A 57,671-nucleotide genomic window follows, 5' to 3' on the forward strand; every position below is an offset into this window, starting at 1 on the left:
TCTGAGTCTGCTTCTGAAGACAGTTAGCTATCAGGCTATTAGATACAGACATCATCTGTGAAAGCTCAGTATAGGTAGTACTAAAGTGGCCCTTTCGATCTGCAAGATCGGCTAGGGCAACGAGAAGCAGCTTTTCTTCCGCAGTAACAGTTTTGTAGTTCCAGGCTAATTCTAGAAACCTTGAAGACATATGACACTCAGTAAGGGGTTAGCAATAGTAATATTATGGATGTGTGAAGGGTTTGAATCAATCTTGCTGTCCCGCAAGAAAGAAAAAGCCCAAGCAAATTGCCTGGGCTTTAAATTTAGTATCGAACTATGTCGAATTAGTTCATGCCGTATTTCTTTAGCTTCTTGCGAAGAGTACCGCGGTTGATACCCATCATGTTTGCTGCACGAGTCTGGTTGCCGCGAGTGTATTGCATGATTGTGTCTAGTAGAGGTTGTTCAACTTCAGCCAATACTAGTTCGTACAACTCGTTGACGTCCTGACCGTTTAACTGTGCAAGATAGTTCTTAAGAGAAGCTTTTACAGAGTCACGTAGTGGCTTCTGAGTGATTTGATCTTGTGAAGTTACAGTAGTTACTGTTAGTGGCTCTGAAGTCAGATTTTGTTCGAACATATTCGGTCTAGCTCTTCTATGTTTATGATACGGTTTTATCAAAATAACCTTCTAGCACATCTAGCTGCTCATTAGCGGCTTCGATGGCATTGAAGGTACGGCGAAACTCATTTGCCTGCTCATGCTCTTTTAGATACCACCCCACATGCTTTCTTGCGATGCGAGGGCCTAAATAGTCACCATAAAACTGGTGAAGCTCCTGAACGTGACCAAGCAAAATTGCTTTCACTTCCTCAATAGGAAGTTCAGGCATAGTTGTGCCGTTTTCCAAATAGTGTTGGATTTCCTGGAAAATCCAAGGACGTCCCTGGGCCGGGCGTCCAATCATCAAAGCGTCTGCACCAGTATAATCCAGTACATGTTTTGCTTTTTCCGGGCTGTCTATATCACCATTGGCAATGACAGGGATGGAAATCGCTTCCTTTACCGCTTTGATGCTGTCGTATTCTGCCTCTCCTTTGTACATACACGCTTTAGTCCGCCCGTGAAGAGCGAGAGCTTGTATGCCACAATCTTCGGCCATTTTAGCGATTTGGACACAGTTTTTATTGTCTGTATCCCAGCCAGTACGAGTTTTCAATGTCACAGGGACATCTACAGCAATTACTACCGCCGTCAAAATCTCTTTAATGATTTCCGGATATTGAAGTAGTGCCGAACCCGCTAGCTTTTTATTCACTTTTTTAGCAGGGCAACCCATGTTGATATCGATGATTTGAGCACCGTTTTCAACACTGTATTGAGCTGCATCTGCCATAAGCTGTGGATCTGCGCCCGCAATCTGTACAGAGCGAATGCCCGATTCGCCCTCATGTACCATGCGTTGTTGGGATTTTGATGTTTTCCACATGCGAGGGTTAGACGACATCATTTCACTGACAGCCATACCCGCACCGTATCGAAGACATAACTCTCGAAATGGTCTATCGGTGACACCAGCCATTGGAGCAACGATAAGGTTATTCTTAAGTTGATAGTTTCCGATTCTCAAAACGTCAATCACAGTTCTACAGCAGCAAGGGCGCGCATTTTACGCATTTTTTCGAGGCGTGAAAAGACTAATTTTTGAGCGTTTACAATTTAATTTCTTAAATTGCCTGTTTTTCAGGCAATTAAAAAATTTAAAAGTGTGAGCTATGCCTTTTTCTGGCCTGAGATGCGACACCATTCTTGCATCTCAACGATAGGTTCTACTGTTAGCTCATCACGGTAGTAGTTTGCAACATCTTCTGCCTGAGTATCTAACACGCCAGACATCGCCAGCAGACCATTTGGTTTGATTAAGCCTTTGATGACACCTGAAAGCTCCCTTAACGGCCCTGCCAGAATGTTAGCCACGACTACATCGGCTTCCAGGTTCTCAGGTTGATTCTGTGGAAGGTAAAGTTCTAGCTTATCAGCAACGCCATTTCTTTCAGCGTTCGCGGTAGAAGCAATAATCGCCTGAGGATCGATATCAACACCGATTACCTTAGCTGCGCCAAGTTTGATTGCTGCGATTGCAAGAATGCCAGAGCCACAACCGAAGTCGATAACAGTTTTGCCTTCAAGATCCAATCCTTCAAGCCACTCGAGGCAAAGTGAAGTGGTAGGGTGGGTACCTGTACCAAATGCCAGACCGGGATCGAGCATAACGTTTACAGCGTCAGGCTCAGGGATCTCACGCCAGCTTGGACATACCCATAGTCGCTCGCCAAACCTCATTGGGTGGAAGTTCTCCATCCACTCACGTTCCCAGTCTTTGTCTTCAAGCTGCTCTACTTTATGTGCAAAGCCCTCTTCTAGCATATTAGAGCCTTTGATTTGCTCCAGAACTTGCTCTGTATCGATTTCTGCGTCGTAAAGGGCAACGATATCCGTTTCACCCCAAAGACGCGTCTCGCCCGGAAGAGGTTCGAAAACAGGGGTATCTTTGGCATCAAGGAAAGTTACGGACAATGCGCCAGTCTGCTCCATCAGCATATCGCCAATCTGTTCTGCGTTCTGATCAGTAGCATTGAGTTTGATTTGAATCCAGGGCATGGGAATACTCGGTTAGATAAGTGGAATTTGCGTGAATTTTAGCAGAATTCGGGGCAATAAAAAGGGAAGCCGCAGCTTCCCTTCCTTTATGTATGCAATCAGCGATTACTGAAGGCCAAGTTTCTTCTCAAGATAGTGGATGTTAGCTCCACCGTGCTGGAAGTTCTCGTCGTTCATGATCTCTTGTTGCAGAGGTACGTTTGTCTTAATACCTTCAACGATCATTTCACCAAGTGCGTTCTTCATACGTGCAATAGCTACGTCGCGGTTCTCACCGAAAGTGATCAGTTTGCCGATCATTGAATCGTAGTGAGGTGGAACTGTGTAGCCAGTGTAGATGTGAGATTCCCAACGAACACCCATACCACCAGGAGCATGGAAACGTTCGATCTTACCCGGGCAAGGTAGGAATCGCTCTGGATCTTCTGCGTTGATACGACATTCAACAGCATGGCCGCGAATCTTGATATCGTCTTGAGTGAAAGAAAGCGGCTGACCAGCAGCAACACGAAGCTGCTCTTTAATTAGGTCTACGCCAGTTACCATTTCAGTAACAGGGTGCTCAACCTGAATACGAGTGTTCATCTCGATAAAGTAGAACTCACCGTTTTCATATAGGAACTCGAAAGTACCTGCGCCACGGTAGCCGATCTCGATACATGCACGAGTACAACGTTCACCGATGTACTTACGCATTTCAGCAGTGATACCCGGAGCTGGAGCTTCTTCAACAACCTTTTGGTGACGACGTTGCATTGAGCAATCACGCTCACCAAGGTGGATAGCGCCGCCTTGACCGTCAGCAATAACCTGAACTTCAACGTGACGGGGGTTTTCAAGGAACTTCTCCATGTAAACCATGTCATTGTTGAACGCAGCTTTTGCTTCTGCACGAGTCATTGCGATAGCTTCTACAAGATCAGCCTCGCTACGTACAACACGCATACCACGACCACCGCCGCCGCCAGAAGCTTTGATGATTACCGGGTAGCCAATACGCTTAGCGTGTGCTTTGTTTTTGCCTTCATCATCGTCCAGCGGGCCGTCAGAACCTGGTACACAAGGTACACCCGCTTTTTTCATTGCGGTGATAGCGGAAACTTTGTCACCCATCATGCGGATAGTTTCTGCTTTAGGGCCAACAAAGATAAAGCCGCTACGCTCTACCTGTTCAGCGAAGTCTGCATTTTCAGACAGGAAGCCATAACCTGGGTGGATTGCAATCGCACCAGTTACTTCTGCCGCAGAAATGATACGTGGAATATTAAGGTAGCTGTCGATACCACGAGCTGGACCAATACAGATAGCTTCGTCAGCCAGTAGTACGTGTTTCAGGTCGCGGTCTGCTGTTGAGTGAACAGCTACAGTTTTGATGCCCAGCTCTTTACATGCGCGAAGGATACGAAGTGCAATTTCACCTCGGTTCGCGATGACTAATTTATCTAACATAGTGTCGGCCTCAATTATTCGATAACAACTAGCGGCTGATCGAATTCAATTGGGTCACCGTCTTCAGCCAGAATTGCAACAACAGTACCAGACTTGTCTGCTTCGATCTGGTTCATCATCTTCATTGCTTCAACGATACATAGAGTGTCACCAGCGTTAACTTGCTGACCTACTTCTACAAACGCTTTTGCTTCTGGGCTTGGAGCACGGTAGAAAGTACCAACCATTGGAGAAAGAACTTTATGACCTGCTGGTTCTGCTGATGCCGCTGGAGCAGCCGGTGCCGCTTCAGCTGCTGCAGGAGCAGCTACCGGAGCTGGTGCCGCAACAGGCGCAGGCGCCGCTGCATATTGAACTGGTGCTGCTACTGGTGCAGTGCCAGAGCGGCTGATGCGTACGGACTCTTCACCTTCGGAAATTTCCAGTTCAGCAATGCCAGACTCTTCAACTAATTCAATAAGCTTTTTGATTTTACGGATATCCATTTTTCTTTCTCTTTTATTAAGACTTGCACTCTGAGACAGAGCGAAGTGATTAAAGTTCGTTAAGATTTAGAGCGCAGCTGTTTAATTGCTGCATTCAACGCAAATTCGTACCCTTGTGCGCCAAGGCCACATATAACGCCAACCGCTTTATCTGATAGATAAGAGTGGTGACGGAATGGCTCTCTGGCATGTACATTTGATAAATGTACTTCAATAAAAGGGATGTTAACGCCTAACAGCGCGTCTCTTAACGCGACACTGGTATGTGTAAATGCTGCCGGGTTAATAATGATGAAATCTACTTTTTCAAACGCGTCGTGTATGGTTTCTAGTAGCTCATACTCGCGGTTGGATTGCAGGTGGGTAAGTTCAACATCAGCCAGATTGGCTTGCTCTATAAGGTTCTCAACTATCTGATCCAAAGTTTGTGAGCCGTAGTGGCCGGGCTCGCGAACACCAAGTAGGTTAAGATTTGGACCGTTTAAGAGTAGAATGCGCGATTTTGCAGTCATCTTGGGGTCATCTTCCTTTAAATTGAATGTAAGTGAAATTACCGACCATTATTTGAACTTTTACTGCAAATTTCCAGTAAAAAAGTAGTCACCGATCATTTTAGACCAAGATTATAGTTAATTCACAGCAAATAGCAGCAATTTACTGGTCTAATCTCCATGTCTGATAGTGCTAAAGTGTAGAGCAGTTAACACTTTCAACGACAGAGCGCTGTTAATACTATGAAAATAAATTGATCAATTTGAGTCAAAATGGCTGGTTTGACTCAATAAAAAACCGCCGCTTTGATTAAGCGGCGGAAAGGAAGCGATGTGAATTTTCTGGGTTTGACCCGAAATGTCGAATTAAGACATTTCGGCTTTTTCTGCGATTAGCTTATCAACTACGCTTGGATCGGCCAGAGTAGATGTATCTCCAAGGTTACTGGTATCCCCAGTCGCGATCTTACGCAGAATTCGGCGCATAATCTTACCTGAACGAGTTTTCGGTAGAGAATCTGTCCAATGCAGTACATCTGGCGTGGCTATTGGGCCAATCTCTTTTCTTACCCAGTCTTTAACTTCTTTGTGAAGTTCGGCGCTTGGGTACTCTCCAGCGTTTAAAGTGATATAAGCGTAAATTGCCTGACCTTTAATGTCATGAGGCACACCTACAATCGCTGCCTCTGCAATCTTATCAAACGCTACCAGTGCAGACTCAATTTCAGCCGTCCCCATGCGGTGGCCTGATACGTTTAGTACGTCATCCACTCGGCCTGTAATCCAGTAGTAACCGTCTTCATCACGACGAGCACCATCGCCAGTAAAGTACATACCGCGGAATGTTGAGAAGTAAGTCTGCTCGAAACGTTCATGGTCACCATATACGGTACGCATTTGTCCTGGCCATGAGTCAAGGATAACAAGGTTACCTTCGGCCGCCTGATCTTCAATGATATTACCCATATTGTCGACTAGTGCAGGTTGAACGCCAAAGAATGGACGAGTCGCAGAACCTGGCTTCAATGTAGTCGCACCAGGAAGTGGTGTAATCAGGATGCCGCCGGTTTCTGTTTGCCACCATGTATCAACGATAGGAGACTTTTCATTACCGATGGTCTTGTAGTACCACTCCCACGCCTCTGGGTTAATTGGTTCACCTACCGAACCCATAATGCGCAAGCTGTCACGAGTTGTGCCTTCAACAGCTTCGTTACCTTTTGCCATCAGAGCACGAATTGCTGTTGGAGCCGTATAAAGGATATTAACCTGATGCTTGTCGACAACTTCACTCATACGAGCTGTAGTAGGGTAGTTAGGTACACCTTCGAATAGAATAGTTTTAGCGCCGTTGGAGAGCGGACCATAGATCAGATAAGTGTGTCCGGTAATCCAGCCAACGTCTGCGGTACACCAGAATGTCTCGCCAGGTTGATAGTCGAATACATACTTAAAGGTCATAGTGGCATAAACCAGATAACCACCAGTAGTGTGTAGTACACCTTTAGGCTTACCTGTTGAGCCTGAAGTATAAAGAATGAATAGCGGGTCTTCTGCTTTCATCTCTTCTGGTGGGCAATCATCAGATACATTTGCTGTTGCTTCGTGCCACCAGACATCGCGATGTTCGTGCCACGCAACATCTCCTCCGGTACGCTTAAGAACAAGTACCTTCTCAATGGTCTTAACTTCTGGGTTGGTAAGTGCCTCATCAACGTTCTTTTTCAGTGGAACAGCGCGACCACCGCGAACACCTTCATCAGCGGTGATTACGACTTTAGCATCAGAGTCGATGATACGGCCTGATAGCGCTTCAGGAGAGAAGCCACCAAATACAACCGTATGAACAGCACCAACGCGGGTACATGCAAGCATTGCAACAGCAGCTTCAGGTACCATTGGCATATAAAGACAGACTACATCGCCCTTGCGGACGCCATTCTCTTTTAGCGCATTAGAAAAACGACATACTTCTTTGTGCAGCTCATTGAAAGTTAGGGTCTTATCGTCATTCGGGTCATCGCCTTCCCAGATAATGGCAACATCGTCGCCTCGCTCAGCAAGGTGGCGGTCAATACAGTTTGCAGAGACGTTAAGCGTTCCATCTTCGAACCAACGGATATCTACGTGACCAGTATCGAAGGAGGTGCTTTTTACTTCAGTAAAGGGCTTTATCCAGTCAACAATCTTGCCGTGTTCACCCCAGAATCCCTGAGGATCACTGACTGACTGTTGGTACATAGTAAGGTATGTGTCGTTATCAATGTGAGTCTCTGCTTTTATATTTTCTTTGACCGGATACACGCTCATTGCTTCTCTCCTTGTGAATTCAGCAATTTTCCATTTGATGGGCTGACAGGAACAACTGATGTTGAGTTTGTAGGGTACAGTTGCCTCTGTTAATACAATGTTATAACTCTCGGTGAATACGGATCTTTTCTCAATTAGACTTTAGATTAATATTGTCGACAATCTGCCTTATGAGGCTGAAAATTATCGTAAATATGCAGAAGTAAGAGCGGGTAAGTCGCCATACCTAAGCCGAACATAGACTAAAGCTGCTGATATGGCATCCTGAAGGGCGTCGTGTTTGTTGTCTTGAGGCGGGAGATCAAGGTGCTTACAGATGGCGTCCAGGCTCAGGTCAAAATAGGCATTTGGTAGATGCTTTTCTAGCATTTCATGATAAATATGGCTCACCTCGATCAACTCATTTGGCATAGGGAAACCAAAGTGTTTCTGGCAGGCGATATCAAGGATCGTCTTATCGTAGTGGATATGGTAGCCAACCATAGGTCGGTTCCCGGTGAACTCAAGTAGCGCTTTGATCGCTTCTTTTTCGCTCATGCCATCGACTAAATCCTGATGGCGAATACGATGAATGCGCACCGAGCCTGAGTCCAAAGATTGTGGTGCCCGTAAGCGTACATAAAACGGTTCGCTAGTTATGATTCTATTGTCGATGATCTTGGTTGCGGCGATGGTGACTAACTCCGCCCGGTGGGGATCCAGGCTAGTGGTCTCACAATCCAGCGATACATACTCTTTATGTTTGCAAGGCGTAAAGAGGTGTCGATGAGGAGAATCCTTCAATCGGTAGTACCAGAGTTTACGCTTAAGCCAGTTCATTATTCTCTAATCTGATAGTGATAGCCAAGCCACTGTTTGAACTTCTTAACAACATGCAAGCTGTGGCGAAGAAGATCTCGTTCTGTGCGATCCAGTAGTTTGAGATCAATGCTGTTATGACTGTGCTGCTGAGAAAGCTGTTGCGCTAGGCGTAATTTGAAAAACTGTTTAAGTGCTTCAGTCAGGTTATCTGCGGTCTCTTTTTCCAGTACCTTTCTTCTCATTAGTGTTTCAATACGCTCGAAGGTATTGTTCTCCATGATTTGGTACTCAAGGCTAAGTGCCCGAACGCCATGTACGATAGGGAAGATCCCGCCTTGTTTAAGGTCGACACCCTCTTTAGAGCTTTTAACATTGCCGAATAAGGTCAGCGGCACCGAGAAGTTTAGGGCTGGGCGGGTAAACTCGGTCAGTATCAGTTCCTGATCGGCCATTAAGTTACTCAGGTGCTGTTTTATCGGTTCAAGCAGCGCTTTGTTCCCTGCAACGGCATGAGCATCGGCTACGATGGCTAGCTTCATCACTTGTTCTGGTCGCGCGGCTTCAACCCACTCAGTTATAGTTTGTTTCCATTCAGATTCGCTTTGGACCCACTCAGGATTGTTGACCATTACTTTACCGGGACAAAGCGGGTATCCCAGTTGCTGAAGAGTATGAGTAAAAATATCCAGAATAGGTCGATGATCCGGCCAGCGAAATCCATCTTTCATAATGATGGCGTTGTCCTGATCGGTTTTTAGAATCTGTTCGCCACGTCCCTCAGACCCAAGAACCATCAAGCAGATATCGTCGTGCAGCGCTGGTGGAACGACTAGCTCAAATGCTTTCTCAATGATCTGTTCGTTGACCGCTGATATCAGCTCCATAATAAAGCGGGTGCGGATACCGTTAGTCAGCAAACTATCGACCAGATTCCGTTGTCGGTTTGCGGCTAGTGCTAACTCATCTATTGTTGTCGCACGCGCAATACTTAGCGTCAGTACATGAGAATGGGTTGAGAAGGCACTTAGAATTTGGGTCATATCCAACATGCCGACCGCTTTATTGCCTTCACATACCATGACCCGTTTCATGCGTTTTTTGGTCATGGTAATCATGGCGTTAAACAGGAAGTCACCATCATCAACATGAAATACTGGGAAGGTGGCGATATCTCCGACCTTAGTATCCAGTGGATGACCTTCCAGCATAACCGCATGCAGCATGTTGGTTCGTGTCACAATGCCGTATGGGTGCTCGTTTGGTTTTTCTTCAAGTCTGCTATCGTCTTCATTTAACTCAATTAACGCAGCATCAATCCCTTTCTCTTTCAAATAACGAGTGACTTCGATGAGGGACATATCTGAAGGCAGGGTTACAGCTGGGTGATAGATAGAGTTATCTACCTTGGTTAGTATGAACTCAGCGAGGTTTTGCTGCTGCTGTGCCGCTTCAATAAGTTCTTGTCTCTTCGCGAGGTTGTTGTCGAAATAGGCGGCGAACTCGCCATTCTCATTATATAACTCGAGAAAGACTGACCTGGGCATCATGTAAGAGAGTGTATCTTCCAGCGCTACATATCGGTGTTTTACGGTGTTTTCAAACTGAGAGCGGACATCGAATATGTCGTCATTAGCATAGTGAGCAAATATCTCCGACTCGTCAGCTGAACGTTCCTCAACAGCCCCTTTGATAAGAATGTATAAGTGCTGACTCTCTTCACCAGACTTAAGAATAACATCCTTGGCACGATAATATGCGACATCCAGAGATGAACGTAATCGCTGCTGCTGACCTTCAGACAGGCGATTAAAAGGCGGGGATTGCATGTTGAACTTATCAGGCATAGGAGCGTCTTTTTCTTGCCGAAAAACTTACCTTAAGTGTGACAAATATATGGCTTTCCTCCAGACTACTTTGGTCTAATGTTTACGTAGTAATTTCCTCTCGTTAGGTCAGTCAAATACGGTATGTCGCATATGAATTAGGGAACAAAAAAATGACAAATGTTCCCTTTTTAATCCCGGGTAACAAGAGCATAATACGCGCAATTTTATAACCGTATTTTAGGCTTAGTCTAAATTAGGCTTTAACATTTTTGGGCATTATTTATGTTTTCACCGTCACCTTATGGCTGGATTTCACAATACTTTCTAGGGGCATTCTTTGCTTATGGCGTTTACCTGCCTTTTTGGGCGCTATGGTTTGAAGGGCAAGGAATATCTGCTTCGGATATTGGCTTTCTTCTAGGGTTAGCTTTTGCAACCCGATTTATCGCCAACCTATTTATTACTCCTAGATTGCACAAGGTTGAGCACTTACTTCCAGCGATTCGTCTAATTAGCCTTTTATCCGCTGTATTTATTGGATTTCATCTGATTGCTGGTGGTAATTTCTGGATGCTGGTTGTCGCTACGATTTTGTTTAATATGTGCTACGGACCGATGATTCCACTTAGTGACGGTTTGGCGAACTACTACTCGAAGCTTAAGTTATTAGACTATGGGCGCACTCGTCTATGGGGATCCATTGCGTTTATCGCCGGCTCAAGCGTAGTAGGTTATCTGGTTGCACAGTTTGGCTCAGATATGATCATCTATACGGCTCTGTTCGGTATGGCTATTGGCTTTGTTTTCTCTATGCGAAAAATCGATCCAATGCCAGTCTCGGAGTCTTCGGCTGACTCTGAGAGGCCTAAGTTACTTTCTCTATTAAAAGACAGAGAAGTGTTAGCATTTCTGATTGTTATTTCTCTGATACACGGTAGCCATTCTGCATATTACAGCTTTAGCTCAATTCATTGGAAAGCAGCAGGGCACGCAGAAAGTATTATCGGCTATCTGTGGAGCTTAGGAGTAATTGCTGAGATTACTGTATTCGCGACTGCGAAGCGTCTATTCGCTGGCTGGAGCTTGCAGAGAATGTTCTTTATTGCATCGTTAGGTTGCTTAGCGCGCTGGTGTTTAACTGCGGGTACAACCGAAATTTGGGCGTTAGTTCTGATACAGCTTCTGCATGGCGTAACATTCGCAATGGCTCACCTGGCAGCAATCCAGTTTATCCAGAAAGCTCCGACCAATCAGATGGTGCCTTTGCAAGCTTTGTATAACGCAATTCCAATGGGAGCGGTTATCGCAGTAATGACCACCGTTAGTGGCTGGGGTTACGAAAACTATGGTGCAAATGTGTTCTGGGCGATGGCGGTTATGGGACTTATAGCCTGCTTTATTCGTGTCGAGTCAAAGAAACCTGCACAGGAGCCACAAATTCAGAGCTAACTGGCTGAATTATTAAGATCTTTGTCTACACTTAGAACCGGGGTTGATACCCCGGTTTTTGTTTATCAGGGAAGGTAAATATGCAAGGGTGGATTGTTGTTCCGGTATCTTTAGCTTATTTGGGGATACTGTTTTTAGTTGCATGGTACGGCGACAGACAGACTAAGTGGCTGTCTAATTGGCGTCCGTGGATTTATAGCCTTTCCATTGCAGTTTATTGTACTTCCTGGACTTTTTACGGAACAGTCGGTCAGGCGAGTAATAACCCTTGGTCCTTTCTTCCTATCTATATCGCTCCCATCGTCGTCTTTGTATTCGGCTGGCGGATTCTCGCCCGAATGATACTGATTGCCAAGCGCGAGCATATTACTTCAATTGCGGACTTTATTGCTGCCAGATATGGCAAGTCTCAGGGGCTTGCGGTGATGGTTACCTTGATTGCAGTGGTGGGTATCTTACCGTATATCGCGCTCCAACTTCGGGGGATTACCATGGGGCTGGATATTATTGCTCCTGGATTGAACACGCACCTGGGATATGGGGAAAGCAATATCTCATGGTTTGTTGTTGGCGCATTAGCTATTTTTACCATGCTGTTCGGTACCCGACATATCGACAATACAGAACACCATCGCGGTATGATGATGGCGGTTGCCTTCGAATCTATCGTTAAGCTGGTTGCCTTTCTCATTGTGGGGATTTTCATCCTCTTTCTTCTGGCCGACAACCCTGAAATCTCGTTATTTTCAGTCGCCAGAGAGACTTATCAACCCCTAATATGCCGGGTCTTGTGGTTCATACCCTGTTGACTATGGCTGCGATTATTTGTCTTCCAAGGCAGTTTCATACCATGGTTGTGGAGAACGAAAGAGCCCAGGATCTGCATGTTGCGCGAAAAGTGTTCCCAACGTATCTGATATTAATGAGCTTGTTTGTTCTGCCTATCGCATGGGCAGGCCAGAGTTTGCTGGCAAACAGCCCGGCAGATACCTATGTTATTAGCCTGCCATTGTCTGTTGGCGCAAATGATATCGCTCTGCTTGCGTATTTGGGGGGAACTTCAGCGGCGAGTGGAATGGTAATAGTTTCTACCATAGCGCTAGCGATAATGATGTCAAATGACCTTGTTCTCCCGCTTCTGTTAAGACGAATGCGCCTGGCTCAAAGAACTCACAAGCATCTATCAGGCTTGCTGCTGAACATACGCCGGGCTTTGATTTTGCTGATTCTTTTTGGAGCGTGGGGCTTTTATCTGGCTTTGGATAATATCCAGTCTCTTTCCGTAATTGGTCTGCTTTCCTTTGCTGCTATCGCTCAGTTTGCTCCGGCACTGGTTGGTGGTATGTATTGGCGTGCGGGAAATCGAAAGGGTGTCTATGTTGGTCTGCTCGCAGGCTTCACCGTTTGGCTTATTACCTTGATGGATCAAACCGGAATGCTTGCGGGAACGGAAGATACTAACTTTCTGATTTGGGTTACTTCACCTCCCGAACCTTTTGCCAGTTGGAATATGTCTTCCGCCGACTGGGGGATGGCGTTAAGCGGACTGGTAAATTTCAGTGGTTATATCATCGTCTCACTGCTTACACGTTCAAACCTAAGTGAGCGCTTACAGTCGGCAGCATTTGTCGGTGCACCTCTGCCTGAAAGTGAAAACGTCAGTTTATATCAAAGCCGGGTAACGGTAAGTGAACTGGAGTTACTAGCTTCAAGGTTTGTTGGCAGAACCAGAGCAAGAAGTGCATTCAATAACTTTGGCCGTCAGAATGGGGCTACCTTGCTCCCTAACCAACAGGCATCATCAGCACTTATTCGTCATACCGAACGGCTTCTTGCCGGTGTGTTTGGAGCTTCATCCGCTAAATTGGTACTCACTTCAGCGTTGCAAGGCAAAAAGATGCAGTTGGAAGAAGTGGCTACCATTGTGGACGAAGCTTCTGAACTGTATGACTTTAGTCGGGGTTTGTTACAGGGGGCTATCGAGCATATTAGCCAGGGAATTACGGTCGTTGATAAACAGCTCCGGCTGGTAGCATGGAACCAGCGGTATCTTGAGCTGTTTGAATTTCCCCCTGGGCTCATACAGGTGGGGCGGCCGATTGCTGATGTGATTCGCCATAACGCGCAAATAGGTTTATGTGGTCCGGGAGACCCGGAAGAGCATGTCAGAAAACGGGTTTATTATCTTGAAAAGGGCTCTCAACACACATCTTCACGAGTCTATCCGGATGGTCGTCATATAGAGGTGCAAGGGAATCCTATGCCTGGTGGCGGCTTTGTAATGAGTTTTACGGATATCACGGTATTCCGGCAGACAGAGCAGGCACTGAAGGAAGCAAATGAAAATCTGGAGTCCAGAGTCCGGGAAAGAACCAAAGAACTTGAAGAGCTTAACGCACGATTAGTCAATGCTACTACAAGGGCAGAAACTGAGTCTCAGTCTAAATCACGTTTCTTAGCTGCGGTTAGTCACGACCTGATGCAGCCTCTAAACGCTGCTCGCCTGTTTGCTTCGTCCTTATCTGAAACAGCAACAGAGCCGGAGAGTAAGAAGTTTTCTAACCATATTGAAAGTGCGCTTGGTGCTGCTGAAGAGTTAATTGGAGACTTGCTGGATATATCACGTCTGGAGTCGGGAAAACTGGATGTGAATGTTAAAAGCTTCGAACTGAATGACGTACTAAATAATCTGAATGCTGAGTTCAGTGCCTTGGCTGGTGGGCAATCCGTTGAGTTTAAAACGGTATCTAGCAACTTAATCGTACATTCTGATCCCAAACTATTGCGACGGATATTGCAGAACTTCCTGACCAATGCGTTTAGATATAATCCTAGAGGGAAGGTGTTACTTGGAGCCCGAAGAGTTAAAGGGGCTGTGAGAATCGAGGTATGGGATAACGGAATGGGTATTGTTCCTGAGAAGCAGGAAGCGATATTTGACGAGTTTACTCGTGGGGATGCTAATCATATATCTCAGGGACTTGGGATAGGGCTTGCTATCGCAAAAGGTATTTCAAATGTGTTGGGGCATGATATTGGATTAAGATCTTGGCCGGATGAAGGTACGGTTTTTTCCGTTACTGTAGAGCGAAGTGAAGTTGCAGAGAAGGTTGTCCAGCTAAAAACAGCAGTTGTTGATGATGCGCTGCAAAGTGTCAGAGTGCTGTGTGTAGACAATGAATCGGACATCCTGGTCGGAATGAATGAACTTTTGACCCGTTGGGGCTGTGAAGTGAAAACCGCTCATGATCTGGTTGAGAGTATGAAATGTCTGGAAGATGGCTGGAAGCCGGATGTGATTTTTTCTGATTATCGTTTGGACAACGACCGCACCGGGCTAGAGGTACTTCAACAGTGTAGACTGCGTTTAGGTGACAACTTTGAAGGCGTGGTGATAAGTGCTGACAGAGGCGATGATATGCTGGCTGCGATAAAAACGAACGGGTTTAATTTTATAGCTAAACCCGTAAAACCTCTGAAACTGAGAGCGATACTCAATCGAGTCAAAGGCTCTGTTTAATCTACATGGACCTTAATGGTGGATTGATTGAATGCTCTAAAGCCCGCTTCAATATCCTCATACAGCACTCTGTCTATGGAAAGTTCAGGTAAATCGTCTGGCGAGAAAAAGCCTATTTCGGATATTTCAGTGTTTTCACTGAAGTCACCTTCAACAGCCTCCGCAACGAAGAATAGCTTATAGATGGTATAAGGAAACTTCGGCGAATAAGGATTGCGGTCTCGATCTTTGATAGCGTACAAGCGGCAATTTTTGACTTTATATCCGGCTTCTTCCTCTACCTCTCGAATAACACCTTCTAGCGGGGCTTCGTTTTGGTCTGCCCATCCACCTGGCATTGTCCATTTACCATCAGATTTTTCTTTGACTAGTAATACATTATCGTTTTTGATTACGCAGCAACGTAAGTCTACCTTAGGTGTTGCATAACCATTTTCAGGGAAGAAAAACTTCTCGATAGTCGCAATATCTGCATCACTATACATCGCATATAGTTCATGACTAATTGCTTCAAGGCGCTGGTAGCGCTCTCTGTCAAAGGGATCTTTGACGTAATGCAGGCCAGTCTGGGCAATTGCCCGAATTTCTTTGATCAGAGAGTGCATAGGGGCTTCCTTATTGTTTTGATTTTAGATTCAGGCTATCAGAAGCGATTCTGGTACTGAAATAAAGCCAACTTGCAGCACCAACAAACTTAAAGCCTTCTTCCATTATCTGAATTGCATCGTATGTAAGGTGAAGGTGCGTTTCAAGGTGCCAGGTAACAACATCGGTAGCAATGGAAGCAGCCAGAAAACCGCCTGCACACATAAATGCAAAACCATCTATTTCCAGAATGGTTTTAAATTGTCTTAGCATCAATAAACCACCGCAAACCGCATACACAGCATAGCAGATGTTTTCATTGATATAGCGATCATGGATTAAGAAGAAGTCATCAACAGCAATCACTGAAAGCAGCATACCAACCAGAATAAGCAGTTCTTTTCTGTTTTTGTCGAAATTGCTACCAACATTGAAAGCGGTGAAATAGCAGATAGCGACGCTGGATACCCAAATCCAACTACCTATGTTAGAAAGAAAGCCCAGAAAACTTGAAGCATCAAGTTGCTGAAGTGGATCTCGCACTATTTCAATTGTTTCAAATCCTTCGTTTGATAATGTACTGAAAGAAAAGCCATAAAAAAGAGTGGCCGGGATAGCTGCACATAGGATGTAGCGGATTATTTTGGGCCAGTTAAAGGTCTGCTGAAAAGCGAGCGTTATAAAAGACATGGAATGCTCCGGAAAGAAAATTTACAAAGGATATACCGCAAGCGATTCTATGGTTAAACTTAACCCAATCAATGAGTTGGAGTTTATTTTTCGGTCAGAATTCTGTTAGATCGAAAAAAGGCCAGCGTATGAATGCTGGCCTTTGTAGAGATTGTATCAATTAGTGGTTATGAGCTTCACCTGCACCCTTCGGATAACGGATGGATTCAACCATATCCTGTACATCTTCTGGTACTTCAGCAGTAAACTTGTTAACAACGATTGATACAGTGAAGTTTACACACATACCTAGAGTACCGATGCCTTCTGGGCTGATACCGAACCACCAGTTATCAGGTGTATTTGCAGCTGGGTTTACAAACTTGAAGTAGATGATGTAAGCCGCTGTAAATGCGATACCTGAAAGCATACCTGCGATTGCGCCTTCTTTGTTCATCTTCTTATAGAAGATACCCAGGATGATTGCAGGGAAGAAGGACGATGCTGCCAGTCCAAACGCAAATGCTACTACCTGTGCTACGAAGCCCGGTGGGTTGATACCCAGATAACCTGCACACACTATGGCGAAGAATGCTGCCAGTCGGGCTGCGAGCAGTTCCTGTTTATCCGTCATATCTGGTTTAAACCCTTTCTTCAACAGGTCGTGGGATATGGATGTCGAGATTACCAGTAGCAGACCCGCGGCTGTTGATAGTGCCGCTGCCAAGCCACCCGCTGCTAGTAGTGCTACTACCCAGTTAGGAAGTTTAGCCAGTTCTGGTGAAGCCAGTACGATGATGTCTCGGTTGATCTTCATTTCGTTACGGTCATCGCCAGAGTAGAACATCTTGCCGTCACCGTTCTTATCATCCCACGCTACAAGACCCGTGCTTTCCCAGTTCTTATACCAGCTTGGTGCTTCTGCCGCTGCTACACCTTTCATGTCAGGGCCGTTGATAGTATCGATCATGTTTACACGAGCAAATGCTGCTACTGCTGGTGCAGTTGTGTATAGGAACGCGATAAATACCAGTGCCCAGCCTGCAGAGATACGTGCATCAGATACTTTAGGTACGGTAAAGAAGCGGATAATTACGTGTGGAAGACCCGCAGTACCAACCATTAGAGCCGCACAGATAAAGAATACGTCAACCATACTCTTTGACCCGTCGGTATAGGCGGTAAAGCCGAGCTCCTGAGTCAGTCCGTCTAGTTTATCCAGTAGGTAAACATCGGTGCCAGCCATGGTAGAACCAAAGCCTAATTGTGGAACAGGAGTGCCAGTCATCATCAAAGATGTGAAGATTGCAGGAACCATGAATGCGAAGATAAGTACACAGTACTGAGCTACCTGAGTATAGGTAATGCCTTTCATACCACCAAGTACAGCGTAGAAGAACACAACACCCATACCGATGATGATGCCCATGTTGATATCAACTTCCAGGAATCGTGCGAATACCACGCCAACCCCACGCATTTGACCCGCAACGTAAGTAAAGGATACGAAGATGGCACAGAATACCGCTACCATACGAGCTGTTTTAGAGTAGTAACGGTCACCGATAAAATCAGGCACGGTGAACTTACCAAACTTACGCAAGTAAGGAGCAAGACAAAGAGCAAGTAGTACATAACCACCTGTCCAACCCATTAGGTAAACACCGCCATCGTAACCGATGAAAGAGATGATACCTGCCATTGAGATGAACGATGCTGCCGACATCCAGTCAGCGGCTGTCGCCATACCGTTCGCTACAGGGTGTACACCACCACCTGCAACGTAGAACTCACTTGTTGAGCCAGCGCGAGCCCAGATTGCAATGCCGATATACAGTGCGAATGTAATACCAACAAGAATAAACGTCCAAGTTTGAATATCCATTTCTATAACCTCTTAGTCTTCCTGTACGTTGTACTTCTTGTCGAGCGCGTTCATGCGCCAAACGTAAACAAAGATCAAAGCAACAAATGTGTATATTGCGCCTTGCTGTGCAAACCAGAATCCAAGTTTAAAACCACCGATTTGGATTGCGTTTAGTGCGTCGACAAATAAGATCCCTGCTCCGTAAGAAACAATGAACCAGATTGCCAGTAGAGTACCCATTATGGTCAGGTTTTCCTTCCAGTAGGCTTGTGCGTGATCCGAGGATTCGAATGACATGGCCTTCTCCTTCCGTTTCGTTATTTGGTGTTAACAAACTGTTACGGAATTTAGATTAGCAGGCCTTATAAAAGATCTCAGTCCAACTTTAGTCGGGGACAAAAATAGAAAAACGCCCTGAAAACGGGCGTTTTTGATAGGTTTGTTGTAAAAACGAAGTGTTAAATAAATGTTAACTTAGCCTAAGGTCTAACTTTCAGGCTCTAGTTGCTGAAGAAGAATGACTGCCTGAGTACGATTTTGTACCCCTAACTTGCGAAAGATTGCTGTCATATGAGCTTTGATCGTGGCTTCAGAGACATTTAGCTCATAGGCAATCTGTTTATTGAGCAGGCCATCGGACAGCATACCGAGCACCTTGTATTGTTGTGGTGTCAAAGATGCGATTTTTTCTGCTAAGTCATTACATGCCTGGCTATTCTTCAACAGTTCTTCTGGGAAGAATGGGTCTCCGTTGAGTACCTGGTTTAGCGCGCTGATCAGTGCACGCATATCGCTGGATTTTGGAATAAAGCCAAAAGCGCCATGGCTCTTGACTTGACTGACCACGCTAGGTTCTTCACTGGCAGAGATAACAACAATAGGTAAATCCGGGTATTCTGCACGTAAGTGAATCAGGCCGGACATGCCGTTTGCACCAGGCATTTTTAAATCAAGTAGCAGGAGATCGGGTTCATCTTCTTTTTGTAGCAAAGCCAATAGGGCATCAAGGGAATCTGCTTCAAGTAAGTTAGCTCCGCTGATTGCCATATGTACTGACTGAAAAAGCGCATTTCTAAATAGCGGATGATCGTCAGCAATTATAATTGTATGGGTCGAATCCATGACGTTATAACCTTAGTTTCTGGGGCTAAAATAGCACTTCACTAAGTATTGTATGGTTTTGAAAAATGGACAATATTTGAGCGCGAAAAGTCTGAGAGGGGTCTAGTTTTATTTACAACTTATTAACGTTGCTGATAGGTGAAGGTGTAGGACAATATTTCAAAGTCGCATGAACCCGTCCATGGGGCTCCGACTTGCCGTCCTGGCAAGTAGGCTTTGAAATATCATCCCACACCCTCACTTCAAAGATGGATGATACTAGTTAATTTGTTGATTCTTTATATGATCTAAGAAAGGCTCAGCTTCCATAAAACCAGTCAGGCGGGCGTTGGAGTGATAGTTACCCTTGCTATCCCAGAAGTCGATAGTTGGTAGCCCCATCACTTTTAGTTTTTTGAAGATCTCCACATCTTGTGGGCTGTTTTTTGTTACGTCGGCCTGTAGAAGAATAAAGTTCTTCAGCTTAGCCTCCACTTCCGGGGTATGGAAGGTGTACTTTTCAAACTCTTTACACGCGACGCACCAGTCGGCATAGAGATCCAGCATAACGGGTTTGTTTGCTTTATTGGCTAGCACTAGTTGCTCTTCCAGTTCATCAAGAGATGCAACCCGGATAAACTCTACTTGTGGCTCATAGGTGTTTGTTTGGCCTGTCCAATGGTTGTATACCGGAACAGCAGAACCAACGATACCGAGAACAGCGATGATACCGACAAGGCTCTGTCTCCAACCGCCAAATTCGAGGCTGTTTTTAACATGGTATAGCCAGCCGCATGTTGCCACACCGAGCGCACCCCATAGGGTTATTGCCCAGCTTTCAGGAATGAGTCTTTCAAGGAAGAAGATCGGTGCCGCAAGAAGGATAAAGCCAAACAGGATTTTTACTCTGTCCATCCATGCTCCGGCCTTAGGAAGTAACTTATTGCCGAACACAGCAACAATCATCAAAGGAATACCCATTCCCAGCCCCAGTGCGTATAAAGCGACGCCGCCAGTAACCAGATCGCCACTTTGTGCAACATAGAGAAGTGCACCGGAAAGTGGGGCGGTTGTGCATGGTGAACAAACCAGGCCTGAAATAGCGCCCATTGCAAACACACCGGTCATGCTACCGCCAGTCTGTTTGTTGCTTTGATTATTTAGCCAGGTCTGTACTGAGCTTGGAAGTTGAATGGTATATACACCAAACATCGACAATGCCAGAAGGACAAACATAACGCTGATACCAACCAAAACATACGGATGCTGTAGAGCAGCCTGGAACTGTAGGCCCGCAGAAGCAACTACCAGGCCCAGGAGTGTGTAGGTCAGTGCCATTCCTTGAACATAAACAAAAGAGAGGGTCAGAGCTCTGGATTGACTTAATTTGCCACCGCCCAAAACAATTCCGGTAAGAATTGGGTACATAGGGAAAACACAAGGTGTAAAGGCAAGCCCGATACCTAACGCAAGAAACAGGAATGGAGTCCACCAGTTATCTTCTAACTGACCTGCAAGCGATGATTCTTGTGTTTTTGGCGTTGAATTATTTGTCGGTGAAGCTAGGGTCGCAGCTTTAACTGATGAACCTGATGCAGGGGTTCCAGATGCAGTAATAGCTGTTAATGGAATTACTTTAGTTTCAGGAGGGTAGCAGAATCCCGCCTTGGCGCATCCCTGATACTGAACAATTAGCTTGCCGTTTTCTGAGACAGAAGTAAGTGGTACCTGAATATGCAAAGGTTGGTTGTAGATATTTACCGCACCAAAAAACTCGTCTTTGTAGGGTTCGCCATCTTCAAGTACAAACTCTCCAATAGCACCGTTTTCAATGGATATGGAAAGTCTATGCTGATAAAGGTAGTAACCGTCCAGAACATCCCAGTCAACGAATACCTTGTCATTGACCTGAGCCGCGGCAAAGGGGAAAGCCTGATCGACAGTCACAAACTCTGACTTGCTATTACCGAATGCGGTTGAGTCGTTGTTTCCAAACAGTGCATAGGAAGGGAAAGAAAAACTGATTAACCCTAACAATAAAATCGAGATAAATGCGCGCATAAGTTACTACATATTTACAGAGATGCTTATAAGACCACTAAGAGCCGGAAATTCTTTCCATCATACTAGAAAGAATACGGAAAAATAGTGAACAGGACGCAAAAAGGGGAAGCGATACTTCCCCTTTAGTGTTAATGCCAGAAACTTTAGTTGTAACGTTTCGCTTTGTACTGTGGTTTCATCAGGTTCTCGGTTGAGAATATGCTATCTAACTCTTCTGCTGTAAGCAGTCCTCGTTCAAGAACGACTTCCCGTACACTCTTGCCTGTTTCGGCACAAATTTTACCGACGATATCGCCTTCATGGTGGCCGATATACGGATTCAGATATGTAACAATACCGATGGAGTTAAATACATAAGACTCGCAAACCTCTTTGTTTACGGTAATGCCATCAATGCACTTATCACGCAGATTTACGCACGCATTTGCCAGAATATCCAGAGACTCAAACATACACTGGGCAATCACTGGTTCCATAACATTTAGTTGCAGTTGTCCACCTTCGGCGGCGAATGAGATGGATGTGTCGTTACCAAGCACCTTAAAACAAACCTGATTCACCACTTCAGGTACAACCGGGTTTACTTTAGCGGGCATAATCGATGAGCCAGCCTGTAGTTCAGGCAGGTTGATTTCGTTCAGGCCAGCACGCGGACCAGATGATAGTAGACGCAGATCGTTACAGATCTTGGAAAGCTTAACGGCAAGGCGTTTTAATGCACCATGAACCATCACATAAGCACCGCAGTCGGAGGTTGCTTCGATCAGGTTTTCAGCAGGAACACAGTCAAGCCCTGTTACTTGCGCGAGACGTTTCACAGCGAGCTCCTGATATCCTTCGGCCGCATTAAGGCCAGTACCGATAGCGGTAGCACCCAGGTTTACTTCGAGGAGAAGTTTGGCTGTGTAATTGAGGTTTCTTATCTCTTCTTCAATGGTTACCGCATAAGCTTTAAATTCTTGACCAACCGTCATTGGAACCGCATCTTGCAACTGGGTTCGTCCCATCTTCAGAACTGTAGAAAACTCGTCGCTTTTCTGATCAAGCGACCCTTTCAGGTATTCCACAGAATCAATCAGAGTTTGAATGCTGTTATATACCGCAATACGGAAACCAGTGGGGTAGGCACAGTTTGTGGACTGGCTTTTATTTACGTGATCATTTGGGTTTATAAGTTCGTACTGACCTTTTTCTTTCCCCATCAACTCAAGAGCGAGGTTTGATATCACTTCGTTGGCATTCATGTTCACTGAAGTTCCGGCACCACCCTGAAATACATCAGACGGAAACTGATCCATGCATTTCCCTGTTTCAAGGATGACATCACAAGCCTTGATAATGTAGTCTGCAATATCAGCGGGAATGACATTTAACTCCTTATTCGCCATAGCTGCGGCCTTTTTGGTCATAACCATACCGCGAACAAATTCGGGCACATCTGAGATGCTTTTATCTGAGATATTAAAGTTCTCAATAGCTCGCAGAGTATGAATACCGTAATAAGCATTTACCGGAACATGACGTTCGCCTAACAAGTCATGTTCGATGCGCGTTGCATTATTATTTGAAGTAGATTTAGTCATACGGGTAACCTTGTGATAATAAAATCTCGTTATTTCAGACAGATAATAGCTAATAATTTGGATGGAAATAGCAAAAGGATCACTATTTTTGTCAGCGTTTAGCTATTTTCCCGATAGATCGTAAATTTAAGTAATATTTGTGTTTGATCCTCGAGTTTCGCGTAGACTAAGAGAGACAACGACTATATTGGTTTATTGAAGGAGAGCTCGTGTTTCCTGTTTTATTGCTGCTGTTTATCTTTGTTCCAATTATTGAAATTGGATTGTTTATTCAAGTTGGTGGTTTTCTTGGGTTGTGGCCTACCGTCGGCCTAGTATTGCTTACCGCATTTGTTGGTGCGTCGCTGGTCCGTAGCCAGGGATTGCAGACTTTAATGTCTGTTCAAAGCAGACTTCAGGAAGGTGAGTTACCTGCTCAGCAAATTCTGGAAGGTGTTATGTTAGCCGTTTCCGGGGTGCTTCTTCTTACTCCGGGCTTTATGACCGACGCTTTTGGTATGATTGTATTGCTGCCAGCACCAAGGGCGGCTTTGGCAAAACAGATTATGGCTCGGGTAAAAGTGAATACCATATCTGGCGGCGGTTTCCAGAGTGGGGGCTTTCATGCACACGGTGGTTTTGGCCAAAACCCGTTTGAACAGAATGATCCGTTCAGAAATCCTAATGATGATGGAAATACCTTTGAAGGTGAGTTCGAACGTAAAGACGGTGAAGACAAGAACGGTGATAACAACAGGCTGAATTAGTTTCGCTAATTCCATCGTCATCCCGGAAATTGCCAAAGCAATTGTCCGGGATCTCTTAAGAGCAGTTATACAGCACCTTCAAATCCCAGCTGTCTCCATGCTTCAAAAGCGATAATTGCTACAGCATTAGACAGGTTCAGGCTGCGGCTATCTGGAACCATAGGAATTCGAATACGTTGATCCATTGGCAGGCTTTCGATCAGTTCAGCGGGTAAACCTCGCGTTTCCGGACCAAAAAGCAATACATCACTCTCTTTAAAATCTGCATCGATATGATGGCCGGTTGTCTTCGTTGTACAGGCAATCAGTCTATACTCACCATCACGCTCATTTTCCAGATACTCAATAAATGCCTCTAAGCTTTTATGGCGCTTTACTCTTGCCAGGTCATGGTAGTCAAGTCCGGCGCGTCGTACCTTTTTTCTTCAAGATCAAAGCCCAGAGGCTCAATCAAGTGCAGGTTAGCCCCGCAGTTTGCACATAATCTTATGATGTTTCCGGTATTCGGCGCTATTTCAGGTTCGTATAAAGCAATATCTAGCATGAGAGTGTTTTTGTATTTGAGAAAGTTGAAGAAGTATATAGCAAGACGATCCGGCTGAACATATGCCGGATCACTCAATAAGAAGGGGTTAGTGTTGTTGAGTAGGCAGCTGAATCTCGACTTTCAATCCGCCTAGTTCGCTTCTTGATGCTTCGATAGAACCGTTGTGTTGCCTAATGGCACTCTCTGTAATCGCTAGCCCTAAACCAGCGCCGCCAGAGTTTCTGTCTCGGGCAAAAGAGACGCGATAAAAAGGTCGGAATATCTCTGTTAGTTCCGTTTCAGGAACACCTTCTCCATTATCTTCAACTGTCACTTTCAATGAGTTTTCCTGATGCTCAAAGGTAACTCTTATCTGGCTTTCACTGTAATGAATAGCGTTTCGAATAATATTCTCGACCGCGCTCATCAGAAGATTAGGATTACCAACTATGGTGCAGTTAGGAATGGAACTATAAGTGAGTTTTTTCCCTACCTGTTCTGCTTCAAACTCTGCATCTTTTACCAGCTCCTCCCATAGTTCAGTGGCCGTATGTGCCTCTCTCACCTGGTGGCTGTTGACCTGCATTCTGGATAGTTCTAGCAGTTCGGCGATCATCTTTTCTAATCGCTCGGCTTCTGTGTCAATGCGATTAAGTTCATCACTTTCGCCAAGTTTTCTTTTTGCTAGCGCATTTGCCATTCTCAGGCGAGTCAGAGGAGAGCGAAGCTCATGAGAAATATCCGACAGCAATCTCTGGTTACCTGAAATCATGCCATTTACAGCAAGCACCATCTGGTTAAATGCAGCACCTGCTTGTTTGAACTCTGTACTGCCGACTTCAAGAGAAGGATCTTCTACAAATTCACCATTAGCGACTCTTCGAGCAGCGCTTTCTAGTTTTCTTGCTGGTTTGCTTAGTGCCCACGCTAACCACAGTAGAAAGGGAGTACTAATCAGCATAACAGTAAGCAAAAGTTTAAACGGGCTGTCTAATAGTTGAATCAAAAAGGGTGCAGGCAGCTCTTGCTTATCACCAACAAACATGTACAGATCGGTATTTGCTATACGGACAGCAACTGGGCCTGCAACCATGAAACGTCCGTATTGTCGCTGTTGAGGTTTACTGAACGTATCCATACTGGTGATGAAATTTTGTATCGCCCTTGATTTCATCTTTCCATAATCGCCCACCAGATTTCCGTATTGGTCGGTGAAGTAGATAACGGGTTTATCATCGTCTTTGCGGCGATTATTGTTAATTCGGGATAAGACATAATCTAGGTTTTGTTCGTGAGCGAACTTTGACTCTAAAAAATGAGCTATCTCTTCGAGTTTTCGAATATTGTTTTTATGCGCAGAGTGGGTTTCTCTGGGATCTAAATTGGAAGTGACAACAACACCAATGAGCACTACAAACATGGTAAACCAGAAAATAGCGAAGATTCGCCCGTAAAGATTTGAAAACTTGGGTAACCGCATCAGTTTTCCTCAATTAATAGATAACCACGACCTCGCAGGGTTTTGATTCTGGGTTTTCCATCGCTACGTTCCGGGAGTTTTTTACGTAGGTTAGATACATGCATATCTATGGCTCGATCAAATGGTGCCAGACGCTTTCCAAGAACATCCAGGCTCAATTGCTCTTTTGTTAACGTTTCTCCTGGATTCTGAATAAAGTGCGCCAGTAGTGAAAATTCAGTGGTAGTAAGTTCTATCAGTGCATCTGCGCAGTAAGCTTCCTGTTTGCCTGGGTACACTTTTATATCCTGATATTGAATGCAATCTCCCGACTTTGAACCGTTACCTGCCTGAGTACGACGCAAAATCGCTTTTATTCGGGCAAGAAGTTCTCTGTCACTGAACGGTTTAGGCAGGTAATCGTCTGCCCCAAGCTCTAGCCCGATTACACGATCGATCTCTTCCCCTTTTGCTGTCAGCATAAGAACCGGAGTTTCCCAGTGTTCTCTTAGCTTTTTCAGCATGTCGGTTCCGCTCATTCTGGGCATCATGACGTCCAGCAAAATTAAATCGATATCTTCATTGACTGCTTTTAGCCCTGCTTCACCATCATTAGCTTCTGTTACCGTAAAGCCTTCAAAGGTAAGCACCTCTTTAAGCAGACTGGTTAGTTCTGTATCGTCATCCACTAATAATATATTTGCCATGGTAAAGCTTACTCCGCCAGATTCTCTTGATTTCAGTATTACTGATCTTAATGAGAAAATTAACCACTTCTTCTCTCTTTACGTATCTTTACGATCTCTATACGTTGCTTTACTCAGGAAATCGTAATCTATGCTCAACCGCTGTGAAGACAGCATCAACAAAGCGAAATAGTGAATAAGGGTTTAGATTATGAGAACTGTAAAAAAATTAGTATTAGCTGCCGCTGCTCTTCCTCTGGTATTTGGTACTGCAAGTGCGTATGCATTTGGTGGTAAAGATGGCGGTAAAGATTTCAGAGGTAAATGTGGTGGTTTCGACAAGGGCGTTATGCGCCAGTTAGATCTGACCGATGAACAAGAAGCCCAGCTTGAAGCAATGCGCGATGCAAAGCGTGAAGAAAGAAAAACTCAGCGCACAGCAAATATGGCTGAGCGTCAGGCGGAAATGCAGGCATATCAGTCAAAGGTTCAGGATCTTGTATTAGCGGATACTTTTGATGAGGCTCAGGCACAGGAACTGGCAAAAGAGATGGTTGAGAAGCGTGCTGAGCGCCGTGCGGAAATGCTGAAAATGAAGCACGAAATGTTGAGTATCCTGACTCCTGAGCAGAAAGAGCAGTTTAAAGAACTTCAGACTGAACGCATGGAAAAATGCTCTGAAAAAATGGCTAAGCGTATGGAAAAACGCAACAATTAAAGATAAGTCATTAAATTGCACTGCCTATCTTTTGAGAGCAGCCTTCGGGCTGCTTTTGTCGTTATAACCACCAGAGTATGAGATAAACTGATACCCAAGTCACAATTTCGAGGTTATAATCTGCGCAAATTATTCTCGCTTAAACATAATGATGAAAGACGAATATTCACGATTAGTCTCTACCGCAGCATGGCTGGCAACGGGTGTAGCAACCATTCTTTTGGTCGCTAAAGTTGTTGTATGGTGGATCACTGGGTCAGTCAGCCTGCTGGCATCGTTAATAGATTCTCTTCTTGATATTGGAGCTTCGCTGGTTAACCTGATCGTTGTTCGATATTCATTGCAGCCTGCAGATAAAGACCATACTTTCGGTCACGGTAAAGCGGAATCCTTAGCTGCACTAGCTCAAACCATGTTTATATCTGGCTCCGCCTGTTTTCTTATTTTAAATGGTGTCGACCGTTTCTTCCGGCCTCATGAACTTGTTTCTCCTGAATATGGTATTTATGTCAGTGCGTTTGCAATGGTAATGACAGGCGGCTTAGTGGCTTTCCAGAAGCATGTGGTACGAAAAACCGGAAGTCAGGCGATTGCAGCAGACTCTTTGCACTATCAAACCGACTTATATATGAATGTTGCGATTATGATTGCGCTGGCTTTGAGTTACTTTGGAATAAAGCAAGCTGATGCGGTGTTTGCTATTGGTATTGGTTGCTTCATTTTGTTTAGTGCGTATCAGATGGTAAGGGATGCGATTCAGTCACTTCTGGACAGGCAACTGCCGGAAGAAGAGCTGGAACAAATAAGACATACGGCGAATGCAGTTGAAGGCGTTAGAGGTGTGCATCAGCTGAGAACAAGAAAATCAGGACCAGTGAGATTTATACAGCTTCATCTTGAGTTAGACGACCAGCTGCCTCTTATCCAGGCACATCAGATAGCGGATGATGTCGAAGAAGCGCTGGAGAATCTGTTTCCACAATCTGATGTGTTGATTCATCAGGATCCGGTATCTGTAGTTTATGGTACTGAGAAAGGACAAAAAGAACTGGGTTGGTAGGAAGCTATCAGGCAATTAAAGACAAAAATATCATAATAGTCTATTTTTTGTTCAAAAGGTTTATACTCAGGATGATTCTGATATGAATCAACAAAGTTTTTTAGCAGAATTGTAATACTCTTACATAAGTAAAAAAGTTTCAGTATTTCGAAAAAATGTTATAAGAAATGACATAAACTAATCAAACGGAATACCTTAATAATTTCGCCAAATTTGGCACATAAAATTTGTAATTTAGATTTAAAAAATCGAGGGTGAGCATGATTAAGAAGATCGGTGTTTTGACAAGTGGCGGTGACGCACCAGGAATGAACGCTGCAATTCGCGGCGTGGTTCGTACTGCACTTTCAGCAGGTCTGGAGGTATATGGTGTATACGACGGTTATCAGGGTCTGTATGAAGACCGTATCGAAAAGCTAGATCGTTCAAGCGTTTCTGACGTAATTAACCGTGGTGGTACCTTCCTGGGTTCTGCACGCTTCCCTGAGTTCAAGGAAGTTGAAACTCGTGAGAAAGCTATTGAAAACCTGAAAAAACACGGCATCGAAGCACTTGTTGTTATTGGTGGTGACGGTTCATACATGGGTGCTAAGAAGCTGACTGAAATGGGTTACCCATGTATCGGTCTGCCGGGTACAATCGATAATGATATTGCGGGTACGGATTACACTATCGGTTACCTGACTGCACTAAACACAGTTATCGAAAATATTGACCGTCTACGTGATACTTCATCTTCACACCAGCGTATCTCTATTGTTGAGATCATGGGTCGTCACTGTGGTGACCTGACTCTGATGTCTTCTATCGCTGGTGGTTGTGAGTACATCATCACTCCAGAACGTTCATGGAGTAAAGAAGAGCTTATTAAAAGCCTTTTAGCTGGTCTGGAGAAAGGTAAGAAGCACGCAATTATCGCTCTTACTGAGCTAATGATGGACGCTAACGAGCTAGCGAAAGATATCGAAGAAGCGACAGGTCGTGAAACACGCGCAACTGTGCTTGGTCACATCCAGCGCGGTGGTCGTCCAACGGCATTTGACCGTGTTCTGGCTTCTCGTATGGGTAACTACGCTGTTCACCTACTAATGGAAGGTCACGGTGGCCGCTGTGTAGGTATCCAGAAGGAAGAGCTTGTTCACCACGATATTATCGATGCAATTGAAAATATGCGTCGTCCAGTTCGTGATGACCTATACCAGGTAGCTGAAGAGCTGTTCTAAGGATAGCTTAACAGGGCATAGGACGGACTTCGTCCTACAGGTTACAGATATAAAAGCGTGAGGTTTATAATCTCGCGCTTTTTTGTTTGTGTCATCTGTAACCCGTAACCCGTAACCCGTAACCCGTAACCCGCAACCCAAGATCAAAAAAGGCCGACTAATGTCGACCTTCCATCAATACTTTTTCTAGCAGGTTGCTAAAAATTAAGCTTTCATCTTAGCTGCTGCTTTAGCGATAGCTGCAAAGCTCTTAGCGTCTAGAGAAGCACCGCCAACTAGAGCGCCATCGATGTCTGGCTGTGCGAAGTAAGCTTCAGCGTTTTCAGGCTTAACAGAACCGCCGTACTGGATGATTACCTGCTCAGCCACAGTTGCATCTTTTTCTGCGATCATTGCACGGATAGAAGCGTGGATACGCTGTGCATCTTCAGCAGTTGCTGCTTTACCAGTACCGATTGCCCAGATTGGTTCGTAAGCGATGATAGCGCCGTTAAGAGCTTCAACGCCGTATGCATCGATAACTGCGTTGATTTGACGTGCACATACTGCTTCAGTTTCACCAGCTTCGTTCTGAGCTTCAGATTCACCGATACAGAAAACTGGCTTCAGGCCGTTCTCTTTTAGGAATGCGAATTTCTTAGCAACAAACTCGTCTGATTCGTTATGGTAGTCACGACGCTCAGAGTGACCGATGATGATGTGAGTCGCACCGAAGTCTTTTAGCATCTCAGGAGACATGTCGCCAGTGAACGCGCCTTTGTTGTTAAGGTCAGTGTTCTGAGCACCAAGGATGATGTCGCTGCCTTCTAGAGTGCGTTCTGCAAGGTCGATGTATAGTGCTGGTGGAGCAACTGCAACGTCAACGCCAGTAACGCCAGCTAGTTCTGCTTTAAGTCCATTTAACAGCTCAGTTACCATTGCTTTGCTGCCGTTTAGTTTCCAGTTACCCATAACTACAGGTTGACGCATAGGAATATCTCCAAAATAAATTAAATGTAAAAAACAAACGTAATTGCGAAAGAATATAACAGATAAATACTGCCAGATCATGACGGGAATCATGACTTTCGCTGATCTTTGTCGGTCGCTGCTGAAGGAATCAGTTCCTTAAGTGACTCCGCAAGCAAAATCATAGCTAATTTATCAGATTCTGCGAATCATGCGGTATGTTTAAAAGAAATAATTAAAGATGAGAATCGAATGCCAAATTTAGTAATGGAATACACCAGCTCTGTAGAGGAACGAGTGAATATTCAGGGGCTTTTGGAGGACCTGCACCAGGTTGCTTTGGATTGTGGGTTGTTTGCCGCTGACGATGTGAAAACAAGGGGGCTTCGCTGCCATCATTGGTTGATTGGCGAAAAGGGAGATAGTGAGGACTTTATTCATATCAGCTTTGAGTTACTGTCCGGAAGAACGATAGAGCAAAAAAAGAAACTTGCAGATGATTTAATGGATGTTCTGAAAAGTCAGGCTTCAGCTGTATCCAGCTTAAGCCTGAATATGCGGGATATGGAAAGAGAGACATTTGTTAAAGTTCTAAATAACTAACTGGTGGTACTCAGCGTGCACAGTGATTTGGATGATTAAAGGGGATGACTTCTGCAGTTTCATTTAAATCTATATCACCATCCAGGACTTCTTTGAATTTCCCCATCTGGCTGCTGAGTTCCTGCATAAGTACTACATTGGTGTGGTGTGGGTTCTTGCAGCGCTTAATCACTCTATCAATATGACTTTGTTGCGCTCTGAGTCTGGGGCGCATCTCTTCAGACGCAAAAGTAATAGCTTGCTCACACATCTCCTGCTTGAACAGCTCAAAAGCTTTTGGGTTGTTTTCTGCAAGCTCTACCAGTTCATCAAATGGAGGCAATGTTTGCTCAATTTCAGCGTACTCCATGGTATCTCCTTTCTTTCCCTTCTCCGTGGGACTTACTAAAAGTGTAGTAGAGATGCTGAAAATGCAATCTCAAGAATGAGACAAATTGCGGAGGTTTCTCTGAGAATGGAACTAACTAACTGTTTTTATGATGTATGAGCATCTTCGTTCATTATTAATAATATGCTCAGTGCGTTCGATTTTTGTGTCATTACCTAATAAATTTTCAAAAACATTGAGTTCTGACTGGCACAATGTGGGGCAGCTTTTAGCGGCTTTACAGATGGGACAATGGTTCTCGGTGAAGAGGAAACCTTCTTCGAGTTCGGTTAATTCAGCCATGTATCCATCTTGCTCCCTTAGTGAGACTAAACGGACAAGCTTTTCGCCGAGTGGTAGGTCTGGCGTAATGACTGCCGAATACCTGGCCAGTGTTTTTGATTCTCTTTCTGCGGCAACTTTCTCAAGCCCTTCCTGACCGAAAATATGCTCAACCGCTTCAATAACCTGAACCGTTAAGTCATCATGGCGATCTGCAAATTGTGCATGTCCTTCTTCAGTCAGTGACCAGTGGCGAGTTGGCCTGCCAACCTTTACCTTTACATCGAAATGCTTAACCAGATTGTTATCTTCTAAAGCCTGTAAATGTTGCCGTGCACCCATCGACGTCATTTCAAGGTCTTCAGACAACTTCTTAGCTGTAATCGCACCTTCACGCTTTATTTTTTCAAGAATTATGTCGATGGTCTTCACTGAGTTATCCAGAGTTAAGAAATTGAATCGCTAAAACAGTGTCATTATGGAGGATATGTTTAGTAAAGTAAATTATTTACTAAGTTGTTGTTAAATTGAAGTAATATAACAGGCATAAAAAAGCGCAGCCGAAGCTGCGCTCATCATTCAGTGTTTCTCTCTTAGAGAATAATATCCCGAACCTCGGCGTCTTTACGTTCCAGATAATGGATAGACTTGATACGACGGATAGTGCGACACTTGCCACGGATTAGCAGAGTTTCTGTTGTCGCGATATTTCCTTTACGAGTAATGCCTTCAAGCAGGTCACCTTTAGTAATACCTGTTGCAGAGAATACAACGTTGTCGCTCTTTGCCATGTCAGACATTTCCAGAACGATATTTGCTTCAACGCCCATCTCTTTACAGCGTGCCAGCTCCAGCTCACCGTGCTTACGGTTTTCTTCTGTATCGCCTTTAACTTCATGACGAGGAAGTAAACGACCGTGCATGTCGCCGTCCAGAGCACGAATAACAGCAGCAGAAACTACACCTTCAGGCGCACCACCAATGCAGTACATCACATCAACTTCGCTATCTGGCATACAGGTCAGGATAGAAGCAGCAACATCACCATCTGGCACAGCAAATACGCGAACACCCATAGATTGCATCTTTGCAATTACGTCATCATGCCGTGGCTTCGCCAGCGTAATAACAACTAGTGTATCCAGAGTTTTACCAAGCGCCTTAGCGATGTTTTCCAGGTTTTCTTCAAGAGGAAGGTTTAGATCAATACAGCCTTTAGCACCAGGACCTACAACCAGCTTTTCCATGTACATGTCAGGTGCTTTAAGGAAGCTACTTTTTCGCCAGCTGCAAGTACAGCCAGTGCGTTAGCCTGACCCATTGCGGTCATGCGAGTACCTTCAATAGGGTCTACCGCAATATCAACCTGATCACCGCCAACGCCAACATGTTCGCCAATGTATAGCATTGGTGCATCATCAATCTCACCTTCGCCAATTACAATTTCACCACTGATGTCGGTTTTGTTTAGCAAGCTACGCATCACTTCTACAGCTGCACCGTCTGCTGCGTTTTTGTCGCCACGTCCAAGCCATTTGTAACCTGCCAGTGCTGCACCTTCAGTTACACGAGAAAAAGCCATCGCTAAATCGCGTTTCATGTCTACTCCAGTTGAAAAAGTAAGAGGGATAAAAATTCGGCGGGATTCTATCACAACGTAATCGAAAACGTTTGCCTTTTGCACAGATTTTTTGTTTCTCAGAGCTTCTCACCAGAAGAACATAAGGTTCCCGATAAAAAAGTCATGCTCAAAAGTCAGCGAAAGGTCAGAATGTGATTTAAAGTTGAGCAACTAACAAGATTTCTACAATTTAAGGAGTGCTATCCGCTCGCGGCTGAGTAGAATAAAGGCATTCAGGGTGAGAGCAACTCATCACAATGGTCACATATAAGGTAGATTAATATGTCGTTAGAAGTGCTAGAACAGTTAGAAGCAAAAGTACAAACCGCAGTAGATACAATTACACTTCTTCAAATGGAACTAGATGAGCTAAAAGAAAAGAACAGCCAGCTAGAAGCTGAAGCGAATGCTCTGAAAGAAGGCCGTGAAGAGTTAGAAAGACAAAACCAACAGGTTCGTGAAGAGCATGATGCATGGCAAGAGCGCATCAGGACTCTATTAGGTAAGATGGAAAACGTGGAATAATTAGTTTCTATCGTCGTGAATGTTGCTAACTCTGCGGCGTCGATGCTCACTTACTATCGTAAGCTCCGCGTCTCCTTCTTGATTTAGTAACATTCACTTAGATATAAAGCTAATTATTAAATCACTAGATTCCTCGTTACCACGCTCCTGCGTGGTAATGCATGTTTAGGCTAATAGCCGTACAGTGTAGAAAGCAGCCGTTGTGGCTGCTTTTTTAATGCATATCTGAGTTAATAATTACTCTTCTTCGTAATCGTCATCGGTCTCTTCGATGTCGAGTTTTGCATCGAGAGGTTCCTGAGAGATGATAATGCCGGTGTTGTCGGCATAGAGGTAGTCTTCTGGCAGGAAGGTGACGCCGCCGAAGTTCACAGGTACGTCGATTTCACCAATATCTTGAGAGGTTGCGCCTACAGGGATAGAAGCCAACGCTTGAATGCCGACATTCATATCTTCCAGGTCATCTACTTCACGGATACATCCGTAAACAACAATACCTTCCCACTCGTTTTCTTCCGCTAAAGCTGCAATCTCTGCATCGATAAGTGCTTTTCTCAGTGAGCCGCCGCCATCGATCAGAAGAACCCGACCATTACCGTCTTCTTCAAGGATGGAACGGATAAGGCCATTGTCCTCAAAACATTTGACTGTGGTTACTTGGCCGGCAAAAGATGCGCTACCGCCAAAGTTACTAAACATGGGCTCTACGACATCAACCTGGTCTAAGTAAATATCACATAGTGCAGAAGTATTGTATTCCATACGAGAGGTCTTCTATTGGTGAACACTAAATCTGAGTATATCCAGTCATTAAGTCAATGCAATGACAAGGCTCAATTATCTCGCCAGAGTTTGAGCTACAACCATTAGTGAAAACAAAATGTTAGTGATTACGGCGCATTTAACGATAACCGGCAACATAGGCGCGATTTGTACCGGAGATTCTGACGCCAGAACCGCTTTGCCGTGTTTGCCTATTACCGCAGCAGACAATAAAAACGGTACGACAAACCATAGCTGTGCCGAGTTAAATAGCAGGTAGCCAGCAAAAGCAACGAACGCAGCCCAGATTAGCGTCAGGTGGTATACCTTAGCGCATTGTTCGCCGAGTCTGACTGCTACTGTACGTTTCCCACACTCACGGTCGTTGTCTATATCACGCATATTGTTGACGTTGAGTACAGCAACAGCTAAAAGCCCACAACCAAGTGCTGGCGCTGCAATAGTCCAGTCTACAGAGCCTGTGTGCAGGAAGTAAGTACCACCTACACCAAGTAAACCAAAGAAGATAAATACAGACAGGTCACCAAGGCCGACATAGCCATAAGGTTTGTCACCTACGGTATAAGCAATAGCGCTAACAATCGCTAACAGGCCTAATCCAAGAAAAGCAATAATATTGGTGAGGCTGTCCAGAGAATAGAATATAAGAGCGATACCGGCAGCGATAGTAAATACGATATTCAGGATGATGGCTTTTTTCATCTCTTCCTGAGTAACCGCACCTGACTGCATGGCCCTCATTGGGCCGAGGCGATTTTCATTGTCGGTACCCTTCTGAGCATCACCATAGTCATTCGCCAGATTAGACAGAATTTGAAGCAGAGTGGCAGTAAGGAGCGCCAGCAACATAACAGGAAATGAAAATCGGCCATCAGAGTGAGCAAGGCTGCTACCAGTGAGAATGGATACCAGTGCCAGAGGAAGCGTTTTTGGTCTGGCTGCATCCAGCCAGATTGAGAGCGATTTATTCATTTAACTAATCTATTAACTGCCTAATGCGAGAAGTATATCAACTGTTTGCGGAATAAAAAGCCCACCTAAAGAGGTAGGTGGGCTTTTTGTTGATGCGGGTACTATTTTGCGCTTACAGGATAAATCTACTTAGGTCTTCATCCTCAACAAGTTCACCAAGATGAGCTTTTACATAAGCAGCATCAATTGTTAGTGTACTGCCCGGCTTATCCGTAGCTTCAAACGAGATCTCATCCATCAGTCTTTCCATCACAGTGTGCAGACGACGAGCACCGATATTCTCAGTTGTTTCGTTTACACGCCATGCAGCTTCAGCAATCTGGTTGATGCCATCTTCAGTAAACTCAATGTCGACTTCTTCAGTTTTCATCAACGCAATGTACTGCTCGGTTAATGATGCGCGAGGTTCGGTAAGAATACGCTTGAAGTCATCGCTAGATAGAGCTTCAAGCTCTACGCGGATTGGCAGGCGACCTTGTAGTTCCGGGATCAGATCAGAAGGTTTAGCTACCTGGAATGCACCAGAAGTAATAAACAGGATATGGTCTGTTTTTACCATACCATGCTTAGTTGAAACCGTGCTGCCTTCGATCAGAGGAAGCAAGTCACGCTGTACACCTTCACGAGAAACGTCCGGGCCGGAGCTTTCACCACGCTTACAGATCTTGTCGATCTCATCGATAAACACGATGCCGTGGTTTTCCACGTTTTCGATGGCATTTTCTTTCAACTCTTCCTGATTTACCAGCTTCGCCGCTTCTTCTTCAGTTAGTGCTTTAAATGCATCTTTGATCTTAAGCTTGCGATTCTTCTTGGTGTTGCCGGCAAGGTTCTGGAACATACCCTGAAGCTGGTTTGTCATCTCTTCCATACCTGGAGGAGCCATAATTTCCACACCCATCTGCGGTGCAGCTACGTCGATTTCAATCTCTTTATCGTCTAGCTTGCCTTCACGTAGTTTCTTGCGGAAAATCTGACGGGTATTCGAGTTGTCATCGCCAGATTCCTGGTCTTTTTGTCCCCAGGCATCGCGCGCTGGTGGCAGCAGAGCATCAAGGATACGCTCTTCAGCCTGCTCTTCAGCGCGGAACTTAACTTTTTCCATCGCCTGCTGGCTTGTCATTTTAGCTGCAACATCTGTCAGGTCGCGGATGATAGTTTCTACTTCCTTACCAACGTAACCAACTTCAGTAAACTTGGTCGCTTCAACCTTGATAAACGGCGCGTTGGCGAGCTTTGCCAGACGACGGGCGATTTCGGTTTTACCAACACCCGTTGGACCGATCATTAGAATGTTCTTTGGTGTTACTTCTGGACGCAAACTTTCATCAAGCTGCATACGACGCCAGCGGTTACGAAGTGCGATCGCCACTGAGCGTTTTGCTTTGTCCTGGCCGATAATGTGGCGATTTAGTTCGTGAACAATCTCACGAGGTGTCATTTCAGACATATTGTTTACCTCAATTCTTTATTCAGCCGCGATTTCAAGTTCTTCAACAGTGTGATGATGGTTGGTAAATACACAAATATCACCTGCAATGGTTAGCGACTTTTCTGCAATTTCTCGAGCGTCTAATTCTGTGTTTTCCAGTAGAGCAGTTGCTGCTGCCTGAGCAAAGTTACCGCCAGAACCGATGGCAATAAGATCGTTTTCAGGCTGAACAACGTCACCGTTACCAGTGATAATCAGTGAAGCCGTTTCGTCTGCCACTGCCAGCAATGCTTCTAGTTTTCGTAATGCTCTGTCGCTTCTCCAGTCTTTTGCCAGCTCAACGGCTGCTTTAGTCAGATGCCCCTGATGCATCTGGAGCTTAGACTCGAAGCGTTCAAATAGGGTGAAGGCGTCAGCCGTACCACCAGCAAACCCCGCAAGCACTTTATTGTTATACAGGCGGCGTACTTTCTTCGCATTGCCTTTCATTACTGTGTTACCAAGGGATACTTGTCCATCACCAGCTATAACAACTTTGTTGCCACGGCGTACAGATACTATGGTAGTCACGAGATAGACCTCTTTGTTTTCTTAATATGATAAAAGTTATATGAGGTTATAAAACTGGAATTCAAGGGAAGAAGAGCGAGATGAATTATCTCACTCTTTTGGAATGGGGGATGTTACTGCGCTTCTTTCCAGATCGCGCATGGTTCAATTTTAGCGCGCTGAAGCTTATGTTTATCTTTTTCAGCGTCCCTTTTGAATTTGTATGGTCCTAAGACGACCTTAAACCAGCTGCTTCCTTCTTTTTTGCGAATTTGGCTATTTATCCCTTGAAACGCGATATCAACCTTCCGGTTTTCGGCTTGTTTAAGGGTTTTGAAAGCACCGCACTGCATAATGTACGGTATTTCCGAAACAACCAGATCTTTTGCCTCTACCTCTATCTCTTTTTGTGGCAGAGACTTAACATACTCCCACTCTTCTGTTGGCGGTGGTGGTATTTGTTCTGCTTTCTTTGCTTCAGGTTTTGGTTTGCTAGCAACAGGAGCTGGCTTAGGTGGTTCAGGGTCTGTGCTAAGAATATACAGGCCATAGCCAAAGCCACCAGTTAGTAATATGGCAGCAATTGCAGCTTTCCATGGGAAGCGTTTTTGCGGTTTCTTGCGCGAAGGGCTTTTTCTCTTGCCTTGTCCGCGTCGTACGTAGTCTCTGTTTGCCACTCTTTTTTACTTCAAAGCAGGTTATTAAACGGCTTACATGTTAATCCAGTTTGTAGCTCAATGACAAATGTCTCTTTAAAAAAGAAACGGTGCATATCCAGCACCGTTTTCGTGAGTAAATTTTGATTAAATTCTTGGTGGAGCTGCGCTATTTCGCACAACCAACTTGGTTTCAAGTAGTCTGGAGCCAGCTCTTACATCTCTCCCTTTAAGCAGTTCCAGCATCATCAACATAGCCTGACGGCCTATTTCGTAACGAGGCTGAGAGATGGTGGTTAACGGTGGATCGCAGTACTGAGCAAATTGAATGTCATCAAACCCAACAATAGAAAGATCCTGAGGCACTCGTAAACCTAGTTTTTTGGCTTCCTGAATTGCTCCAATCGCCATAGTGTCGTTGTGGCAGAAGATAGCTGTTGGTGGCTCAGGCAAAGAAAGCAGTTTTCGCAGCGCTTTTGCACCGCCAGCAAAGGTAAAGTCCGCGTTTGCACAATAAGTGGTGTTCATGGTGATACCTGCACGTCTGAGTGCCTGCTGGTATCCTTGATGGCGAAACTCACATAACGGTGCGTTTTCCGGGCCAGAGATCTGAGCAACCTTTTTATGCCCCATCTGAGTCAGGTAGTTTACCGCTTCAAATGCAGACGTGAGGTTATCGATATGGACAGTAGGAAGTTCAAGCTCAGGCGCATACTCACAAGCCATAACTAGCGGTGGTAGGTTCTTCTGCTCTGGTTTACTTACGTCGAATGGAAGGTCGGTGCCAAGCAATAACATGCCGTCGGCCTGCTTGGTGAATACCAGATTTACAAAAGAGCTTTCGCGCTTTTGTTGCTGCCCGCTGTCTCCAAGAAGTACCAGGTAGCCATTTTCCATTGCAGCATCTTCAATACCACGAATAATTTCGGTGAAATAGGGATCACAGATATCGGGAACAATGGTGACAATGGTTTTTGATTCATTTCGACGCAGATTTCTTGCCAGAGAGTTTGGAGAGTAACCTGCTTCAAGTACCGCATCTTCCACCCTTTTTCTGGTGGATGATGAAACCTTTTCCGGATTCATTAATGCTCTGGATACGGTAGCAGTAGAAACCCCAGCCAACTGGGCAACATCCTTCATTGTCGCCATATTAGAATAACCTCTTTCCTATAAATAATTCTTGGTGTCAGGCAATGAGCATAAACACATATCGTTTTTTCTAAGTGTATGCTTTTGTGATAGTACTGTTTACGGCAAGATTAACATATTTTGCATAGCGTTCGTGATATTTGTCACATCAATGTAACTCGGCCATTTAATTAAGATCTTGTGGTTCTATATCCATGGACCACCGTACTTTTTTTGCTGAAGGAAGTAGGGCGATCACAGGCTTAGCTGAGTAAAGCAACTTTTGCAGTACAGTGCGATTCGGTGTCTGCAAGATCAGTTGCCAGCGAGATTTACCTGCTCTTTTGGCTAAAGGTGCAGGAGTAGGGCCAAGCACCATGCAGAGGTCGTCAAAAAGAGGGTGGGCCTCTAGGGTATGCCGAACCTGACGCAAAAACTCTTCTGCGAAGTCTCCGTTATTTGCTTCAGCTCTGAAAAGGGTAAGAAAGCTAAAAGGTGGCAACATGGCCTGCTTTCTCTCTTGCAGTGCAGTTTGTGCAAAGTGTCTGTAGTCGTTGTTTAACAGTGATTGCAGTAATGTGTGCTCTGGGTGGTGCGTCTGGAGCAGCACTTCACCTGGCTTACTCGCTCGTCCAGCCCGTCCGGCTACTTGCACAAATAGTTGAGCAAGGCGTTCGGATGCCCTGAAATCGCTACTGTAGAGAGAACCGTCAACATCAAGCAGGCTGACTAAAGTGACATTTGGAAAATGGTGGCCTTTAGCCAGCATTTGAGTGCCTATAAGAATCTGGTATTCGTTGTTTCTTATAGATTCAAGCGCGCTTTCTAGGCTACCTTTTCTGCGTGTGCTATCCCGGTCGATACGTATGGTTTTATATTCAGGAAACAGTTCAGAAAGCTGTTTTTCTAATTGTTCGGTCCCGACACCAACAGTTACTAACTGGTGTGAGCCACACTCCTGACAGTTGTGAATAACAGGGCGCTGTGAACCACAGTGATGGCATCTTATTTCATTGCTGTTCTGATGGTAGGTGTAGTAGGCATCACATCTCTGACACTCAGCAATCCAGCCGCACTCGTGACACATTAAAGCTGGTGAAAACCCTCTTCTGTTCAAAAATAGCAGCACCTGACTGCCTGAATCCAGATGAAGGCGCATCTCTGCGATTAATGGCGCGGAAAGGCCGCTCTCAAGATACTGTCCTTTTACGTCAATCACTTTGTTTGTTGTAGGAACAGCAGAGCCAGCTCTCTGTGAAAGTGTTAGGTGGTGATACTTTCCTGAAAGCGCGTTGTATAACGTCTCTAATGATGGCGTTGCTGAGCCGAGTACGACAGGGATGTTCTCCCTGTGAGCGCGCATAATAGCAACGTCACGCGCATGGTATCTAAGGCTGTCCTGCTGTTTATAAGAGGCGTCATGCTCCTCATCGACAATTATGATGCCCAGCTTGTGAAAAGGAGTGAATAATGCCGAGCGTGTACCTATAACAATACCCGCATGTTTGTCGCGTGCAGATAGCCAAGCGTTGAGGCGTTCGGTGTCATTTAACCCGGAATGAATAACGGTTACAGGTACATCAAAGCGTTTTTTAAAGCGATTGATAGTCTGTGGTGTTAAGCCAATCTCTGGCACCAGAACCAGCGCCTGTTCGCCTTTTTCTAGCACAGGTTTAATAAGATTCAGATAAACTTCGGTTTTGCCTGATCCAGTAACACCTTCGAGTAGATAACAACCAAAATCTGAGCCGCTGTTTACTGTTGCGATAGCAACTGCCTGTTCAGCATTGATCTTAGGCTTGTCCTGTTCAGACTCTATAAGCTCAGGCCAGCGACCCGGAGTAGGTTTTTGCTCGGTTGATACGATCCAGCCTTTTTCTGTCAGTGTTTTTAAAACGCTTGACGAGACATCTTCGTCCAACATTTGTTGATGTGAGACAGAACCCGACTCTAGCATATGCATGACGCGAGCTTGTTGGACTGCCCGGCCGAAACCAACCATCAATTGATTTTTACCTGACTCAGTAAGTTGCCATTCAACCAGAGAGGCGAATTCGGCCGCTTTGCCTTTTCTTAATGCAGAAGGCAGGGCATTAGACAGCGTGTCTCCCAAAGGATACTGATAGTACTGGCTCGCCCAATTAAGCAGTTCGTAGAGCTTCTTCGGCCATACCGGCTCTATATCCAGAACTTCTTTTATCGGCTTTAGCTTGTCGATAGAAAATGCGGATTTGTGCACCATAGCTGTAACGATGCCCACAAGTGTCTGTCTTCCAAATGGAACAGATACTCTCCCGCCAACGACCGGAAACTGGTGGGGCTGGATTAAATAATCAAACCTTTTGTCCAGTGGTACAGGAAGGGCAACTTGAGCTATGGATGGGCGCATAGATAACTACGGAAACGAATAATAAACAGAGGGATAGTTTATACCCTGAAGCAGAATCTGCACACCCAGAAATATGGGAGGGTTATTTATAAGAAAAAAATGGCGAAAAAACTACCAAATAGGTTGATCCTGGGGGCACTATTCTTTACTATACGCGCCCTGACGGTGTGACCTGTGGTTGCACTATTATTTAAATTACGTGTGGTGTCCGGCATAGAATCGGATGGCGACGCGGCCTATAGATGAGGTTTTCCCATGAAAACAGGTATCCACCCTGAATACAAAGCTGTAACAGCTACTTGCTCTTGCGGCAACACTTTTGAGTTCAACTCAACTCTTGCTAAAGACTCTATCCACCTAGACGTGTGTGACAAGTGTCACCCATTCTACACTGGTAAGCAGCGTATCGTTGATACTGGTGGCCGTGTTGATCGCTTCAACAAGCGTTTCGGTGCTCTATCTAGCAAGAAGTAATGATTGCTTAGCAATACCGAATTTGAAAAAGGACGCACTCGCGTCCTTTTTTGCATCTAACGTATGCCAAATTCGTATATAAATTAAATGGTTTTAATCGCTTGCTGGCTATTAACACAGTTAGGTATCCAGTAAAATCAGCCCCCGTTCATTCCCCATAATCAAACCAAGGTAAACCAAGATGTCTGACGACAATAAACAAGACGATTTTCGTCAACAAGCCCTTCATTATCATGCGTATCCAACCGCTGGCAAAATCTCCGTTGAACTAACAAAACCAGCAGACTCAGCGGAAGATCTGGCACTGGCATACAGCCCGGGTGTTGCTGAGCCAGTACGTGAAATCGCTCAGAATGTCGATAATGTTTATAAGTACACTGGTAAAGGTAACATGGTTGCAGTTATCTCTAACGGTACGGCGATTCTTGGTCTGGGTAACCTTGGCCCAATGGCTTCTAAGCCAGTAATGGAAGGTAAAGCACTGCTGTTTAAGCGCTTTGCTGGTCTGGATTCTATCGATATCGAAGTTAAGCACCGCACTATCGATGAGTTCGTTGATACGGTTGCTAATATTGCTGACACTTTCGGTGGTATCAACCTTGAAGATATTAAAGCGCCAGACTGCTTTGAGATTGAACAGCGCCTGATTGAACGTTGCGACGTGCCTGTATTCCATGATGACCAGCACGGTACAGCAATTGTGACGGCGGCAGGTATGTTGAATGCTATCGAGCTACAGGATAAAGAGCTGTCTGAGTCGACTATTGTTTGTCTTGGTGCAGGTGCAGCAGCCGTAGCATGCATGGAGCTTCTGATTAAGTGTGGCGCGCAGCGTGAAAAGATCTACATGCTTGACCGTAAAGGTGTGATTCATACTCGTCGTGAAGATCTAACCGAACACAAGAAGCACTTTGCTAACAACACAGACAAGAGAACGCTGGAAGATGTTATTACTGGTGCCGATCTATTCCTTGGTGTGTCTGGCCCGGATCTTCTGCCTCAGGAAGCGCTTAAACTAATGGCGGATAAGCCAGTAGTATTCGCATGTTCTAACCCTGATCCTGAAATTAAGCCAGAGCTGGCGCATCAGGTTCGTGATGATCTGATTATGGGTACAGGTCGCTCTGACTATCCAAACCAGGTGAACAATGTTATCTGTTTCCCGTTCATTTTCCGTGGTGCGCTTGACGTTCGTGCAAGTGAAATCAATATCGAAATGAAACTAGCGGCAGTAGAGGCGATTCGTCAGCTAGCTAAAGAGCCAGTGCCAGAAGAAGTGAAGAAGGCGGCTGGTGTGACTGAGCTTGAGTTTGGTAATGAGTACATCATTCCTAAGCCAATGGATCCACGCTTACTTCCACGTGTAGCTAAAGCCGTTGCTCAGGCAGCAGTTGATTCTGGCGTAGCGCGTATAGAAATGCCTAAAGGGTACATGGAGAACTGATAGGTTAAAGGTTGTGGGACGGACTTCGTCCTACTGGTCACAGGTAAGTTAAAAGCGCAAAAGGTTGAATCCTTGCGCTTTTAGTTTATTTTTCCGTAACCCGTAACCCGTAACCCGTAACCCGTAACCCGTAACCCGTAACCCGTAACCCGTAACCCGTAACCCGTAACCCGTAACCCGTAACCCGTAACCCGTAACCTACCTCAACCATCTTTTCGGATTTTGAGTCTTACTATTCCGACGGATCTCAAAATAGAGTGAAGCCTGTGGCTGACCGCCTGTGTCACCAGCAAGCGCAATAGTCTCACCAGCTTTTACTTTATCGCCTTCAAGCTTCATTAGTGTCTGATTAAAGCCATAAAGCGTCATATCGCCTTTGCCATGGTCTAGAAGCACCACAAGACCATAACCGCGCAGGTAATCGGCAAATACCACAGTACCCGAATATACAGCTTTAACTGGTTGTTCGTAGTTAGCGTCAATCACCATGCCTTTCCAGTTAACCTGACCACTTTGGCGAGTACCGTAGTTATGCAGAACACGGCCTTTCAATGGCCATGGTAGTTTGCCTTTCTGTTTGGCCAGACCGTCCATTGGCACGGTATTACGTTTTGCTGCTTTTGCTATCTCTGACTTCAGACGGGTTTCATTGCGCTGCAACTCTGCCAGATAGTGTTTATTGCTGGAGATATTGCGCTGGATCTTTCCAACGGTACTTTTACGTTTCTTTTGTGAGCCAGTAAGTTCAGTTTGCTTCTTCTTTTGCTGAGCTAGCAGAGCCTCTATTTGATGTTGTTCATTTAGTAGCTGCTGGTTTTTGGCGTCTAACTGCTTACTAGTATTATCCAGCTCCTCTATCGCTTTCGCTCTGGCTTTAGCCAGGTGCTGAAAATAATGAGCGATTCGGGCTTCTTCTTCGCTGTTTGAAGAATTCAGCAGTGCTTTAGCATCATTATCCCGTTTTGTTACATAGTAGGTTTTGATAAGCGCTTTAAGTGTTTCTGTCTGGGCTGCTTTCTGAGATTCTAAATCCGCTTTTTGCTTATTGAAGATAGAGAGGTTTTTGTTAGCTGTTTTTAACTTGGCCTCTGTTTTTCTGATTTCTTGTCCCAGAGATGATATAGAAAGCTCGTGCTGCTTCAGAGATTTTTGCAGGTTGTTCAGCTCTTTTTGCTGAGAAGTTAGAGAGTTTTTTTGACGAGATATTTCGTTCTTAACCCCTGTTAACTCTTCCTGGCTGGCCATTGAATATACAGAAAGCATCAGTGAAGATAACGCAGCTAAACAGGTCACAGATAGAATGCGAAGCCCTGACAGGGATGGTTGTGATTGTTTTGATGTATAAAGCTTCATCCGTTGAATATCTCTGATGCCTGTAGCGGTATGAAGAGCCAGTATACTCAAATTCAGAAATAAAAAAACGCCAGCGCTAGAAAACGCTGACGTCTGCTTATTCAAATAAATTTTCTATATCAAAAACTTATTTAAGTAGAGATGAACCTGTCATTTCAGCAGGAACTTCCATATCTGTTAGCTGAAGCATAGTTGGAGCCAGGTCAGATAGCTTACCGCCTTCTACAAACTCAACTTCTTTGTTACCAACATAAATTAGTGGAACAGGTAGGTTTGTGTGTGCAGTGTGAGTACCGCCAGTTGCAGGGTCTACCATCATTTCTGCGTTACCGTGGTCCGCAGTAAGAAGAAGTTGACCATCAACGTCTTTGATTGCATCAACAACTTTACCAACACACTCATCTACAGCTTCGATAGCTTTAACAGCAGCTTCGTATACGCCAGTGTGACCAACCATGTCCGGGTTAGGGTAGTTACAGATGATAGCGTCGTACTTACCAGATTTAACAGCAGCAACCATCTTCTCTGTAAGTTCTTCAGAGCTCATTTCTGGTTGTAGGTCGTAAGTTGCAACTTTTGGAGAAGCAATCAGGCTACGCTCTTCGCCGTCGAACTCAGTCTCAACACCACCGTTGAAGAAGAAAGTAACGTGTGCGTATTTTTCAGTTTCAGAGATACGAAGCTGAGTTTTACCTTGCTTAGATAGCCACTCACCGTATGTGTTCTCAAGAGAAGCTGGTGGGAACGCGATAGCTAGTGGGATATCCGCTGCGTATTGAGTCAACATTACAAACTCAACTGCTGGGAACTTAGCACGCTCGAAGCCTTCGAATGCAGGAACAAAAGTACGTGTGATCTGACGAGCACGGTCCGCACGGTAGTTCATGAAGATAACTGCATCGCCATCTTCGATAGCAGCAGATTCCTGCTCTGCAGTTTTGATTGCTGTAGGCTTAACAAACTCATCGTTTTCATCGCGAGAGTATGCAGCTTCAAGTGCTTCAACAGCAGAATCGAAAGTGAAGTCTGCTTTTTCTTCTGTTAGAAGTTCGTAAGCTTTCTGAACGCGATCCCAGTTGTTATCACGGTCCATTGCGTAGTAACGACCTACAAGAGAAGCAACACGGCCTTTACCTAGTTCAGCGAATAGTTCGTCAAAACGCTTTAGTGAACCTTCAGCGCTACGTGGTGGAGTATCACGTCCGTCAAGGAAGCAGTGTAGGTAGATTTTTTCAGCGCCACGTGCAGCAGCCATTTTAACTGCAGCGTAGATGTGGTCTTCGTGGCTGTGTACGCCACCTGGAGACATAAGGCCCATCAGGTGAACAGCTTTACCTGCGCTTACAGCTTTATCAATTGCTTCAACAAATGCTGGAGTGTTTTCGAACTCACCGTCAGCGATTGATTTAGTGATGCGAGTAAGATCCTGGTATACAACACGACCAGCACCAATGTTAGTATGACCAACTTCAGAGTTACCCATCTGACCGTCAGGCAGGCCAACATCCATGCCAGAACCAGAAATCAGAGTGTTTGGTTGGTTAGCAAACAGGCCGTCCAGTACAGGAGTATTTGCGTTTGCAACTGCGTTGTTTGCGTTATCTTCACGGTATCCCCAACCGTCAAGAATCACTAGAGCCATAGGCTTCTTAGCTGACATAGTTTTGACCTCGTCGAATCATATTGAAACTTCAAAAATAAAATTAGCGTAACTTTACTACACTTTTAGGGTAAAACTGTAGGGTAAGATCAAATAATAATCGCTCTAAGTTGTTACTCCCTTACATTTCTCCTCTGAGATAGTGCATTAAGTGTAGCCCTATTTCTACGTTATAGAAGCATTGTTGCGAATTGTTCTCAATAAATAAAGCCAATTTTAGCGATTGTATTGATAGGTATTGTTAACTTTCAAAGATCATTTCCTCATTTATCGTCAAGAAACGCTTTCCCCACTCGCTTCGATTGACCTTCCTCGCTATACTCACTGCTTAAATTTAGACAGGCCGCCCACTTATGGGCTTATTAGTAAGAGTGCAGGACATGCAAGAATATATCGATTTTGTGCAAAACAATATGCTTCTCTCAGTACTGTGGATTGGTATTGTTGTCGCTTTAATCATGAATATCTTTAAAACATCAACCGCTGGATACAAGACAATTATGCCAGCTCAGCTAACTCACCTAATCAATAAAGAAGAAGGTGTAGTGGTTGATATTCGTACCAGAGATGAGTTCAAACAGGGCCATATTGCGGGTGCACTTCACGTTTTACCAGCTGACATTAAAAAGGGAGCCTTTGGTGCCCTTGAAAAACATAAAGCTAACCCAATCATTGTGGTATGTAAGACAGGTACTACGGCTCAAGAGAGCGCAAATCTACTTGCAAAAGCAGAATTTGAGAACGTCAATGTTCTGAAAAACGGTCTGATCTCATGGGATGAGGCGAAGATGCCACTTGTTCGTGGCAAGAAGTAAGACTGACGAATCAACAGTTTCAAAATAAAGATTAAGATTTTTAAGGAAAACCAAAATGGCTGAAGCAGCACCTCAAGATAACCAACAGAACTTCACTATCCAGCGTATCTACCTAAAAGACGTTTCATTTGAAGCGCCAAACTCACCTGACATGTTCCAGAAAGAGTGGAACCCAGATGTGAAACTTGATCTTGATACTCAGAGCCGCGAACTAGGCCAGAACGTATACGAAGTGGTTCTTCGCCTGACTGTTACAGTTAAGAACGAAGAAGAAACTGCATTCCTATGTGAAGTTCAGCAAGCTGGTATCTTCACTGCTGAGCAAATGGAAGCTGGTCAACTTGCACACTGCCTGGGTGCATTCTGCCCGAACATTCTGTTCCCATACGCACGTGAAACTATTTCAAGCCTTGTTGTTAAGGGTACATTCCCTCAACTAAACCTGGCTCCGGTTAACTTTGACGCTCTATTCATGAACTACCTGCAGAACCAGGCTGGTCAAGAGCAAGAAGCACCACAAGCTGACGCTTAATAGTATTAATCTGAGCATCTAGCTCAGACTACAATAAATGCACAAAGCATCTAAAATCATTGATGCGATGTGCATTTTTTATTTCTCTTAATCAGGAAGCAATATGACAAGTTCGATAGGTAAAGACGTTTACGGCAAAGAGATTGAAATGACAGTAATTGGTGCCGGTTCTTACGGTACATCATTAGCCATTTCTCTGGCTCGTAATGGTTCCAACGTGGTTATCTGGGGTCATGAAAAAGATCATATGGAAAGGCTGGAAGCTGCTCGTTGCAATGAAGAGTTTCTGCCTGGCGTAGATTTTCCGGACACCTTAATTGTAGAGACTGATTTAGAGAAAGCAGTAAAAGCTTGTAAGGATATTCTTGTGGTTGTGCCGAGCCACGTGTTTGGTATCGTCCTTAATAGTCTGAAACCACACTTGAGAGATGACTCAAGAATTTGTTGGGCAACGAAAGGTTTGGAGCCGGAAACCGGTCGACTGTTACAAGAAGTGGCTTACGACACTATTGGTGACAGCTACCCACTTGCGGTTCTTTCTGGGCCAACATTCGCTAAAGAGCTGGCAATGGGGATGCCAACTGCTATCTCTGTAGCCTCTCCAAACGATGAATTTGTGCAGGATCTGCAGGAAAAAATTCACTGCAGCAAAACGTTCCGTGTGTACGCCAATAACGATTTTATCGGTATGCAGCTCGGTGGTGCGGTGAAGAACGTTATCGCGATTGGCGCGGGGATGTCTGACGGTATCGGCTTTGGTGCCAATGCCCGTACTGCATTGATTACTCGTGGCTTGGCAGAAATGACCCGCCTGGGTGTTGCGCTTGGTGCACAACAGGAGACCTTTATGGGAATGGCGGGTCTGGGCGATTTAGTTCTAACCTGTACCGATAATCAGTCTCGTAACCGCCGCTTTGGCCTTGCTTTGGGGCAGGGTAAAGATGTACAACTTGCACAGGATGAGATTGGTCAGGTGGTAGAAGGGTATCGAAACACTAAAGAGGTATGGCTACTGGCAAACCGCATGGGGGTTGAAATGCCAATTGTTGACCAAATTTATCAGGTATTGTATCAAGACAAAAACGCACGACTGGCAGCACAAGATCTGCTGGCTCGCGATAAAAAAGCGGAAGCATAAAAAGACAAAAGGTTACGACAATGAGCGAATGCACACCTTGCACGGTATGGCAAAGGATAGTCAAAGAAGCGAAGGAACAAGCTGAGCAAGAACCCATGCTTGCCAGTTTCTACCACGCCACTATTATAAAACACGATAGTTTAGGCGCAGCACTCAGCTATATTCTTGCCAATAAGCTAAAAACATCTTCAATGCCAGCAATGGCGGTGAGAGAAGTAGTAGAAGAAGCTTTTGAAAAAGATCCTTCTATTACCAACTCTGCAGCGTGTGATATTTGTGCAACGGTAAGTCGTGACCCGGCTGTCCAACTTTACTCTATACCTCTGCTTTATCTGAAGGGTTTCCATGCCCTTCAGGGATACCGAGTTGCTAACTACCTTTGGAAACAAGGGCGTGTTGCATTGGCGACCTACTTACAGAATCAGATATCCGTAGCGTGCCAGGTGGATGTTCACCCGGCAGCAAGAATTGGCAAAGGCATCATGCTTGACCACGCAACGGGTATTGTTATCGGTGAAACAGCCGTTGTTGAAAATGACGTATCGATTCTTCAGAACGTAACTCTGGGTGGTACAGGTAAAGAGTGCGGCGATCGACATCCGAAGATTCGCGAGGGCGTAATGATTGGCGCGGGCTCTAAGATTCTGGGTAACATTGAAGTTGGTGTCGGCGCTAAGATTGGTTCCGGTTCTGTGGTTCTTCAGCCTGTTCCTGAACATACAACAGTTGCAGGTGTTCCTGCTAAAATTGTTGGCAGACCAACATCAGCTAAGCCTTCGGAAGATATGGATCAGGCGTTTAACGGTAAGACTGAAAAGCTTATTGATGGTGGTGGTATCTAGATCTTGTTGATAGCTGAATAACTATTTTGGTTCCGGAGTCGCGAACTCCGGAACAGCTTCCTTTCTCAGCTTTAAAGCGTGCAAGTATCCCAGAATACCGCCAAGAATGTTCCCCGCAGCAATACCAATAAATAGCCCCTGAATATCGTTCATCATGCTTCCAAGCCAGGCAAACGGTATGGTGAATACAAACAGGCGAAGTAAGCTCCAGTAAAATGCATTTAGCGGTTTGTGCATGGCGTTGAGGCAACTGATTAGCAGCATGATAACTCCCTGAAAACCGTAGCTTACCGGAACAATCACCAGATATAACCAAATCAGATCATTTACTGCCTGCTCTTTACCAAAAAGAGCGGCTAACGGGATGCTGAGCGGGACCATCATAATAAAGATCAGCATCTGGAATAAGATCGAAAAACGCATACTCAGGAAGAGTGCCTGAAAGCTGCGTTTTGGGTTATCAGCACCAAGGTTTTGCGCCATAAATGGAGTCAAAATCGAAGCCAACGACATTACAACCAGTATCAGTAATGACTCTATTCTTTGAGCTGCTCCATACGCTGCAACAGCTTCTGTGCCATGGGTGGCCAAAAGCTTCATAAGAATAGCTCCGGATAGCGGAGTCATTGCGCTGGAAAGGCCCGCAGGAGTGCCAATTTTAAGTACTTTCCCCCAATCTGGAATTATGGTCTTCATATTTGGCAAAGAGAGAAGTTTTTCTCGTTTTGCCAGTAAGTTTAGCGACCAGCATAATGCAGCCAGCCAGCTTACCGCACTGGCCATTGCAGCTCCTTTAATTCCTAACTCAGGAAATGGCCCGTAGCCAAAGATGAGCAGCGGATCGAGTATCCCGTTAATCACCCCAGCGAACATCATTATTTTTGCCGGGGTCTTTGTATCACCTGTTGCTCGTATTGCGGCATTGCCTGCCATTGGAATAACTAGCAATGGAATAGTGAGATACCAGATCACCATGTAGTCACTGATCAGTGGGATTAACTCTGGTTCTGCACCTAGAGCTAGAAATAGAGGTTCGATGGAGGTCAGCCCCAGTAACGAGGCTAGGATAACGAGTAATACAGCCAGAAGAAGCCCATGAGTAGCTAGTGCTGCTGCGTGTTTTACCTCTTGCTGGCCAAGTAATCTACCTATGCTGGTGGATAGCCCAACACCAATCCCCATAGTGATACAGTTGACTCCGAAGGTTACCGGAAAAGTAAAACTAATTGCCGCCAGTGCTTCTGTACCAAGTAATGAAATAAAGAAGGTATCAACAACGTTAAAGAGCAAAATAGCCACCATGCCGAAGACCATAGGTATGGTCATCTGGCGTAACACCTGGGGAATAGGATTGGAAAGAAGGCCGTGCTTATCTTGCATTCATGTACGTTATTTTAAGGACAAGGGTTCAAGGATAACGCTTTTTGGGTCGGACGAGTAGATAAAAAAATCCCCCTTCAGAGTGAAGGGGGAGGGATGCTGCTACTTAGCTAAATATACATCTAGCTCTTCGCTACCACCGATGTGTTTACCACCGATAAATATCTGTGGAACAGTAGAGCGGCCTGTTACAGCGCGTAGTGATACTGTTGTTGCGTCTTTACCTAGTATGACTTCTTCGTAAGACAGGTTTGCATCAATTAGTGCTTGTTTTGCTTTTGCACAGAATGGGCAGCCAGGCTTAGAGAAAACGGTTATTGATTCCTGGACTCGGTAATCTGGTGCTACATAGCCAAGCATAGTGTCTGCATCAGAAACCTTAAATGGGTCACCAGGTTCATTTGGCTCGATAAACATCTTGTTTACCACACCATCTTTGACCAGCATGCTGTAGCGCCATGAACGCTTTCCAAAGCCAAGCTCTGCTTTGTCGACTAACATACCCATGCCGTCAGTAAACTCACCATTACCATCAGGGATAAAGCTAATGTTCTCTGCTTCCTGGTCGTCTTTCCATGCATTCATTACAAAAGTATCGTTGACAGATACACATAGAATTTCATCTACGCCATGTTCTTTAAACACAGGGAATAGTTCGTTGTAACGTGGCAAGTGACTAGATGAACAAGTTGGTGTAAATGCACCCGGTAAGCTGAATACAATTACAGTTTTACCTTTAAATAGTTCATCAGTAGTTACGTTAACCCATGAGTCACCCTGACGAGTTGGGAAGGTTACTTGTGGTACTGCTTGACCTTCTTTAGATGTAAACATATAAATTTCCTTTATTTTTGTATGAGCCAACTGGCTACTGAAATCAGTGTAGAGGAGTTAACTCCTTTTTGTTGAGATCATTATTGAAAAATTACATTGATAGCTCCAATCATTTAATACTATAGTAATGATAGCTATTTTCTATTTAAGAGGCGTGTATGAACATTCGGGATTTCGAGTATCTGGTTGCTTTGGCTGAACATAAGCATTTTAGAAAAGCAGCAGAAGCTTGCTTTGTCAGTCAGCCTACACTGAGTGGTCAGATTCGTAAGTTAGAAGATGAGTTGGGCACCGCACTTTTAGAGCGAAGCAGCAGGCGCGTTTTGTTTACAGAGTCAGGATTGCTGTTGGTTGAGCAGGCCAAGCGAATCCTTAGTGAAGTAAAGACATTCGTTGACATGGCGAGTTTGCAGGGAAAAGAGATGAGCGGTCCGCTGCATATTGGTTTTATTCCTACTGTTGGCCCTTATCTTTTACCCAAAATTGTTCCGAGCCTAAAAGACGACTTCCCGGATTTAGAGCTGTTCCTTCATGAAGATCAAACTCATAAACTGGTAAGGCAGCTTGAAGAGGGGAAACTGGATTGCATTGTACTGGCTTCAGTGGCTGAAACAGAGCCGTTTATCGAGCTCGATTTGTACGATGAGCCACTGTGTCTCGCAGTTCCATGTGATCATTTATGGGCAGACAAAGATACACTGCAAATGAGTGAGCTAAATGGTAAGACGGTGCTCTCACTGGGAGATGGGCATTGTTTGAGAGATCAGGCGCTGGGCTTCTGTTTTGCTGCAGGCGCTAAAGATGACGAGCGTTTTAAAGCAACCAGTCTTGAGACGCTTCGAAATATGGTTGCTGCTGGAAGTGGGATTACGCTATTGCCACAACTTTCTGTCCCTAAAGAGAAAAACAAAGATGGGGTTTGTTATATTCAGGCTCAGGATCCGGTACCTTCAAGGAAAATTGTACTGGCGTATCGTCCGGGGTCTCCATTAAGAAAGCGCTTTGAAGACCTGGCTAAAACCATTTCAGGTTACATAGTGGATGATGCTTAATTGTAGCCAATTAAACGCCTGAAACAGTAAGCCCCTCAAGTAGAGGGGCTTACTATTAAAGGAACATTGATTCTGGTATCAAAACAGAGATTCACTCTCTCCGCTGCCACCACCAGAGAATAGATCCAGCTCATCAGCTGCATTATCCTCAGCGTATGTAGTCGGTTCCGTGCCTGATACAAAGTATTCAAACATAGCGTTTGAGCCTGATTGCTTGGTTAGAAGGCCACTATCTCTATCGATGCGAACTCTTACGATATCTGATGGAATTGACTTTCTCTGGGTTGGTACGCCGTCCAAAGCGACTCTCATAAAGTCTACCCAGGCAGGTTGAGCGGTTTTTGCACCTGCTTCGCCACCTGGATTTTGCTGATCTTTAGACAGGTTAGCATTTCTGCTGGTTCGTCCCAGTTTACGTTCATGACTATCGAAGCCTACCCATGAAGTAGCAACAATGCCTGGCCCATAACCGTTGTACCATGCATCCTTAGATTCGTTAGTTGTACCTGTTTTACCACCAATATCGCGGCGTTTAAGAGTCTGAGCACGCCAGCCAGTACCATTCCAGCCAGTACCTTCACGCCAGTTACCTCCACCCCATACGTTGCTGTACATCATCTCTCGGACAAGGAATGCTGTCTGTTCTGAGATGACTTGAGTCGCATAATGGATAGCATTTTCGTTCTGCACAGCAGTTTCAATTACATCGTCTTCATTTGCTGCGATAGTGTCCTCGAGGTTTTGTTCAACAACAGACTCCGCCATGTTGTCGTCAGTGTCTTTCTGAACCTTGTTGGTCAGATACGATTTCATTGAATCATCACAGTTCTGTCGGCAGATAATCGCTGGATTCGCCTTAAATTCAGTATCGCCATATGGTGTCTCTACATGATCGATATAGTATGGTTCAACGTAAAAACCACCGTTAGCAAATACTGAGTAGCCCTGAGCCAGTTTTACTGGAGTCAGGCTGCCAGCACCTAAAGCAATGGTTTCCGAGCGTGGAAGCTCATTTAGATCAAAGCCAAAGCGGGTTAGGTATTCACGAGTATTGTCTAGACCAACCTGACGCAACACTCTTACTGCCATTACGTTCTTCGAGGTCGCTAGTCCGATACGTAGGCGGGTAGGGCCGATATAAGTTGGTGGAGAGTTCTTTGGTCTCCACGCCGTACCCATGCTTGAATCCCATTGATTGATAGGTGCATCGTTAACCAAAGATGCCAGAGTCATACCACTATCAACTGCAGCAGAATAGATAAATGGTTTGATACCTGAGCCCACCTGCCGAACAGACTGAGTTGCGCGGTTAAACTTGCTGTGAACAAAGTTAAAGCCACCAACCAGTGACAATACAGCGCCATCTTCAGGATTCATTGCAACAAATGCAGTATTTGCGTTAGGAACCTGACTTAGCTTCCATGTATAAGTGAATTGAGGCTCATCTTCTAATGCACCTTCAATAGGTGTTTTAGTTAATGGACGCACCCAAATCTGTTGGCCTTCTGCAATGATATCTGATGCTGTTTTAGGAGCTGGTCCTTGTTTGTCATCAGTAATGAACTTACGAGCCCACTTCATTCCGTCCCATTCAACCTGAGCCTCACCCTGATTTTTAATGTATACGGTTGCTGATTGATCTTGCACAGAAGTTACGATAGCCGGAGAAAGTTCACCGTAGCTCGGTTGCTTTCTCAGGTGCTTTTTCATTTCATCAACAGTCAGGGCTGGCTTACCAGGCGTCCATAGCTCTTTTTCTTCGCCCCGGTAACCGTGTCTCTCATCGTAGTTTAGAAGGTTAGATACTGCGGCAGTTGTCGCGGCATTTTGCAACTTGGAATCCACTGTTGTGTAGATCTTCATACCCGATGTATAAGCATCTTCCCCGTAGCGTTCTACCATCCACGAGCGGGCAATTTCTGCAATGTACGGCGCTCTTAGTTCGATCTCCGCACCATGGTAACGGCCATCAAGAGGCTCCGATTTTGCTTGTTCGAACTCTTCCTGCGTAATGTACTTCTCGGCCAACATTCGGCCCAGAACAACGTTGCGTCGGGATGTTGCTCTATCAATGGAGTAAATCGGGTTCATGGTTGAAGGTGCTTTTGGCATACCTGCCAGTGTGGCCACTTCACTCAGAGTTAGCTGGTTTAGCTCTTTGCCAAAGTATACCTGTGCGGCAGCACCAAAACCGTAAGAGCGATAACCAAGGAAAATCTTGTTGATATAGAGTTCTAGAATCTCTTCTTTAGAAAGCAGTTGCTCTATGTGTACAGCGATAAAAATCTCTTTGATTTTTCGCATAATTTTCTTCTCATTAGACAAGAAGAAGTTTCGTGCCAACTGCTGTGTAATGGTACTTGCCCCTTGTTTTGCTGAACCGGAAACTGCAACGACAACTGCAGCTCGGACGATGCCGATTGGGTCGATACCAGGGTGGCTGTAGAAACGGCTATCTTCCGTTGCTATTAGGGCTTCTATTAGTTCTTTCGGGATCTCGTCATAGGTCACTGGTACGCGACGCTTTTCACCAAATTGCGATATAAGCTTACCGTCGCGACTATATACCTGCATAGGAGTCTGAAGCTGGACATCTTTTAATGTTGCAACATCTGGCAACTCGGGTTTGACGTAATAATAAAATCCAACAATTGTTCCCACTCCAAGAACAATGCAAACCACTGAAAAAACAAACAAGTACTTTATGAACTTCACCGGATAATCCCTGATTAATAGAGGTGTTAGGTTACCTAATGTGCAAGCTTAACATATTTAAGCCTTTACAGAATAAGTTCAATTTCTTATTAGATTGTTAGGAGACTGCGAAAATGTTTCGGTCAGAGGTTACTGGTATCGATATTAGTCCCCAAAGCATTAAAGTGGTTTCAGTGAAGTCCGCTGCCAGTGGATATGTAATTACCAGAGCCAGGAGCTTTGCAAGCGGTGCTGTGAATGACGATCACTCTATGGATTATCATCTGCTGGTAAAGGGACTCGGCGAGCTAAAGAAGGAGTTGCCCTTATTTAGCCGAAAAGTCGCTATTTCGGTTCCCGATTCAGCGGTTGTCTGCCGTTCTCTCCAAATCGACAGCGGCATACAGGAAGTTGAGCGTGAGTTTGCGATTTACGAAGCTTTTTCTAGTGTTTCTCCAGTTGCACATCAACAACTGAGAATAGATTTTGTCGAAAAAACTCAATCGGTACAGGAGGATAAAGTCGGATATCAGGTCTATGCAGCTAAAAAAGAGGTGGTTGATGAGCGGGTTAATGCGGTCAAGCGCGCAAAATTAACGCCAGTACTTGTCGATACCCAGTCTCATGGCTTGTTAAAAGTATGGGAAGTCATATCGAAAAGGTTGAATCAGGCAAATTGGTTATTGCTCTATATTGGCCCTAATCAAACGACTATCTGCTCGGGAGCTGTTTCTGATTCGGTATTTTGTCAGTCGATACAAAAGGGGCTAGGTTGTAAGGTTACTGATTTCAAAATGCAGCAAAAGGCTTGTGATGAGTTGGCTGATAGTGTGGCTTTGCAAATCCAGATTTACGCATCTGCAACGGAGCCAGTGGAAGGTGTATGGGTTACAGGAGATACAGAGTCTCTTGAACCATTTCGAGTGACATTGGAGCGAATAACATCACTCCAATGTCAGCTACTTAACCCACTGGAGTTTATACCAGGCTGTAATTCAGTCACGGGTAAATATGATTCAGGATATGCATATAGCCTTGCGGTGGGGATCGCCATCAAAGGGCTCTGCTGGGTGGAGTCAGCCTGATGCCAGATATCAATCTACTTCCATGGCGAGAGAAAAAGCGAGCGCAGTATCGGCGTGTTTTCTGGCTGCTGCTTGGACTGGTATTGCTCATTACCGTTGCTGTTCACCTTCTTATTTTAAGCACTATCGAAAAGCAGATACTGACTGAAGCGACAGTTGAGCAAGAGCTTACCCTTGCATTAAATAAAATGCTTCAGAATGAAAAGCAGCTAGAGTTACTGACCGATACTATTTCAGAACTGGATAAAAGGATTATTCTGCTCGATAGGATGAGTCAAAACCAGAGTATGCCAGTTAGCCAATTACATCTCTTTGTTGAGCATGTACCAAAAACTCTGCTTTTCACTAGGGTGTTGATTGCAGAAGGCACTATAGAGATTTCAGGTGTTGCCCAACAGACTGAGTCGATAACCATGCTGTCGCAGCGGCTGGAGTCCGAATCGAAAGTCACAGATATAAATGTACATGCGGTCTCAAAAATAAAAGAGGGAGAGCATCAAGGCTTTCACGAATTTTTATTGAAGTTCCCTCTTAACGAGGAGGCGAGCCATTGAGAGGAATGCCTGAATTAGATTTGAATGATATTGCGGAGTGGCCGCGAAAGTTTCAAATGTTGGGGCTGATGCTACTGTTTTTGATTATTCAGTTGCTGCTTTACTGGTTAGTAATATTGCCAAAGCAGGAACAAAGGAGTGAGCGTTTAAAACTGATAGCTCAGAAGCAGAATATCCTAGTCATGAAATCTGGAAGTGCTTCTCAGAAAATGGACTTGGAAGAGACGTTGAGAGATAAACACCGACGTTTGGTTAACATGAGCCACTCTTCCTCTGGCGGGAAATCACAAGTA

52 protein-coding genes and 3 pseudogenes (2 of these 55 cut by a window edge) are annotated in these 57,671 nt (G+C 44.9%); 19 read left to right on the forward strand and 36 right to left on the reverse strand.

Going from position 1 to position 57,671, the window contains the following annotated elements:
- From P7F88_RS00305 to P7F88_RS00350, 10 genes are all read right to left on the reverse strand, one after another.
- A protein-coding gene (locus P7F88_RS00305; RefSeq protein WP_277821379.1) for a hypothetical protein crosses the window boundary here: on the reverse strand, nt 1–190 show its 5' end (the start). The gene continues 551 nt to the left of window position 1, outside the view; the window shows 190 of its 741 coding nt (coding positions 1–190); its start codon is at nt 188–190; its stop codon lies beyond the left edge, outside the window.
- A gap of 136 nt (nt 191–326) precedes the next feature.
- Nucleotides 327–623, reverse strand: coding sequence for a DNA-binding transcriptional regulator Fis (gene fis, locus P7F88_RS00310; protein ID WP_277821380.1), 297 nt, complete (start codon nt 621–623; stop codon nt 327–329).
- A 22-nt stretch (nt 624–645) separates the two neighbouring features.
- Nucleotides 646–1,614 (reverse strand): tRNA dihydrouridine synthase DusB, encoded by a 969-nt coding sequence (gene dusB / locus P7F88_RS00315; protein WP_277821491.1) that lies wholly within the window; start codon nt 1,612–1,614, stop codon nt 646–648.
- 143 nt (nt 1,615–1,757) lie between these two features.
- Complete coding sequence (prmA, locus tag P7F88_RS00320; RefSeq protein ID WP_277821381.1) at nt 1,758–2,645, reverse strand: 50S ribosomal protein L11 methyltransferase; 888 nt, start codon at nt 2,643–2,645, stop codon at nt 1,758–1,760.
- 105 nt (nt 2,646–2,750) lie between these two features.
- On the reverse strand, nt 2,751–4,094 hold the full coding sequence (accC, locus tag P7F88_RS00325) for an acetyl-CoA carboxylase biotin carboxylase subunit (protein WP_277821382.1): 1,344 nt from the start codon (nt 4,092–4,094) through the stop codon (nt 2,751–2,753).
- A gap of 14 nt (nt 4,095–4,108) precedes the next feature.
- Entirely contained in the window at nt 4,109–4,579 is a 471-nt protein-coding gene (gene accB, locus P7F88_RS00330; protein WP_277821383.1) for an acetyl-CoA carboxylase biotin carboxyl carrier protein, read from the reverse strand.
- A gap of 59 nt (nt 4,580–4,638) precedes the next feature.
- Entirely contained in the window at nt 4,639–5,091 is a 453-nt protein-coding gene (aroQ, locus tag P7F88_RS00335; protein ID WP_277821384.1) for a type II 3-dehydroquinate dehydratase, read from the reverse strand.
- A 345-nt stretch (nt 5,092–5,436) separates the two neighbouring features.
- Complete coding sequence (acs, locus tag P7F88_RS00340) at nt 5,437–7,380, reverse strand: acetate--CoA ligase (protein WP_277821385.1); 1,944 nt, start codon at nt 7,378–7,380, stop codon at nt 5,437–5,439.
- Between the two features lie 183 nt (nt 7,381–7,563).
- Nucleotides 7,564–8,199, reverse strand: coding sequence for a 3'-5' exonuclease (locus tag P7F88_RS00345; RefSeq protein WP_277821386.1), 636 nt, complete (start codon nt 8,197–8,199; stop codon nt 7,564–7,566).
- Entirely contained in the window at nt 8,199–10,025 is a 1,827-nt protein-coding gene (locus P7F88_RS00350; RefSeq protein WP_277821387.1) for a DUF294 nucleotidyltransferase-like domain-containing protein, read from the reverse strand. Before P7F88_RS00350 ends, P7F88_RS00345 begins: the two co-directional genes overlap by 1 nt.
- 264 nt (nt 10,026–10,289) lie before the next feature.
- Between P7F88_RS00350 and P7F88_RS00355 the strand changes: the two genes are divergently transcribed.
- The 3 genes and pseudogenes from P7F88_RS00355 to P7F88_RS25710 form a co-directional block, all read left to right on the forward strand.
- Nucleotides 10,290–11,456, forward strand: a complete 1,167-nt coding sequence (locus P7F88_RS00355) for a 3-phenylpropionate MFS transporter (protein ID WP_277821388.1) — start codon at nt 10,290–10,292, stop codon at nt 11,454–11,456.
- A gap of 80 nt (nt 11,457–11,536) precedes the next feature.
- Nucleotides 11,537–12,265, forward strand: coding sequence for an SLC5/6 family protein (locus tag P7F88_RS25705; protein ID WP_422127209.1), 729 nt, complete (start codon nt 11,537–11,539; stop codon nt 12,263–12,265).
- Nucleotides 12,266–12,975: 710 nt separating this feature from the next.
- A pseudogene (locus tag P7F88_RS25710) lies at nt 12,976–14,976 on the forward strand (hybrid sensor histidine kinase/response regulator); the annotation flags it as partial.
- Here the strand turns inward: P7F88_RS25710 and P7F88_RS00365 are convergent.
- The 7 genes from P7F88_RS00365 to aspA all read right to left on the reverse strand — a co-directional run bounded on the left by P7F88_RS00365 (nt 14,973) and on the right by aspA (nt 22,845).
- Complete coding sequence (locus P7F88_RS00365) at nt 14,973–15,581, reverse strand: NUDIX hydrolase (RefSeq protein WP_277821389.1); 609 nt, start codon at nt 15,579–15,581, stop codon at nt 14,973–14,975. The pseudogene P7F88_RS25710 and the gene P7F88_RS00365 overlap by 4 nt on opposite strands.
- 10 nt (nt 15,582–15,591) lie before the next feature.
- The gene (locus P7F88_RS00370) at nt 15,592–16,251 is read right to left on the reverse strand and encodes an oxidase (RefSeq protein ID WP_277821390.1); all 660 of its coding nucleotides are present in this window, start codon (nt 16,249–16,251) and stop codon (nt 15,592–15,594) included.
- A gap of 160 nt (nt 16,252–16,411) precedes the next feature.
- Nucleotides 16,412–18,115 (reverse strand): sodium:solute symporter family protein, encoded by a 1,704-nt coding sequence (locus tag P7F88_RS00375; RefSeq protein WP_277821391.1) that lies wholly within the window; start codon nt 18,113–18,115, stop codon nt 16,412–16,414.
- 12 nt (nt 18,116–18,127) lie between these two features.
- Entirely contained in the window at nt 18,128–18,394 is a 267-nt protein-coding gene (locus P7F88_RS00380; RefSeq protein ID WP_277821392.1) for a DUF4212 domain-containing protein, read from the reverse strand.
- A gap of 189 nt (nt 18,395–18,583) precedes the next feature.
- Nucleotides 18,584–19,219 carry a response regulator transcription factor gene (locus tag P7F88_RS00385; protein WP_277821393.1) on the reverse strand — a complete coding sequence of 212 codons (636 nt, stop codon included), beginning with the start codon at nt 19,217–19,219 and terminating at the stop codon, nt 18,584–18,586.
- A 258-nt stretch (nt 19,220–19,477) separates the two neighbouring features.
- Nucleotides 19,478–21,259, reverse strand: coding sequence for a protein-disulfide reductase DsbD (locus tag P7F88_RS00390; RefSeq protein ID WP_277821394.1), 1,782 nt, complete (start codon nt 21,257–21,259; stop codon nt 19,478–19,480).
- Nucleotides 21,260–21,405: 146 nt separating this feature from the next.
- Nucleotides 21,406–22,845 carry an aspartate ammonia-lyase gene (gene aspA, locus P7F88_RS00395; protein ID WP_277821395.1) on the reverse strand — a complete coding sequence of 480 codons (1,440 nt, stop codon included), beginning with the start codon at nt 22,843–22,845 and terminating at the stop codon, nt 21,406–21,408.
- Nucleotides 22,846–23,054: 209 nt separating this feature from the next.
- Here aspA and P7F88_RS00400 point away from each other — a divergent pair, with 209 nt between their 5' ends.
- Entirely contained in the window at nt 23,055–23,591 is a 537-nt protein-coding gene (locus tag P7F88_RS00400) for an FxsA family protein (protein ID WP_277821396.1), read from the forward strand.
- A 65-nt stretch (nt 23,592–23,656) separates the two neighbouring features.
- Here P7F88_RS00400 and trmL read toward each other — a convergent pair.
- The 3 genes and pseudogenes from trmL to P7F88_RS00415 form a co-directional block, all read right to left on the reverse strand.
- A pseudogene (trmL, locus tag P7F88_RS00405) lies at nt 23,657–24,135 on the reverse strand (tRNA (uridine(34)/cytosine(34)/5-carboxymethylaminomethyluridine(34)-2'-O)-methyltransferase TrmL).
- An 88-nt stretch (nt 24,136–24,223) separates the two neighbouring features.
- Nucleotides 24,224–25,597 carry an envelope stress sensor histidine kinase CpxA gene (gene cpxA, locus P7F88_RS00410; protein ID WP_277821397.1) on the reverse strand — a complete coding sequence of 458 codons (1,374 nt, stop codon included), beginning with the start codon at nt 25,595–25,597 and terminating at the stop codon, nt 24,224–24,226.
- A complete protein-coding gene (locus P7F88_RS00415) occupies nt 25,597–26,283 on the reverse strand; it encodes a response regulator (RefSeq protein WP_277821398.1) in 687 nt (228 codons plus the stop codon). The genes cpxA and P7F88_RS00415 overlap by 1 nt, the downstream gene beginning before the upstream one ends.
- 190 nt (nt 26,284–26,473) lie before the next feature.
- Here P7F88_RS00415 and P7F88_RS00420 point away from each other — a divergent pair, with 190 nt between their 5' ends.
- The 3 genes from P7F88_RS00420 to pfkA all read left to right on the forward strand — a co-directional run bounded on the left by P7F88_RS00420 (nt 26,474) and on the right by pfkA (nt 29,263).
- A complete protein-coding gene (locus P7F88_RS00420) occupies nt 26,474–26,980 on the forward strand; it encodes a CpxP family protein (protein ID WP_277821399.1) in 507 nt (168 codons plus the stop codon).
- Between the two features lie 151 nt (nt 26,981–27,131).
- Entirely contained in the window at nt 27,132–28,040 is a 909-nt protein-coding gene (gene fieF / locus P7F88_RS00425) for a CDF family cation-efflux transporter FieF (protein ID WP_277821492.1), read from the forward strand.
- A 260-nt stretch (nt 28,041–28,300) separates the two neighbouring features.
- Nucleotides 28,301–29,263, forward strand: coding sequence for a 6-phosphofructokinase (gene pfkA, locus P7F88_RS00430; protein ID WP_277821400.1), 963 nt, complete (start codon nt 28,301–28,303; stop codon nt 29,261–29,263).
- 204 nt (nt 29,264–29,467) lie between these two features.
- On the opposite strand, the gene tpiA is transcribed toward pfkA, so the two are convergent.
- Nucleotides 29,468–30,232, reverse strand: coding sequence for a triose-phosphate isomerase (gene tpiA, locus P7F88_RS00435; RefSeq protein ID WP_277821401.1), 765 nt, complete (start codon nt 30,230–30,232; stop codon nt 29,468–29,470).
- Nucleotides 30,233–30,463: 231 nt separating this feature from the next.
- Here tpiA and P7F88_RS00440 point away from each other — a divergent pair, with 231 nt between their 5' ends.
- Nucleotides 30,464–30,814 (forward strand): 5-carboxymethyl-2-hydroxymuconate Delta-isomerase, encoded by a 351-nt coding sequence (locus P7F88_RS00440; RefSeq protein WP_277821402.1) that lies wholly within the window; start codon nt 30,464–30,466, stop codon nt 30,812–30,814.
- Between the two features lie 10 nt (nt 30,815–30,824).
- Here P7F88_RS00440 and P7F88_RS00445 read toward each other — a convergent pair whose 3' ends face one another.
- From P7F88_RS00445 to glpX, 3 genes and pseudogenes are all read right to left on the reverse strand, one after another.
- The gene (locus P7F88_RS00445; protein WP_277821403.1) at nt 30,825–31,163 is read right to left on the reverse strand and encodes a DUF3135 domain-containing protein; all 339 of its coding nucleotides are present in this window, start codon (nt 31,161–31,163) and stop codon (nt 30,825–30,827) included.
- A 111-nt stretch (nt 31,164–31,274) separates the two neighbouring features.
- Nucleotides 31,275–31,895, reverse strand: coding sequence for a helix-turn-helix transcriptional regulator (locus P7F88_RS00450; protein WP_277821404.1), 621 nt, complete (start codon nt 31,893–31,895; stop codon nt 31,275–31,277).
- A 161-nt stretch (nt 31,896–32,056) separates the two neighbouring features.
- A pseudogene (gene glpX, locus P7F88_RS00455) lies at nt 32,057–33,063 on the reverse strand (class II fructose-bisphosphatase).
- A gap of 303 nt (nt 33,064–33,366) precedes the next feature.
- Between glpX and zapB the strand changes: the two are divergent.
- A complete protein-coding gene (gene zapB / locus P7F88_RS00460) occupies nt 33,367–33,609 on the forward strand; it encodes a cell division protein ZapB (RefSeq protein WP_277821405.1) in 243 nt (80 codons plus the stop codon).
- Between the two features lie 237 nt (nt 33,610–33,846).
- Here zapB and rraA read toward each other — a convergent pair whose 3' ends face one another.
- From rraA to priA, 7 genes are all read right to left on the reverse strand, one after another.
- Nucleotides 33,847–34,371 (reverse strand): ribonuclease E activity regulator RraA, encoded by a 525-nt coding sequence (gene rraA, locus P7F88_RS00465; protein ID WP_277821406.1) that lies wholly within the window; start codon nt 34,369–34,371, stop codon nt 33,847–33,849.
- Nucleotides 34,372–34,446: 75 nt separating this feature from the next.
- On the reverse strand, nt 34,447–35,364 hold the full coding sequence (locus P7F88_RS00470; protein WP_277821407.1) for a 1,4-dihydroxy-2-naphthoate polyprenyltransferase: 918 nt from the start codon (nt 35,362–35,364) through the stop codon (nt 34,447–34,449).
- A 112-nt stretch (nt 35,365–35,476) separates the two neighbouring features.
- Nucleotides 35,477–36,814 (reverse strand): HslU--HslV peptidase ATPase subunit, encoded by a 1,338-nt coding sequence (gene hslU / locus P7F88_RS00475; RefSeq protein ID WP_277821408.1) that lies wholly within the window; start codon nt 36,812–36,814, stop codon nt 35,477–35,479.
- Nucleotides 36,815–36,832: 18 nt separating this feature from the next.
- Nucleotides 36,833–37,366, reverse strand: a complete 534-nt coding sequence (gene hslV / locus P7F88_RS00480; protein WP_277821409.1) for an ATP-dependent protease subunit HslV — start codon at nt 37,364–37,366, stop codon at nt 36,833–36,835.
- A 113-nt stretch (nt 37,367–37,479) separates the two neighbouring features.
- Nucleotides 37,480–38,022 carry an SPOR domain-containing protein gene (locus P7F88_RS00485; protein WP_277821410.1) on the reverse strand — a complete coding sequence of 181 codons (543 nt, stop codon included), beginning with the start codon at nt 38,020–38,022 and terminating at the stop codon, nt 37,480–37,482.
- A gap of 126 nt (nt 38,023–38,148) precedes the next feature.
- Entirely contained in the window at nt 38,149–39,153 is a 1,005-nt protein-coding gene (gene cytR / locus P7F88_RS00490) for a DNA-binding transcriptional regulator CytR (protein WP_277821411.1), read from the reverse strand.
- A gap of 166 nt (nt 39,154–39,319) precedes the next feature.
- Entirely contained in the window at nt 39,320–41,521 is a 2,202-nt protein-coding gene (gene priA, locus P7F88_RS00495) for a primosomal protein N' (RefSeq protein ID WP_277821412.1), read from the reverse strand.
- Between the two features lie 255 nt (nt 41,522–41,776).
- Here priA and rpmE point away from each other — a divergent pair, with 255 nt between their 5' ends.
- Together rpmE and P7F88_RS00505 are read left to right on the forward strand one after the other, a co-directional pair.
- A complete protein-coding gene (gene rpmE / locus P7F88_RS00500; RefSeq protein ID WP_237315874.1) occupies nt 41,777–41,995 on the forward strand; it encodes a 50S ribosomal protein L31 in 219 nt (72 codons plus the stop codon).
- 181 nt (nt 41,996–42,176) lie between these two features.
- Complete coding sequence (locus P7F88_RS00505) at nt 42,177–43,439, forward strand: malic enzyme-like NAD(P)-binding protein (protein WP_277821413.1); 1,263 nt, start codon at nt 42,177–42,179, stop codon at nt 43,437–43,439.
- Nucleotides 43,440–43,637: 198 nt separating this feature from the next.
- Here P7F88_RS00505 and P7F88_RS00510 read toward each other — a convergent pair whose 3' ends face one another.
- Entirely contained in the window at nt 43,638–44,792 is a 1,155-nt protein-coding gene (locus P7F88_RS00510; RefSeq protein WP_277821493.1) for a murein hydrolase activator EnvC family protein, read from the reverse strand.
- Nucleotides 44,793–44,919: 127 nt separating this feature from the next.
- On the reverse strand, nt 44,920–46,452 hold the full coding sequence (gpmM, locus tag P7F88_RS00515; protein ID WP_277821414.1) for a 2,3-bisphosphoglycerate-independent phosphoglycerate mutase: 1,533 nt from the start codon (nt 46,450–46,452) through the stop codon (nt 44,920–44,922).
- Between the two features lie 380 nt (nt 46,453–46,832).
- On the opposite strand from gpmM, the gene P7F88_RS00520 reads away from it, so the two are divergent.
- The 4 genes from P7F88_RS00520 (at nt 46,833) to cysE (ending at nt 49,779) form a co-directional block, all read left to right on the forward strand.
- Nucleotides 46,833–47,267: a rhodanese-like domain-containing protein gene (locus P7F88_RS00520; RefSeq protein WP_277821415.1), complete on the forward strand. Its 435-nt coding sequence runs from the start codon at nt 46,833–46,835 to the stop codon at nt 47,265–47,267.
- A 55-nt stretch (nt 47,268–47,322) separates the two neighbouring features.
- Nucleotides 47,323–47,799, forward strand: coding sequence for a protein-export chaperone SecB (gene secB, locus P7F88_RS00525; RefSeq protein ID WP_277821416.1), 477 nt, complete (start codon nt 47,323–47,325; stop codon nt 47,797–47,799).
- A gap of 103 nt (nt 47,800–47,902) precedes the next feature.
- Nucleotides 47,903–48,937 carry an NAD(P)H-dependent glycerol-3-phosphate dehydrogenase gene (gpsA, locus tag P7F88_RS00530; RefSeq protein ID WP_277821417.1) on the forward strand — a complete coding sequence of 345 codons (1,035 nt, stop codon included), beginning with the start codon at nt 47,903–47,905 and terminating at the stop codon, nt 48,935–48,937.
- A 20-nt stretch (nt 48,938–48,957) separates the two neighbouring features.
- The gene (cysE, locus tag P7F88_RS00535; protein ID WP_277821418.1) at nt 48,958–49,779 is read left to right on the forward strand and encodes a serine O-acetyltransferase; all 822 of its coding nucleotides are present in this window, start codon (nt 48,958–48,960) and stop codon (nt 49,777–49,779) included.
- Nucleotides 49,780–49,800: 21 nt separating this feature from the next.
- Here cysE and P7F88_RS00540 read toward each other — a convergent pair whose 3' ends face one another.
- Nucleotides 49,801–51,159, reverse strand: a complete 1,359-nt coding sequence (locus tag P7F88_RS00540; RefSeq protein WP_277821419.1) for an MATE family efflux transporter — start codon at nt 51,157–51,159, stop codon at nt 49,801–49,803.
- 102 nt (nt 51,160–51,261) lie between these two features.
- A complete protein-coding gene (locus P7F88_RS00545) occupies nt 51,262–51,993 on the reverse strand; it encodes a glutathione peroxidase (protein WP_277821420.1) in 732 nt (243 codons plus the stop codon).
- Nucleotides 51,994–52,151: 158 nt separating this feature from the next.
- On the opposite strand from P7F88_RS00545, the gene oxyR reads away from it, so the two are divergent.
- Nucleotides 52,152–53,045 (forward strand): DNA-binding transcriptional regulator OxyR, encoded by an 894-nt coding sequence (oxyR, locus tag P7F88_RS00550; RefSeq protein ID WP_277821421.1) that lies wholly within the window; start codon nt 52,152–52,154, stop codon nt 53,043–53,045.
- 78 nt (nt 53,046–53,123) lie between these two features.
- On the opposite strand, the gene P7F88_RS00555 is transcribed toward oxyR, so the two are convergent.
- Nucleotides 53,124–55,760, reverse strand: coding sequence for a penicillin-binding protein 1A (locus P7F88_RS00555; RefSeq protein ID WP_277821422.1), 2,637 nt, complete (start codon nt 55,758–55,760; stop codon nt 53,124–53,126).
- A gap of 113 nt (nt 55,761–55,873) precedes the next feature.
- Between P7F88_RS00555 and pilM the strand changes: the two genes are divergently transcribed.
- The 3 genes in view from pilM to P7F88_RS00570 are tightly spaced (at most 5 nt apart) and all read left to right on the forward strand, a layout consistent with a single transcriptional unit that may run on beyond the window.
- On the forward strand, nt 55,874–56,824 hold the full coding sequence (gene pilM / locus P7F88_RS00560) for a pilus assembly protein PilM (protein ID WP_277821423.1): 951 nt from the start codon (nt 55,874–55,876) through the stop codon (nt 56,822–56,824).
- Complete coding sequence (locus tag P7F88_RS00565) at nt 56,824–57,378, forward strand: PilN domain-containing protein (protein WP_277821424.1); 555 nt, start codon at nt 56,824–56,826, stop codon at nt 57,376–57,378. Before pilM ends, P7F88_RS00565 begins: the two co-directional genes overlap by 1 nt.
- 5 nt (nt 57,379–57,383) lie before the next feature.
- A protein-coding gene (locus P7F88_RS00570; protein WP_277821425.1) for a pilus assembly protein PilP crosses the window boundary here: on the forward strand, nt 57,384–57,671 show its 5' end (the start). It continues 726 nt past the right edge of the window; only the first 288 of its 1,014 coding nucleotides appear in the window; it begins with the start codon at nt 57,384–57,386; its stop codon lies beyond the right edge, outside the window.

The organism is Vibrio hannami, assembly GCF_029589055.1.
Taxonomy (GTDB): domain Bacteria; phylum Pseudomonadota; class Gammaproteobacteria; order Enterobacterales; family Vibrionaceae; genus Vibrio; species Vibrio hannami.

Bases quoted from the DNA above. Each gene is read 5' to 3' on its own strand.
- P7F88_RS00440 (WP_277821402.1), top strand. From the start codon at position 30,464: ATGCCAAATTTAGTAATGGAATACACCAGCTCTGTAGAGGAACGAGTG.
- P7F88_RS00505 (WP_277821413.1), top strand. From the start codon at position 42,177: ATGTCTGACGACAATAAACAAGACGATTTTCGTCAACAAGCCCTTCAT.
- oxyR (WP_277821421.1), top strand. From the start codon at position 52,152: ATGAACATTCGGGATTTCGAGTATCTGGTTGCTTTGGCTGAACATAAG.
- P7F88_RS00380 (WP_277821392.1), bottom strand. From the start codon at position 18,394: ATGTCATTCGAATCCTCGGATCACGCACAAGCCTACTGGAAGGAAAAC.
- P7F88_RS00370 (WP_277821390.1), bottom strand. From the start codon at position 16,251: ATGTCTTTTATAACGCTCGCTTTTCAGCAGACCTTTAACTGGCCCAAA.
- gpsA (WP_277821417.1), top strand. From the start codon at position 47,903: ATGACAAGTTCGATAGGTAAAGACGTTTACGGCAAAGAGATTGAAATG.
- P7F88_RS00565 (WP_277821424.1), top strand. From the start codon at position 56,824: ATGCCAGATATCAATCTACTTCCATGGCGAGAGAAAAAGCGAGCGCAG.
- fieF (WP_277821492.1), top strand. From the start codon at position 27,132: ATGAAAGACGAATATTCACGATTAGTCTCTACCGCAGCATGGCTGGCA.
- aroQ (WP_277821384.1), bottom strand. From the start codon at position 5,091: ATGACTGCAAAATCGCGCATTCTACTCTTAAACGGTCCAAATCTTAAC.
- P7F88_RS00445 (WP_277821403.1), bottom strand. From the start codon at position 31,163: ATGGAGTACGCTGAAATTGAGCAAACATTGCCTCCATTTGATGAACTG.
- P7F88_RS00540 (WP_277821419.1), bottom strand. From the start codon at position 51,159: ATGCAAGATAAGCACGGCCTTCTTTCCAATCCTATTCCCCAGGTGTTA.
- P7F88_RS00390 (WP_277821394.1), bottom strand. From the start codon at position 21,259: ATGCGCGCATTTATCTCGATTTTATTGTTAGGGTTAATCAGTTTTTCT.
- gpmM (WP_277821414.1), bottom strand. From the start codon at position 46,452: ATGTCAGCTAAGAAGCCTATGGCTCTAGTGATTCTTGACGGTTGGGGA.
- rpmE (WP_237315874.1), top strand. From the start codon at position 41,777: ATGAAAACAGGTATCCACCCTGAATACAAAGCTGTAACAGCTACTTGC.
- P7F88_RS00520 (WP_277821415.1), top strand. From the start codon at position 46,833: ATGCAAGAATATATCGATTTTGTGCAAAACAATATGCTTCTCTCAGTA.
- tpiA (WP_277821401.1), bottom strand. From the start codon at position 30,232: ATGCGTCAACCTGTAGTTATGGGTAACTGGAAACTAAACGGCAGCAAA.
- P7F88_RS25705 (WP_422127209.1), top strand. From the start codon at position 11,537: ATGCAAGGGTGGATTGTTGTTCCGGTATCTTTAGCTTATTTGGGGATA.
- P7F88_RS00545 (WP_277821420.1), bottom strand. From the start codon at position 51,993: ATGTTTACATCTAAAGAAGGTCAAGCAGTACCACAAGTAACCTTCCCA.
- hslU (WP_277821408.1), bottom strand. From the start codon at position 36,814: ATGTCTGAAATGACACCTCGTGAGATTGTTCACGAACTAAATCGCCAC.
- priA (WP_277821412.1), bottom strand. From the start codon at position 41,521: ATGCGCCCATCCATAGCTCAAGTTGCCCTTCCTGTACCACTGGACAAA.
- acs (WP_277821385.1), bottom strand. From the start codon at position 7,380: ATGAGCGTGTATCCGGTCAAAGAAAATATAAAAGCAGAGACTCACATT.
- zapB (WP_277821405.1), top strand. From the start codon at position 33,367: ATGTCGTTAGAAGTGCTAGAACAGTTAGAAGCAAAAGTACAAACCGCA.
- accB (WP_277821383.1), bottom strand. From the start codon at position 4,579: ATGGATATCCGTAAAATCAAAAAGCTTATTGAATTAGTTGAAGAGTCT.
- cysE (WP_277821418.1), top strand. From the start codon at position 48,958: ATGAGCGAATGCACACCTTGCACGGTATGGCAAAGGATAGTCAAAGAA.
- pfkA (WP_277821400.1), top strand. From the start codon at position 28,301: ATGATTAAGAAGATCGGTGTTTTGACAAGTGGCGGTGACGCACCAGGA.
- P7F88_RS00420 (WP_277821399.1), top strand. From the start codon at position 26,474: ATGAGAACTGTAAAAAAATTAGTATTAGCTGCCGCTGCTCTTCCTCTG.
- cytR (WP_277821411.1), bottom strand. From the start codon at position 39,153: ATGGCGACAATGAAGGATGTTGCCCAGTTGGCTGGGGTTTCTACTGCT.
- pilM (WP_277821423.1), top strand. From the start codon at position 55,874: ATGTTTCGGTCAGAGGTTACTGGTATCGATATTAGTCCCCAAAGCATT.
- secB (WP_277821416.1), top strand. From the start codon at position 47,323: ATGGCTGAAGCAGCACCTCAAGATAACCAACAGAACTTCACTATCCAG.
- P7F88_RS00375 (WP_277821391.1), bottom strand. From the start codon at position 18,115: ATGGATATTCAAACTTGGACGTTTATTCTTGTTGGTATTACATTCGCA.
- P7F88_RS00345 (WP_277821386.1), bottom strand. From the start codon at position 8,199: ATGAACTGGCTTAAGCGTAAACTCTGGTACTACCGATTGAAGGATTCT.
- prmA (WP_277821381.1), bottom strand. From the start codon at position 2,645: ATGCCCTGGATTCAAATCAAACTCAATGCTACTGATCAGAACGCAGAA.
- P7F88_RS00510 (WP_277821493.1), bottom strand. From the start codon at position 44,792: ATGAAGCTTTATACATCAAAACAATCACAACCATCCCTGTCAGGGCTT.
- P7F88_RS00365 (WP_277821389.1), bottom strand. From the start codon at position 15,581: ATGCACTCTCTGATCAAAGAAATTCGGGCAATTGCCCAGACTGGCCTG.
- P7F88_RS00415 (WP_277821398.1), bottom strand. From the start codon at position 26,283: ATGGCAAATATATTATTAGTGGATGACGATACAGAACTAACCAGTCTG.
- fis (WP_277821380.1), bottom strand. From the start codon at position 623: ATGTTCGAACAAAATCTGACTTCAGAGCCACTAACAGTAACTACTGTA.
- P7F88_RS00385 (WP_277821393.1), bottom strand. From the start codon at position 19,219: ATGGATTCGACCCATACAATTATAATTGCTGACGATCATCCGCTATTT.
- aspA (WP_277821395.1), bottom strand. From the start codon at position 22,845: ATGACTAAATCTACTTCAAATAATAATGCAACGCGCATCGAACATGAC.
- cpxA (WP_277821397.1), bottom strand. From the start codon at position 25,597: ATGCGGTTACCCAAGTTTTCAAATCTTTACGGGCGAATCTTCGCTATT.
- P7F88_RS00355 (WP_277821388.1), top strand. From the start codon at position 10,290: ATGTTTTCACCGTCACCTTATGGCTGGATTTCACAATACTTTCTAGGG.
- accC (WP_277821382.1), bottom strand. From the start codon at position 4,094: ATGTTAGATAAATTAGTCATCGCGAACCGAGGTGAAATTGCACTTCGT.
- P7F88_RS00350 (WP_277821387.1), bottom strand. From the start codon at position 10,025: ATGCCTGATAAGTTCAACATGCAATCCCCGCCTTTTAATCGCCTGTCT.
- rraA (WP_277821406.1), bottom strand. From the start codon at position 34,371: ATGGAATACAATACTTCTGCACTATGTGATATTTACTTAGACCAGGTT.
- P7F88_RS00470 (WP_277821407.1), bottom strand. From the start codon at position 35,364: ATGAATAAATCGCTCTCAATCTGGCTGGATGCAGCCAGACCAAAAACG.